Genomic DNA, 43,810 nt, shown 5'->3' on the forward strand with positions numbered 1-43,810 from the left:
CGTCTTGAATTCGCTCTATCTGAACTACGGTTCGGAGAAGGAGACGTTGGTCGCCACGAAATCGGTGAACTCGTTTGTGACCGATGTCGTCAAGATCGCGGTATTCACCGGACTCGGCGCGCTCGGTGGTCAGGCGGCCATGTACGGCGCAGCCGCGGGTTTGGGCGCTGCGCTTGCCAATCTGCTGGCCAAGCGCTGGCTCGAACGCCTGAGTGGACGACAATTCCGCGGCCTTGTGGTCGCGCTCATGGCTGTGAGTGGAGCGCTGATGATCTGGAACCAGCACAGCTTCGTTATGCAGGCCTGGCGCGCGGCCACGGGAATGTCTTAACAATGTCGCTGTTGGCTGGAGCGCTGCGCCGTAGCTTGGTTGGCCGGTCCCGCGACGCGCAGCAGCTGGCGAAAGGACTGCGCGCGGCCCCTTGACAAGGTCGCCGTCAAGAAAGGCTAGGCTTCCCGACCGCCTGTATCAGACGTGGCTCTTGGGCTGGCTCCTTCGAACCAGTCGGGCCTAACCCGCTCAGGTTGGAGAAGCTTCGCGAGGTCAGATGACGCTCAGCGTCACGGCGGCAAGAACAAGATAACGGCCAACCTTGGCGGCAGTGACCAGCAAAAAAAGCTCGCGCAGGACACCGGCAATGACGGTCAGCCTCGCGAAACGCGTTGGGGGCAGAAACGCCATCTTTTCAGATAACCGGGCGGCGGCCGCTATCGGCCAGATGACAGGCTGCAACGCCGCCATGCGGCACCGATCGCAGCATCGGTTCCTCGACCCGGCAGACATCGATCGCCACCGGACAGCGCGTGTTGAACCGGCACCCCGGAGGCGGCGCGCTGGGACTTGGCGGATCGCCGGCGAGAATGATCCGGCGGCGCCCGGCTTCGATGCGAGGATCGGGAGAAGGAACAGCCGACAGCAGCGCTTGGCTGTAGGGATGGGCCGGCTCGCGAAATAATGGCCGGGTCACGCCAGCTTCCGAGATGCGGCCGAGATACATCACCGTCACGTCCGAGCAGACCTCGCGCACGATCGCCAGATCATGCGCGACAATGACAATGGTCAGACCAAGCTGCTTCTGCAGCGACGTGAACAGGTTAACGATCTGCGCCCGGATCGAAACGTCGAGCGCGCTGAGCGGTTCGTCGCAGACCAGTATGGACGGCTTCAGCGCAAGCGCGCGCGCAATCGAAACGCGCTGCCGCTGGCCACCCGAGAGCGACCTTGGCAAACGGTCGAGCACCGTCTCAGGCAGCGCAACCAGATCCAGAAGCTCGGCGATGCGGCGCCGGCGCTCGACTGATGAACCGAAGCGATGGATCTGCAGCGGCTCCTCCAGTGTCTGGTAGACGGACTGGCGGCGGCTCATCGACCCCAACGGGTCCTGGAAGACGAACTGGACTTCGCGGCTGAACGACTTCCTGTCCGATTTCAGCCATTCGGCGCGATTCCTTCCTCCAATCAGCACGGTGCCTTCGCTCTCCTTCTGCAAACCGACGATGGTACGGGCCAGCGTGGTCTTGCCGCAGCCGGACTCGCCGACGATGCCGTGGAACGCGCCACGCGCGACCGTCAGGTCTATGCCATCGACCGCCCGCACCGCGCCGGCACCCGAACGGTTGGCGAAATGCACCTTCAATCCCCTGACCTCGATCGCCGCGGCATCAGACATGGACGGCGATCCCCTCTCGTTTCAGCACGACCGGGCAAGCCACACGGTGCGGGCTCGTCGACGCGGATATCGTCTGCAGCGGCGGCCGGTGCTGCCGGCAACCGGCTTCGACCAGTTCGCAGCGCTCGGCAAACCGGCAACCCGGTTCCAGCCTGATCTGGTTTGGCGGCAGGCCAGGTATCTCGCGGGTCGCCGCGCGTTCGTCGGCGCGAAAATCCGGCACCGATGCGAGCAGCCCGCGCGTATAGGGATGGACTGGCCGGGTCAGCACATCCATCGCCGTCCCCTCCTCCGCCACCTGGCCGGCGTAAAGCACGATGACGCGATCGGCGACGGAAGCGACCACGCCGATATCGTGCGTGATCAGCACGACCGCGATGCCATCCTCGCGCTGGATCTGACGGATGAGCTCCAGGATTTGCGCCTGGACCGTGGCGTCCAGCGCCGTGGTCGGCTCGTCTGCGATCAGCACGCGCGGCCGGGCCGCCAGCGCCAGCGCGATCATCGCGCGTTGCAGCATGCCGCCCGACATTTCGTGTGGATAGCGGTTATAGCGATCCTCGGGGTCCGGGATGCCGGAGCGCGCCAGAAGCGAGACCGCTTCCTTGCGCGCTGCCTCATGCGACAGGCCAGCGAAACGGCGCGCTTGGCGTGCCAGCTGCGGGCCGATCTTCAGCATCGGGTTCAACGCGCTCATCGGGTCCTGGAAAATCACGCCGAAATAGCGCCCGCGCAGGTCCGACAATTGCCGGGAACCGATGCTGAGCAGTTCGCTTCCGTCGGCTCGCGCTGACCCTTTCATGTCCACGGTCACGCCCTCGGGCAGCAGGCCGAGCGGACCGAGCGTCATGACGGTCTTTCCCGAACCGCTTTCGCCGACGACCGCGACCGTTTCTCCGGGACGGACATTGAACGACACCCCGTCCACCGCCCGCACCGAGACGGTCGTGGCGTAGAGATCGATGACCAAATTTTCGATCGCATAGAGCGGCTGATTGTCACTCATGCTGAAGTCGTCCCGGTTTCGACGGCGTTGCGTTCCGTCTCTTCACGGGCGCGCGCCAGCTTTCTTTTACGCAGAGTTCTGCCGCGAACCGGCCGTGGCACCTTTTGCAGCGCGAAGGCTTCGCCCAGAAGATTGAAGCTGACCACGACAAGCGTCAGTGCCAGGCCGGGCAGCACGACGAGGCGCGGCACCTCCTCGATGTAGCTCATGCCGTCGACGAGCATCTGGCCCCATTCCGGTGTCGGCGGTGCGACGCCAAGTCCGAGAAAGCTGAGCGTCGCGATGGCCAGCACAAGGGCGCCGGCGTCGGCGCTTGCGTAGACGACGACGAGAGCGAGCACATGCGGCAGGATATGGCGGACAAATATCCACAGATGACCGGCGCCCATGACTCTCGCCGCCTCGATATAGGGCTGTTGCAGCTCGGCGGTGACGACGGCGCGGCTCATGCGGGCATAGTTCGCCCACCACGCCAGGGTGAGCGCCGTGATCATCGACCAATAGCCCGTGCCCAGAATGCCGATCAGCGCCAGCGCGATCACCAGGCTCGGAAGTGCCAGCGCAATGTCGATGATGCTGATCAGGACAAGCTCGACGCGACCGCCGACATAGCCGGCGAAGGAGCCGATCGTGACCCCGATCGCCAGCGCGGCGACAAGCACGATCACCATCGCCACCAGGGAAATGCGGGCGCCACCGACGATGCGGCTGAAGACGTCTCGGCCGAGATAGTCGGTGCCGAGCCAGTGGTTCCAGCTCATGCCCTCCAGTGTCGCCGAATAGTCCTGCCCACTTGGATTGTAAGGCATGATAGCAGGAGCGAAGATGCCGATCAGCACAAAGCCGATTACGGGGAGCAGCACCGGCCACGGCCAGTCCTTGATGTCCCTGATAGCGGAAATGTTCATCGCCTCATGCTCCCCGCGCCCGGCGCATTCGCGGATCCGCGACGATGCAAATCATGTCGACGATGAAATTGACCATGACGAAGAAGACGACAAACAGCAGCAGCACCGACTGCATGCCGATGAAGTCGCGGAAGCGGATCGCCTCGATGAAAAAGGCACCGACGCCGCGCAATGCAAATACCGTCTCGACGACGATCGACCCGATGATCATCAGCGTGAATTGCGCGCCGAATGTCGTCAGGAACGGAATGGCGATGTTGGGCAGCGCCTCGCGCAGCAGCACCTGCGTTCTGGTATAGCCCTTGGCGAAGCCGGTTGTCGCAAACGGCCGCGACATCGCTTCCTGGAGGTTGACCCGAACGACGCGGCTGAGAACGGAGGCCGGGAACAGCGCGATCGTCACCCACGGCAGAAGCCATGAGGTGAAGCCGCTGGTCCCGAAGGTGGGTACCCAGCCGAGCATCACCGAAAACACGATGACCAGCAGCGCCGCCACGAAGAAGTTCGGGGTCGACGCGCCGATCAGCGAAAATGCATGGAGGAACCTGTCCATGAAGCCGCCATTGCTGACGGCGCCGGCAATGCCGAGCGTGATCGAGAGAATGAAGGCGAGAATGCCGCCGCCGGCAAGCAGAGCCGCCGTCATCGGGATGCGGGCGGCAAACTCCGACGAGATCGGCTTTCCCGTTCGCAGTGAGATGCCGAAATCGCCGGCCAACGCGCCGGAAAGCCAGCGTCCGTAGCGGATCGGCAACGGGTCGTAGAGACCGAGCTCGTTGCCGATCTTGGCGATCATTTGCGCGTCAGCGCCGGGACCTGCCGCACGCTCGGCAATGAGCGCCGCAACATTGCCCGGAGCCGCCGCAACCAGGGCGAATGTCAGCGCGGATGCCGCCAGGATCAAAAGGCAGGCAAGCAGCATCCGTCGCAGGATCGTGCTTTTCATCGTCAGGCCTCGCTTGGGCTCGAAGTCTTCAGGCCTTCAGCGTTATCGCCTTGAACGGCAGGTCATAGTCGGTCGCCGGAAGCGAGAAATTCTCCGCGCGCGGATTGTGGGCCCACAGCCGCTGGCTGACGACGAGCGGACAGATGGCGGTGTTGTCGTAGAGCCAGTCGTAGAGGGCCTGCATCTTCAGGTCGCGTTCGGCGCCGCTCGCCTCGAGCGCAGCCTTGACCACGCCGTCGAGCGCGTCCGAGACATAGATCTTGCCGTCAGGCCCGCTGTCCGCCGTCGAGACGAAAGCATTGCCAAGGGTCCCGTGAGGGTCATAGGGAGCGCCATAGGTGGTGAAGAAAGCGAGATCATAGTCGAAGGCGGGGCGTCGTTCATGCATGGTGGCGTTGTCGACAGAAGACACCTGGACCTGGAAACCGACCTCGGACAACTGGCCTTGAATCATTTCGGCGATGCGCCGCGATCCCGGTAGGGACTCTTCGGAAACCAGAAAGTCGATGGTCAGAGGAGAGCCAGCCTTGGTCCAGGCACCGCCGCTGTCGACCCAGCCGCCATCGGCGAGGATCTTCTTGGCCGCCGCCACATCACGCACCGGCACGTCATGCCGCTTGCCCGACGAGGGCACATTCGCTGGGAACAGATCGGCGGCCGGGTCGGCAAAGCCCTCGAACAGGACCTTGGCGATCGCCGCCCGGTCGACCGATGCGTAGACGGCATCGCGAACGGCCTTGTCGGCGATGATCTTCGACTTCGGCGAATAGCCGAGCAGCATCGTCGCGGTGCCCGGCTCGGCAACAACCTTCATGCCGTCGCTTTCCAGCGCGCGAGCGCGGCGCGGCGACAGCGTCGCCACCCAGTCGCCGCCGATGACATCGAGGTCGCCTGAACGAAGGCCATTGGCGCGGGCGAGTTCATCTGGAACCACCTTCAATTCCATGCGGCTGAAGAGCGGCTTTTCGCCCCAGTATTTGTCGTTGCGAACGAGGCTGGTGCCGCTCGAATCATATTTTTCGACGATCCACGGACCGGTTCCGATCGGCGCGGTCTGCTTGCCATCCTTGTCGACTGCCTTGGGCGACAGGAAACGAACTGGGCGGACGATGGTGAGTTCAAGCAATGCGGCCGGCACCGGCCGCTTCAGCTTGACCGTCAGTTTGTTCGGCCCATCGGTGACGATGCTGTCGTACGCATCGGAGACGCCAATCCAGGAGAAGTCGCTCACCCCCATCCATCGCTTGAGGTTCCATTCGGCTGCGGTGGAATCGAACGATGTGCCGTCGCTGAAGGTCACGCCTTCACGCAGATCGAAGGCGATCGAAAGCTGATCGTCGGCAATGGTCCATTTGGTAGCAAGTCCCGGCTCAAGCGCGCCGTTCTGGCCGTAGTGGATCAGCGCATCGAAGACGATGGTGTAGGTGCTCAGCGTTGAAACATTCTGCAGCAGCTCGAGATCACCGGTCTCCGCGGCGATGGCAATCTTCAGCGTGTCGTTGGTTTCGGAAAAGGCGCTGCGCGGAAAGGCGGCAACGAAGGCAAGGCCAGCGGTGGAGGCCAGAAAATTGCGGCGGTCGAGAGTGATCATTTCAGTTCCCCTTTTTTGATTGTTGGTAGCGATTGTACACATGCATTCCCATTTGTATAGACATATGCGACGCAAATCCAAGTTGGCGCGCAGCGTTGCGGCCGGCAAAGGAAAGCGCCGTCTCGCGTAATGTCGCCGTGCCGGCGCGGGTCTCGACAAGCGCTAAATCCAGCTCAGCGTCATCGCCGCCAGCGCGAGGTAGCGGCCGACCTTCGCGATCGTGACGATCGCAAGGAAGCTCCAGAATGGCTCCCGCAGCGCTCCCGCCACAACCGTCAGCGGATCGCCGACGAGAGGCAACCAGCTCAACAGCAGCGACCATCGTCCATAGCGCTGATACCATCGCATCGCGCGCGTCAACGCGGAGGGCTTTACCGGGAACCATTTGCGGTCGCGAAAGCGATCGATCCCCCGGCCGAGCCACCAGTTGACGATCGAACCGAGCACATTGCCTGCGCTTGCGGAGGCGATGAGCAGAGCCGGAGCATAGCTTTCCGTCAGAAGCAGTCCCGCAAGGGCTGCTTCCGATTGCATCGGCAGAATGGTCGCCGCGGCAAACGCGGTCAGGAAAAGACCGCCATAGATGGCGAGCTCGCCAGGCATTTCGAGCTCTCAGCTTGCCCTGGGCCATTTCGGGTGCCGATCATCGACGACATAGCCATGCGAATGCTCATAGCCCGCTTCCGACCATACTGCGTCGCCGATATGCCGGTCGTCCTCAGGCAGATCGACATGCGTATGTACAAGCACGTCGGGATCGTGTTTCGGCCAGAGCCAGATCGCGGCAAGCAGGGCTGCGGCGCCAATGATGCCGAGCAGAATGAAGGTGAAGGGCAATCCCATCGCCGCACCGACGCGGCCGGCAATGGGATAGGTGATCAACCAGCAGGCATGCGAAAGCGCGAATTGGGCAGCAAACAGAGCGGGCCGGTCGACGGCATCGGCGGAACGCCTGATCAATCGGCCCGAAGGCGTCTGCGCTAGCGAATAGCCGAGCCCCAGCACGAACCAGAGCGGCAGCAGCAGATAGTAGCTGCCGGCGAGCGGTCCCACCAGCACGCCCGCGACCAGGATCGCGGCGCCCGAGAGCATCGCAACCCGGTCCGGGACGTTCTCCAGCAGCCGCGGCAGGGCAAGGGCTGCAATCATCGATCCGCCGCCGAAGGCTGCGAGCGCCAGCGCCGTGTCGCTTTGCGAGAGGCCGAACTGCGCCTGCACCAGGACGACCGTGTTGACGATCACCATCGCGCTTGCCGCCGCGACGGCAACGTTAAGGGCCAGCAGCCCGCGCAATCGCGGCGTCGCCAGATAGATGCGGATTCCGCGCGTCGTGCGCTCATAAATGCCGCGCGGCTCCGAGGCTTGCGGGCTGGGCAGCACCACGGAGACGACCAGCGCCGCGGACGCCAGGAAGCCGACAACCGTACCGGCGAACAGGCCGTGGAAGCTGATGACGGAAAGCAGCGCCGCCGCCAGCATGGGACTGACGACGCTTTCCAGGTCGTAGGCCAGTCGCGACAGCGACAGGGCCCGCGTGTAGTCCTTCTCCTCGGGCAGCACGTCAGGAATAGAGGCCTGGAAGGCCGGAGTGAAGCCTGCCGACGCCGACTGCAGGACGAAGATGAGAACATATACCTGCCAGACTTCGGTAACGAAGGGCAGGAACACCGCGACCGCAGCCCGGATGAGGTCGAGCGAAACCAGCATGGTGCGGCGCGGCAGGCGCTCGGCGAACGCAGCGGCGACAGGCGCCACGCCGACATAGGCGATCATCTTGATAGCGAGCGCCGTGCCGAGCACCGCGCCGGCATCGGCGCCGGCAAGATCATAGGCCAGCAGCCCGAGTGCTACGGTGGCAAGGCCAGTGCCGATCAGGGCGATGACCTGGGCCAGGAAGAGATGACGGTAGGTGCGATTGGCCAGGACCTGAAGCATATTTTGCGTTCTTGCAGCGGATTGGGGTTCGTCGAGCCAGGAACGTAGCGCAAACAGCCCGCCTGTCTCAGTGGTGGTGACCTTCGGGTTCGACCATCTTGAACGGCAGCACCTGCTCGCGACCCTTCGCGGCCAGGATCAACCTCGCCTGGAACTCATGCGGCTCGGCAGGGGCGACGGTGCTCTCAAGCCGATGATGGTTGTCAGCGGCGGGCTCGAGGCGAAGCGTCTCTGGCCCTTCGGGTCGGTCGATAACCACCGTCGCTGTCAAATCATCGGCGTGGCGATCGATGGTCAGCCGCATCCGCTCGCCAGCCGGTGTATCGACGATTTCCAATGTCCCTGCAGCCAGATCGCAGACTACCTTGAACGGCTCCGGTGCATGATGATGAGCATGAGAGGTTTCCCCCCGCTTGGCGGTCGAACCGGCTGAGCTTTCGAGGCGGACATTGGCTTCCGCCAACGCCGGCAAGTGGGCGAACAGCTCCTCCTTGAGGGCTTCGGTTACGCCCAGCACGTCCTTTGCCGTCGCCATCTCCGGAACACTGATGGCCACATCGGCATGCAGACGATGTCCGATCCAGCGTGCCTGAACGCTTTCAACGCGCCCGATGCCCGACACGTGTTCGGCAGCATGATGGATTTCATCGACGATGGCGGGCTCGACTCCGTCGAGCATGCGGGTCAACACGGCTTTCGACGACTGCCAGACGATGGCGAAGATCGCCACGGTGATCAGCAGCCCGACGATCGGATCGGCAAGCGGAAAGCCCAGCCACACGCCGATAGCGCCCAGGACAACCGCCAGGCTGGTAAAGCCGTCGGTGCGGGCATGGTAGCCGTCCGCGATCAGCGCCGCGCTGTTGATCTCTCGCCCGACGCGGATACGAAATACGGCGACCGCTTCATTGCCGATGAAGCCTATGAGGCCGGCGATGGCGACCCAGCCAAGAAACGTGATGGGACGCGGATTGATCAACCGGTCGATCGCCTCATAGCCGGCAACGACGGCGCTGAAGAGGATGATGAGAACGATGACGATTCCAGCCAGATCCTCGACCCGGCCCAGCCCGTAGGTGAACGTCTTGCTCGGCTTGCGGCGGGCCAGCACGAACGCGATCCACAGCGGAATGGCAGTGGCCGCGTCGCCGACATTGTGGATCGTATCGGCCAGCAGCGCCACGCTGCCGGAGAGGAACACAACCACAAGCTGGAGCGCTGCCGTGATAGCCAGAACGACGAACGACCATTTGATCGCCCAGATGCCGCGTGTCGTCGTGGCGATAGTAGGATCTATGACACCGTGTGTGTGGCCATGGCCGCCATCACCGTGATCATGTCCGTGGCCGCCCATGCCATGCGTCATCGAGCCAAACCCGAACCAGTCGCGAACTTTGTCCATCATGGCGCTTCTCACAGGTACTTGGTGATATCTTTGAACTCGTCGATCGAGCGGCGCTGCTCGCGCGCCAGCGGTCCGACGACGTCTTCAAGGCAATGGTTGAGATGATCCTGGATCAGAGTCTTCTTGGCTTGCGAAATGGCCTTCTCGACAGCATGAAGCTGCTGGGCGAGGTCGAGGCAGGGCCGGCCCGCTTCGATCATTTCGATGACACCCTTGAGATGTCCGCCAGCCCGTTTCAGGCGCTTGACGATATCGGGATGGGTTTCGTGGATGTGAGGTTGCTCGCTCATATGTTAATACTATCCTCCTGGAGGGGATATGCAAGTCTCAAAGAGGCCTCGATTCTGGTGCATGCAACAACCATTCCTTAGGATTTTGGAGAATAATCGCCGTTCATGCCGAATCGGATCCACAGCTCAGCCTTTTGTCTCGTCATCGCCTTGGCGATGACGTTCGGCATGCTGCGTCCTTTCGGCTATTCGGCCTCGCACGATCCGGTCGCACTTGCCGCCGCCACGATCGAGCGCCAAGTCGAAGCCGCCGCGCAGATCGAAAATCATGACCATGCAAATGATGACGGCGTCGCCGACGAGCAGAGCGCTGGCCATTTTCACGGGCACAATGCGGCCGACCACTCGCACGAAACGGCGAGTACGCCCGCCGACTTCGCGCCGACCGTTCCACAGATCGAGCGGGGCTGGCTAAAGTATCAGCCGACTTTCGTCGATCCGGACACGACATTCCGGCTTGATCGACCGCCGAGACCATTCCTCGCAGCATGATCGCGGCCGCTCACGCGGCCACCCTCAACGACGAAGATTGGAAATCTCATGCAAGGACCCTTCGATCGGGGTCGGTCACGCTCGCGCCGCGCGCGTTGGCGACCCGCCCTGCCCCTGCTTATTGCTCTTATGACCCTGCCGCTGTTGGCCGGAGCAGCCTTTGCCCATGCCGTCGCCGCCGGCGACAAGGGCTATATCCAGGAAATCTCGGGCATTAACGTGCTGCCCTTCATCTATCTCGGCGCCAAGCACATGGTGACCGGATATGACCACATCCTGTTCCTGTTCGGGGTAATCTTTTTCCTCTACCGGATGAAGCATATCGGCATCTATGTCAGCCTGTTCGCGCTCGGCCACTCCACGACCATGCTGCTTGGCGTCTATTTCAACGTCGGCATCAACAGCTACATAATCGACGCCATCATCGGGCTGTCCGTGGTCTACAAGTCGCTCGACAATATGGGCGCTTTCCAGAGATGGCTCGGCTTCCAGCCGAACACCAAGATCACGACGCTGGTCTTCGGCTTCTTCCATGGTTTCGGCCTGTCGACGAAGATCATCGAATACAACATCTCGCCGGACGGCCTGGTGCCCAACCTGCTCGCCTTCAATGTCGGCGTCGAGATCGGCCAGTTGATGGCCCTGGGCGCCATCCTGATCGTCATGGGCTACTGGCGCCGGACACGCAGCTTCTGGCGCCATGCCTACACGGCAAACGTCATCATGATGACGGCCGGATTCCTGCTGATCGGATATCAGCTCACTGGCCTGTTCGTCGCTGCATAAGGAACCGAAACCATGTACAACACCGATCTTCCCGGACGCGCCGATCTGCCGACTTCGGCGCAGCTGAAGCGCTCCACCTTCATTGCCGCGCTGACGGCGCTTGCCCTGCTCGTCACGATCGTCATGCCATCCGAGTATGCGATCGACCCGACCGGAGCAGGCAGATTGCTCGGCCTCACCAATATGGGTGAAATCAAGACGCAACTGGCGGCAGAGGCGGCAGCGGACGAAAAGGCCAGCGCGAAGGCTACGGCCGAGCAGATGACGCAAATAGTCCCTCCGGCCGAGTTGATGGCGCGCATGGACCGAATTGAAAACCTCCTCGTCGCCCTGACCGCCGAACGGCCTGCTTTGCAGCCGTCGCCAACTGGGGAGGCCGTATCCCAAGACAATGTGACAGTTGGAGAGATCGCTCCTGCCGAGGCTCCGGCCATTGCTATAACGCCTGCCGCCGAAGCAACCTCGGAAGCCCCGATCCAGCCAGATGGAAGGCAAGACGAGCTATCCTTCACGTTGGCGCCAGGCCAGGGTGCCGAAGTCAAGCTCGTGATGCGGCAGGGGGCCAAGGCAAACTTTTCCTGGACAGCTGACGGCGGCGTGGTGAACTTCGAGACGCACGGCGATGGCGGCGGTCAGTCCGTCAGCTATGAAAAGGGTCGCAGCGTTCCAGCTGACGAAGGTGCCATTGAAGCCGCCTTCGATGGAAATCATGGTTGGTTCTGGCGCAACCGCGGTGGCAGCGACGTGACCCTGACGATCCAGGCTGAAGGCGACTACATCGACATCAAGCGTATGATCTAGCGCATACAGGGTCGCCCGGCGCCACTTCGAGCCTCGGGCGTCACCTATCCGTCTGTTCCACCGACGAGCGCAGATGCGCGTCGAAGCTTTGCGCCGCGACGAAGACACGGCTGACCTTCAGGTAAACGGGTCTTGATCCATCGCTCGATCTGGTTCACGGCATTTCAGCCCGACGAGATTTGCCAAACGGCTACGCCGGCAAGCGCCAAGCCGGCAGCGCCCTCAATGGCTCGGGAAATGGCATCGAACAGGCGTGGCCGGCTATCGAAAAAATGCACCAGACGTTCACGAAACAGGATCGACAGCACCGCAACGCAAGACAGCGTCAGCGCCACGCCGGCCATCATTGTGATTGCGAAAAGAATGCCGGCGACCGGAACGCCTCTGGATATCGCAAAGGTCATCACGAAAAGCGTCAGCGGGCATGGGATCAGGCCGGCCATGACGCCGACGGCCTCGCCCTCATGCTTGTGGTGATGGCCGTGGCTCAATGCGCGCCAGAGCATCCAAATGCCGATCAGGCCAAGCAGGCCCCGACTGACGTCTTCCAGCAGTGGGGCTCGGCCAACACTGCCCAGGGCAATCGATACCAACGGCAACGAGAGCGCCGCGATCAGCACGGCAATCGTTACATGCGTGAAGGAGAGTGTCAGCGACACCAGAAGCCCACGCCGGACGCTGGCGTCCGATCCTGCCAGATAGGTGGCCAGGACAGCCTTGCTATGGCCCGGCGTCAGCGCATGCGCCGCACCGAACAGAATGCCCATGGGCAGAAAGGCCGTGAACGCCAGCCAACCGCCGCCAGCCGCAAGCAGTTTGATCTGCTCGGCCAACGCCAGGTAGATCGTGCGTTGGAACTCGACCAGCGTCTGGAACATGGCCATCGAACCGGCTCCGGGTCAGCCGCACGTCAATTCGAGGCGCGTCGCGAAAATCTTGCCGAGATCGGTCCCCGTCGGGTCACTGAAGAACGCGTCTGTCAGGCTCTTCTGGTTCTGCGCGATGGCCGTGTCCGGATCTGGACGGACGACGGAACGTGAGCAGCCTTGCGGCAGACCGGCCACCGCAAGCTTTTCGTCCTCGGTAAAATCGATTGCCGTGTAGAAGGTCGGATCGTAGACACCGATACTGACTTTTCCAGCAAGGGCCAACGGGTCCTTCGGCTGCGTTTCGAACTGGACGACGAGTTGATCGTTTTCATAGCTGACGCTGAACTTCGGCGGTGGCGCCATCGTCACGTCCTTGCCGTTCAAGGTCACCATCTGAAAGTAGTTGTACTCGGCCAACGACGCATGGACGGTGAGAGCGACTTCATCGAGTTCCTTCGCATCAAGGACAAGGTCGGAATTCTTGTCGAATTCCATCAGCACAGTGCTGGAAAAGAGGTCGTCGAAACGCCAGAGATGCCGAAGCGACTTGACCGTCCTGTCTGGACCGACGGTCAGGTCCAGCTTCGCTTCGGCAAAGACATGCGGATGGGCGTTCGCTGCCGCGGTGGAAGCGAGCAACAGCGCCGCGCCGGATACCATGCCTGTCAGTTGCATTCTTCGCTCACATTTCGCTCGTCGATTCCGCATCAGGCAGGACACCTGCCATTGCAAGCAGGCCGAAATGGGACGGGCCAAAGCCCATACCAACCTTGATCGATCAGGGCTGTGTTGCTTCATCTAAGGAGGCAGCTACCCAAGGTCGCCCTTCAGCCAATGTTTGAGCATGATCACCGCGATACCAGCAAGGATTGCCAGCACTATCATCCAGATGATCTTTTGCCGATCGCTCAATTTCCTGCTCCTGATCGATTCAGAGCATTCCTATCGCGAGTTCCTTGCAAACGCAAAAAGCCCCGCGTCCCGTGCTGATAACACCAGCTGATCCGCCCTAGTCGTCGGCGATCGAGCTTGCAATGACCGTGTTCGATGTGATCCGGACCTCGGGAACGTCAAATGGACAAGTGCTTGCGATTGCCGACTGTCAATATGCAGAGTTTGGAAACTTGCATTCCGTTTCTGTCCTCGCCGATTGTTTCGGCATCCGTCCGGGCGAAGAAACGCTCCTCGAATGGCGCGCCGTCGACATCGAATAGCTTTATGGAGCAAGGTTGCACGGACTTGCCATTCAAGTGGCTTTTGTCACCGCGATCATGGTTTTGGCCGGGAGGTCGTCACCGGTCGCCTCCCAGTCCTGGAAGGCGCCTACGTCACCGACGGGGGCAAGTGCTGCGTCGCCGGACAACGGAGTCCATCCGCGTCTCCTGGCCGCAGGACGGTTCGTTCGAAGTCAGGTCCATGGGCAAGACAAATACCGTGAAAAGCTTCCAACGCCAGATCGACATTATCGGCACGCACCAGCGGCGATCTCAGGCATATAGCAGCGAGCGCCGGGATAAAGAGGGGCTTCGACATCAGCACACCGCAGGGTCAAAAAATGGACCCTCTGGCACGTTAGTCAAGAGTGCCATTTAGCGGGCCCAGCGGCTGCGACGAGATCGACCTGCATCCGACTGTCGGCGGCTGCGCCGTCGCCCCGTAGTATCATTCGCCAGTTATTCTCCAACGCGGTCCGCATTGAAGACCCGCGATAGCCGTCGAACTTGTGTGTCCATCCCTCGGCCCTCGGGAGGCTTCTCCACCAGGGTGGGGATCAAAGGAGCGATGAACGCTGGCCGGCTGGTGCTGGCAGTTACTCGTTTACGCATGGAATCGTGTCTAGGTCGCAGGCATATATCCGCGCTCCACACGTCCCGACGTTGGTTAAGATCGGCAGCCAGACCGGCCAGCCACTCTGTGCGCCAGGCGGATAGAGGTGAGTGTCGATCGCGAATTGCAGAAACGGTTGCCAGCCGATAATTGCAAAGTCAGCGCGTCACGCGTACGGATCCATAAGCCCCAGCGCGCTTACATCCATAAGCACCCCAAACCCAATGATCTGCTCCAGCGCAACGTTGCGAGACAATGTTCCCAAACTTTTGGCCGGTTCGGACTTCATGCGGCTGACCAGGGCGTATCGATTGTAGACCGCCAAACCGACCATCGCGACGAATAGGCTGATCTTGAACAGGAGAATTCGACCGTAGCTGTTGCGCGGATCGGGGAACGAGCCAAGCATTAGCCAAGTGGTCATAGCGCCCGTAAAAAAAATGAGCGCAACCGCCACCATACCAAAGCGGGAGAAGCGCCACAGGACGGTTTCCACGCCTGCGACTTCGGATGGATGCCGCTGCGCTGCCGCGATTAGCAGGCCGAGGGGCAGGAGGCCACCTATCCACGCCCCGGCACTTGCAACATGGAGAGCTTGAGTCAGTGAGGCTAGAAGGCCCAACGCCGCCGCGTGGCCCTGCCAACCCTCACAGGTCAGTAGCAAGAAAGCCGGCCCGACGACCAATTCGGGCCGCCCCGAGAAGCTGATCACCAGGAGCAGGAGAACGAGCGAAAGGCGAACAAACCAAACAGTTCCGAAGTCGCTTTCCATGAGAACGCCGTGCAAGGTGTCAACCATACCCTCGCGTCCGGAGAGCCCGGCCGTAAAGCACAGCAGCCAAATTGCCGCGAAGATTGCGGCCGCAAGTGCGAGGGCAGGATTGATGTTACGGGGTAGAGGCGCAAGCGCGGGAGCCGCGGTTCTGTCTAGCGCATAGAAAGGGAAGAGTGCCGACCCGAATAGAATCATCACTGAGAGGAAGTAGACCCACCGGGCGAAGGCCAGAGTGCCATCAACGTCCATTTCTACGGTCTGACTTCAAATTTGAAATTGCCCTTCACCTTGTGCCCGTCTGCTGACAGCACGTGCCAATCAACTTGATAAACACCCGGCGCAAGGGACCTTGATACAGGTGCCACCATGTCCTTATCCTGCACCGCGATCTCCGTGGTGATCTTCGCACCATCCGGCCCCGACAGATCGATGCCCGAGAATCGAGCCTCAATGGGTTCGCTAAAGCGCAGTCGAATCTCAGTGGGCGGAGCGGCAATGGTGCTATTGATCTCTGGAGTAGCCTCGACCAATCGAGCATGCGCAAGCGCCTGGCCGGATAATGGCACGCTCCACAGCGCAACTGTGGCGATCATTCGGATAGTTCGGTTCAAGGCGAACTCCTCCCGCGACGACGGTCATCAAAGACTATGCACTTTCTGACGAGTATACGAATTTGTTCGTGTTGCAGGGCCGCCACCGTTCGAGCTGTCACGAAATTTTCCGTTTGCCGGAAAAGTGATGGGAGATCAGGCCAACACGTTACCGACCGCCGAGACTCTCGATTGAAGGTCACGGACGCCGCAAGCGTTTGTAATTATCAGGACAAGCGCGGGCCAAACAAGCGTTTGCGCCCGCGTGACTCCGTTTCAGCTACTTAACCGGGATCATGAGATGTGCGTATGGAGTGCCCGGCCACATCACATAGGGCTTGGATGTGTCAGGCTTGGGGTCCGTCGGATAGCCCTGCATCATGTCCATTGCGTTGACGATCATCACATGCGGGCCGGTCTCTATCCAATTGTTGCCTTCCTCGGGCTTCGTCGCATAGGGATCGGTGTTGCTGCCATCGGTACCGCCGGACAGCATGTACATGAAGCCGACCTTGCCCTTGGGCGGTTCCTTCTTTTCCATCCATGCCATCGCCCATTCCATCGCGTTGGCATCGCCGCACATTGGGTCCGGGCCGGGCGTGGACGGGCTGTCTGGCATGCACCAGAAGCCGTTCTTGCCCTCGCGCAGGGTGCGCATGGCGCCCTTTTCATCCGCGGCGTAGACCGCAGCGCCGCTTGCCACGGCAGGGGGTGCAGCAGATTCAGCGCTCTTGATCATCGCAGCGTCGTCGGCGGCTGCGCCTTGCATCGTAACCAAACTGCCTGCCGCCAAAAGGGCAGCGACCGTCAGAAGCCGTTTCATGGCCGTTCTCCGGTTTGAGTTGATCTTGTGCATGACGTCCGACGCACGGCTTTCCAGAGCCGTTTGTCGGTGATCAAACAGTAGCAGATTACATGCCTCCGGACAATTTACGTTTTAGCGCTGTCTAATGTCTTTGCAGGGGGCGTGCTATTAAACCTTCAAATCGGTCACGAAACTCCTGAGGGTTCACTAACCAAGATGGTGCTGTTCAGCGGCCAAATTTGCGCGGTTTCCCAGCAACCTTGCTTGCGTCGTCAAATCGCCACCTGCCCTAACCCTAGATTAGCCCGCGCATCGTCAGTTCAGCCTTCAGATAGGCATAATAGATCGGCGCGGCGACAAGACCCGGCATACCGAACCAGGCTTCCATGAAAACCATCGCCAGAAGAAGCTCCCAGGCACGCGCATTGATCCGCGAACCGATGATCTTGGCGTTTACGAAGTATTCGAGCTTGTGAATGATGATGAGAAAAGCAAGCGAGCCGAGCGCTGCAAGGAAGGAGATGCTGAGGCTGACAACCACGATCACCGTGTTGGAGATCAGATTGCCGATGACCGGCAGAAGGCCGGCGACGAAAGTCAGCGCTATCATTGTCCTGATGAATGGCAGATCGATGCCGAAGGACGGCAGAACAGCGACGAGATAGACCGCCGTCAGAAACGTATTCAACGCCGAAATCCGGATTTGCGAGAACACGATGTTGCGAAAGGCCTTGCTCAGAATGTTGACACGATCCGCCAGCGCGACCGCCAGGGGGCCGGGCTCGCGCGATGGCGCCGCCGAGCTCACCGCGATCAAGCCGCCGATCACCATGCCGACGACAATGTGGACCACCAGGACGCCAACATCCCGCCCAACGAGTTGAAGCTGGCCGGCATGTTCGCGGAGCCACCGGGCCGCGAAGACTTCCAGTTCCTCGATGTTTGATGGAAAATAGGCCATCGCCCAGGTCGGGAGATGGACGCGCGCGGTATCGATGATCTCGGCCATCTTCTTGAGGAGCGTCACGACGTTCTCCGAACCGCCAGTCAATTGCGACATGCCGCTAAAGATAGCGGCGGCTATCAGGAGCGTGAAGATCAATGCCACCAAGGTCAGCGCAAGGCTTTTCGTCAGGCTGTTGGAGACGCCGATTCGATGGAGCATCGGTGCGGCGAAATGAACGATGTTGAACACGAGAAGGCCCGAAAGCAGTGCCGGAAGCAGTCCGAGTTCGAGAACGGCGACGAGCGCTATAAGCGCAAGCAGGCACGACGCGAGATAGAACCATGAGAAAGTCAGCACTTTTCACCTGCAGAAGCAGCCAAGTCCTCTCCGGGTTTCATTAGCTTTGATACCCGGTGATGCGCAAGCGAACACGCGTTCAACACGTGTGTAAGGCTAACCGCCTCGCAGATCCCATGCTTGCGCGCCAGGTCGCCCGTTTTTGCCCCGCCTCATGCTCACGCAGGACCGCGATGATCAGCTCTTCCGTAAACCGCATTCTCTTCATCAGTCCGCCCTTCAATCGAGGCCGGACTTTAATCTCAGATGGAGGAAATTGCCCGTGGCAGGTCAGCCGCTCGAGGATGTTTATGCCGTTGGCAAGAATGATCCTCTTCGTGGTGAAGCCGAAGTTCATTCCGCCGCGAAGACCATCAGATCCTCGAAGGGGAACTCGACATAGTATTGGCCGGACGGAAGGGCGTCCCGGGAATAGGTCCGGATGGTCAGGTCATTGCTTTCGAAAATGACTTCATGCCGATCGCCAAGGAAAAGGCTCTCGACGCAGGTCATGGCGATACGTCCAGGGCCGTCCTCCCCGGACCACGTCACCCGCTCAAGCCGGACGAGTGCGGTGACTTTGGCGCCGACGGTCAGCTCCTGCTGGGCGCTGCCCACAAGATGGATGCCGTTGGCGACAATTTCCGCACGGTTGCCGTTGATGGCGGTGACCACGCCGTCAAGGCGATTGCTGGCACCCATGAACTCTGCTGCAAACAGGCTCTCCGGCTTGTTGTAGATTTGCTTGGGTGTTCCGTCCTGTTCGATCTGGCCGCCGTTGAGCAGCAGGATGCGGTCGGCGAGCGCCATCGCTTCCACCTGATCATGGGTGACGCACAGCGCCGATAGCCCGAGATTGGTGATGAGGCGGCGCAGCCAGATCCGCGCTTCTTCGCGTAGCTTGGCGTCCAGATTTGAGAGCGGCTCATCGAGCAGAATCACGTTCGGCTCGTAGACCAGCGCACGGGCCAACGCCACGCGCTGCTGCTGTCCGCCGGAGAGCTGATGCGGATAGCGCTCGCCCAGTTTGCCGAGGCCGATGCTGTCCAAAGCCTTCTGGACGCGGCTCGCAACATCTGCCTGGGATACTTTGCGCAGCTTCAGGGGATAACCCACATTCTCGGACACCGTCCGATGCGGCCACAGCGCATAGGACTGGAATACCAGCCCGAGACCGCGCGTTTCCGGCGCCAGATTGATGTTCTGCCCGGCATCGAAAAGCGGCTTGTCACCGAGCAGTATCTTGCCGCTGTTGGGTGTCTCCAGACCGGCGACCGCTCGCAAGAGCGTCGTCTTGCCGGACCCGGACGCGCCGAGCAAGGCGACGATCTGACCCGGTTCGACCGAGAAGGACACACCTTTCAGGATTTCAAGGTTGCCGTAACTGAGGCGCAGGCCGTCTATGACGATGTCAGTCATTGAGGCGGACTCCAAAGCGCATCGCGAGGGCAAGACCGGTCACGATGATGACGGTGTTGATGACGGCGAGAGCCGAGACCAGATCGATCGCGCCGGTGCCCCAAAGGGAAACCATGAGCGAGCCGATCACTTCGGTTCCCGGTCCGAGCAGATAGACGCCCGTCGAATATTCACGGGCGAAGATCAGGAAGATCAACAGCCAGGCCGAGAACATGCCGCCGCGGATGAGCGGCAGGGTGATGTCCCTGGCAACCTGGCCCTCGCTGGCACCAACTGACCGGCCGGCTTCCTCGAGCTCCTTGCCGATCTGCAGGAGCGTTCCGGAAATCAGCCGCATGCCATAGGCGAACCAGACAATGGTATAGGCGAGCCATACCGAGATCATCGTGGCGCGCAGGGGTGCGATCGGCTTGAAGAACAGAAATATCCACAGCATGGCGAGGCCAGCCACAATGCCCGGCATCGCCCGCGGTATCATGGCCACGTAGTCGACGACTTTGGTCAGGGGTGCGCTCGAGCGATGACCGGCGAGTGCCACGGCAGTATAGGCCGCGATCGAAGCCGCGCCGCCGACCACCGCGACGCCGACCGTGTTGACAATGGCGCTGACGACATTCGGATAGTCAGCGAGATCGCGATAGTGATCCAACGTCAGCACCTGGAAGATATTCACCCCGACGCCCCAGCTTGTCACCAGTGAACGAATTGCGACGCCGCCCACCGGTATGATCACGGTGGCCGCGAACCAGGCCACCACAAGCGCGAAGGCCGGCCAGCGAAGAGCGCCCAGCCGGATGGGGTTGTGCCGACTGCCCTTGCCTTTGACGGACACATAGCGGCTGGCGTTGCGCAGCATGTAGCGCTGCAGCACCACCAGCGGCAGCGCGATCATGATGATCGCCACCACCACTACGGCCATCAACTGATAGGAAGGAACACCGAGCTTGTTGGTGAGCTTGTAGAGATAGGTGGCGAGAACCAGCACGCCTTCCGGATCGCCAAGCACCAGCGCCGCTGCCGAGATCCCCGCCGGGTATCCGGACGACTACAAGGATCTGGTGGCCGCCGCCACCGCGGAAGGACACCTAAGCATCTATTCAACGACCGATGCGGCGCTGGTCCAGCCCTTGCTCAAGGACTTCGAAGCAGCGTTCCCCGGCATCGCCGTCGAATATTCCGACCTCAATTCCACCGAACTCTACAATCGCGTCATTGCCGAAACCGCTTCGGGCCAAGGCACGGCAGATGTCGCATGGTCTTCGGCTCCGGATCTGCAGATCAAACTTGCCTCAGACGGCTATGCGCAGGAATACAAATCCGTGGAGGCGGCCCACCTTCCGGCCTGGGCGTCCTACAAGGACATGGTCTATGGTACCACCGCCGACCCGGTGACTTTCGTCTACAACAAGCGGCCTGAAGGCGATGTTCCCGCAACCCACGCCGATCTTCTCAAGCTGATGACCGGGAAAACCGCAGAATATGATGGCAAGATCGCGTCCTACGATCCGGAAAAATCCGGTGTCGGCTTCTATTTCTACAACCAGGACGCCAAGAACTGGACCGATTCCTGGGCGCTTAACAAGGCTTTTGGCAAGGCCCATATCAAGCTCTACAGCTCCGCCGGCTCGATGATCGAGAAGGTCACGTCTGGCGAACATTCCATCGCCTATGGCATCTTCGGCTCATATGGCCTCGCCAAGCAGGCCAAGGACGAGAACCTCGGTGTGATAATCCCGAAGGACTATGTCCTGGTGACCACCCGCGCCACCGTCATTCCGGCGGAAGCCCAGGATCCCAATGCTGCGAAGCTATTCGTAGACTATCTGCTGTCGGCGCGCGCGCAGAAGCTGATCGCCGACGACATCAAGCTCTATGCCGTTCGTGATGACGGCAAGCGTCGCGAAAGCGGCTGACAGCGAAAACGCGGCCATCATCGTCGCAAGACGATTTTTCATTAGGGTCTCCTCCAAGTTCGCCTAAATCGTACTCCTCCAGGCACAAAGGCGAGTATCATCCTGACCTGTCACCAACCTGTCACGGCGATGTCGAGGTTTGCTCAGCCGACTAGGCCCGATGGGTCGTGATCAGATTGTCGACGACAGCCGGATCGGCCACATCGACGTATTGCCGAATTTTTGAAATCTTGGGACGGCATCCTACGCGTCACGGTCGCTGGCCCTGCGCATCGATCATGGACTTGCTCCAATCCTCGATGAAGCGGCGGCGCAACGCCTCGTCCTGTACGGCAAGTAACGCAGGGCCGATGCGTATGGCGCGCGCGATACCAGACTCCCCAAGTTTTTCCGGGCCGTCCGCTCCCTCAGGCAATTGCCCGTTCTCGGCAAAGAAGAAGGCGCTATCCCTGGCAACCTTCTGTCCTCGGGCTGACAGAAGGTAGTCGAGAAATCGTTTGGCAACGCCCATATTCGGCGCCGTCTTCGGAATGAGCGCGCCACGACTGAGTATCAGCGCATAGTCCCGCGGGACAACGACCCTCAAATCGGAATTGCCCCTGGCCGCGGCGTAGGCATATGACCCGATCATATTGTAGCCTATATACAGGCTCCCGTTTGCAACGTCCTGAAGGGTCTCCGCGGTGCAACAACGCACCACAGTTTCCGCTCGGCTCATGCTTTCCAGAAGCCGACCGTAGACCGCCGTCGTCTGCCGCGCATCACTGAACGCCAATAGGTAGCCGATGCCCGAAAGTCGGATGTCGAACGTTCCGACCCGTCCGCGATAAAAATCGATCCGCCGCCTGAGAAGATCGGCGAGTTCGATGTGGGTGCGCGGTACGTCGCCGGACGGCACGAGGCGGGCATTATAGACGAAGACGGCCGGTTCGTAGGTAAAGCCGAATACCTCGTCGCGCCAGTTTGCCCAATTGGCGACATGCGCGGTTTCGGCCGACACGTGCGGCGCCGCGCAGCCGTCATTGGCGAGCTTCACGAGTTGGTCGACCGACGGAGACAACAAGATGTCGCCCAGCACCGCGTCCGTCCGACAGGCTTCACTGGCACTCCTTTGCAAGTCGTTGGTGACATATTCAACATACTCGACGGCCACGTTGGGGAAAACGGACTGAAAATCCCGGATCAGTGGTTCCATAGCCGCCAGATCGGTCGCGGCGTGGATCGACAGTCGGTCCTTCTCCGGCTGAGACGAAGGGAAAAATGCGCTGCTTCCTTCAGCAGCTCTTGCCGCGTGACCGATGCATAGGAGGACGGCAGCCATCAAACCGAATGTCGGCAATGTTCCCGTTATCATCCGGTCTTCTCCGTGGCGATGGGCAACGTCAAGGTGACGGTGAACCCTTGCGTGCCCTTCCCGCCATCCTTGCTTGTCTCGCGAAAGGTCAGCGCGCCACCGTGAGCCGCCGCAACCTCCGACGCGATGGCGAAACCAAGACCTGCGCTGCCGTCATGAGATTTGGACGTTTCGAAGCGCTGCGTGACCCGCTCCCACTCGCCCGGCGGAATGCCCGGTCCGTCATCTTCGACCTCGAGATGGGCACGCGTACCGTCCCTGCGTACTCTGACCTCAAGGCGCGACACCACTCCATGACGCAAGGCATTGTCGATGATATTGACGATCGCTTCGCGAAGGCTGACGGCGTCCGCAAGCACGACCGGCTCGTCGTCAGGCGCCTCGAAGGAGACGATAATGTCCGGATCGATAGTTATCGGAACCGCCGCACGGAAAGCGCGCCGTGCGACATCTGCCAGACCGTGCGGCTGAAGCTGCACGGAATCGGCACGATGGATGACCATGGCGTGGCTGAGCAACTGGTTGGTCAGGCGCGCAAGTTCGCTGGCGCGCTGCTGTACGCGATCGAGATGCTGGCGGCTCGACTTGTCCAGCTTGGCTTGACTCAACAGATCGAGCTGCGCCGTTAGCGCTGTCAGCGGCGTTCTGATCTGGTGCGCCGCGTCGGCGATGAAGCGCTGCAGGAGTTTCACGCGCTCGTCGAGCCGACTCATGAAATAATTGATGGAAGTAACGAAGGGCCGCAATTCTCTCGGTACGACGACCGTTACCGGCGTCAGGTCTTGTGGATCGCGACGGCGGAGCGTCGCTCCGAGATGCTTGACCGGTTGCAGAGAATAGCGAATAGCAATCATCGCTCCAGCCAATGCCAATATGCTCATGACCGCCAGGAGGACGGTCGCCCTGAGAGTCAATTCACCCGCGAGCGCGCGGCGGGCTTCCGTGGTCTGCCCAACGATGACATGCGCCCAACCGGATACGGCTGGATCGGACAGTGCGCGCGCCACCACCGCAATCCGAACCGGTTCGCCGCGATAATGCGCCGATTCCAATACCGGGACATCGTGTATTGCGGCCAGATCAACTTCTGTTTGCAGATCGGCATAACCTGTCAGCGTCGCGCCGGAAGGGCCGATCACGCGATAGAAGATGCGATCGCGGCTGGCGAGGCCCAGAAGTTCAAAAGCTGATACCGGCAGGTTGATGATGAGCGAACCGGATTCAACCGTAAGGCTGTCTGCCATCTGGATGGCCGCACCAAGCAGAAGCCGGTCATAGGCGTCATCGGCGGCGGTACGTGCGTAGTACGACGCCGCACTCACCAGAAGAGCCGCACCCAGGCCCAGCACCAGCGAGATGCGGACCGCCAGGCGCGTGAAAAGGGAAGGCTCAGCCGGTATCATCGGAAGCCAGCTGATATCCCACGCCCCGCACGGTAACGATCTGCGCCTTGGCGCCTTCCAGCTTCTTGCGCAGCCGCCCGACATAAAGTTCGATCGCGTTCTGATTGGCCGGCTCGTCAAACCCGAAAAGCTGATCGATAAGTTCATCTTTGCTGAAGACGCGGCCTGGCCGCGACGCCAGTATCTCAAGCAACGTCATCTCGCGTCGTTTCAATTGCACCTCGCGCCTGCCTACTCGCACTGAGCGGCTGCCGCGGTCGAGCACGACATCGCCACACTGTACGATGTTGGTCGCCTCGCCGCTTTTCCGCCGGAGCAGAACACGGGCGCGCGCTTCCAATTCCCGGAAATCGAACGGTTTGACCAGATAGTCGTCGGCGCCGAGATCAAGCGCGCCAACGCGGTCCTCTATCTCGGAACGGGCCGTCAACATCAGAACCGGGGTCGTATTCCTTGCCTGCCGGAGCCGTCGAACGATTTCGAACCCGTCGAGGCTGGGCAGCATGACGTCGAGGATGACGAGATCGTAGCAGGTGAAATCGAGGATCTCTGCGGCAGCACGGCCGTCCGTCTCCCAATCGACTGCGTGGCCGATCGTTTCGAAGCGGCGGCTGATAGCCTCGCCAACGTCGCGCGTGTCTTCGACGAGGAGAATTCGCATGCCGGAGCATTTGCACGGAAGCAGCCGCCTATCAAGCGTCACCTCTTTGCGGAGAGGCGCTTGACATCATCTGCAGATCACGCGTTGGCTTCAGCCCTGTTACCGTCAGCAGTTCAAGCTATCCAATCATTTGAGCTTTATCGACGGGCTGCGTGATGGCGTCTGCCTTCATGTGATCTGCGCATCCACGCCAAGAACGCGGCGCGTCGGTACATGACCCGCGCTGCAAGCCACGGCTGGACCACGCACTTTGCCGCATTCAACGTATTCGACCGCACCGTGATCAGTCGCTAGTAGATGCACCACCATCGCCATCAGGGGATTATGCTTCTGGCGATCGTGATGCTGACAGCGATTGCGCAATGCCATCATTTGCGCTTCAGAGACGTATCCAATTGCGTCATTAAGAGGATATCATGCCGACAGGCGATGGCAGTTTGAGCGACATTCTTGGTATCTTATCGGTTCTCCTACTCGTGGCCGCAAACGGCTTCTTTGTCGCCGCCGAGTTTTCCCTGGTCGCCGTGCGCCGAAGCCGAGTTGCCGAACTCGCTGCGGCTGGGCGGCTGAACGCGGCAGCGCTCCAGCGGGCCGTCGACAATCTCGATGCCAATCTGGCGGCGACCCAGCTCGGCATCACCATTTCATCGCTCGCGCTCGGCTGGATCGGCGAACCTGCTCTCGCGCATCTCGTCGAGCCTCTCTTGATCGGGCTGCTCGGGTCGTTGGCGACTGCGGGCTCACACACTGTCGCCGTCGCGATCGCTTTCATCATCATCACCGCGCTTCACATCGTGCTTGGCGAGCTCGCACCAAAGAGTCTGGCGCTCCAGCGCAGCGAAGACACTGCGCTCTGGGTCGTGCGTCCGCTCGGTCTGTTCCTCTTTCTGCTCAGGCCGGCGATTCTAATGCTGAATGGTCTCGGCAACCTCGTTCTGCGACTCTGCGGCCTGCGCCCGGGAACCGGTGAGGATTCATTGCACTCGCCAGACGAGCTGAAGCTTCTGATCTCGGCCAGTCAGGAAGGCGGGCTGTTGCAGCAGGCGCAGCGGGAGATGGTCGAGCGGGTCTTCAATATCGGCGAGCGCCGCATCAGTGACATCATGACGCCTCGGCCGGATATCGACTGGATCGACGTGAATGATGACCGAACCGAGATTCTTCGTACGATCCGCGATTGCCGCCATGAGCAGCTCCTTGTCGGCAAGGGCGGTATCGATGAACTGCTCGGCATGGTTCTGAAGAAGGACATGCTCGACCAGGTTCTTGACGGGCAGGTTCTCGATCCGATGGCGATCATCCGTGAGCCGCTCGTCGTTCATGAATCAACGCCGATTTTCAAAGTGCTGGAGCAGTTCAGGAAGGCGCCCGTCCGCATAGCAATGGTCCTCGACGAGTACGGAAGTCTGGAAGGAATTGTTACCCAGACCGATTTGCTCGAAGCCATCGCCGGCGACCTGCCCAACATCGAAGGCGAAGAGCCGGATATCGTCGAGCGTGAAGACGGCTCCCTTCTCGTGGATGGTATGATGTCGGCCCAGGACGCGTTCGATCGCCTTGGTTTTCGAGCACGGCCAACTGAAGGCGACTTCCATACGATCGCAGGATTTGCCCTGTTTCGACTAGGGCATCTGCCTGAGATCGGGGAACATTTTGATTATGGCGGCTGGCACTTCGAGATCGTGGACATGGATGGCCGGCGGATCGACAAACTGCTCGCACGAAGGAACTCTCCCACGGGGCGGCAAGAAACATCGGAGTAAGAATGCCCGGATTCCTGCAAGACAGGCGTCGTCATTTTCATTTTTGCGTGGTTGCTCGGCGGGGCCCTTCCTTTATCCCGCAAACCCGGCAGTCGTGGTGGTGATTCTGCCGTTAGTCATGATGACGCGACAGTTGGTTGCCTGCGTGGCTCCCTTCCCTGATGGCCTTTGGAACGGCTTGGGCTACCGGACGGATGGGTTTCGCCTGTATTAAAAAAACTCGCCAACTTGTCCAAAGTGTCAACGGAGCATTGCCCTTGCCTTATCGCCGCTTGGAGTGTGATCGGCAATCGTGGTATCGCAATGCCGGGAGGCGACGATGCGTGTCATTTTCCGATGTGATCCAATGTTGGTCGAGCATTTGCCACGCCCGATCCTCGCGCGCGGCGCGTTGCCGGATTGGCTGCGCACAATGCCCGCTACTTCCTTTTCGGCGATCCACGGCCGCGACATTCGCACGCTCAAGCAGTGCCCGCCCGTTATCGATGCGATGACCTATGGCTTCATGATCCTCCTGCCGTGCGACGTCATCGCCGACAAAGGGACCTTTTCCTAGGACTGGCAGATTCCGGACCCGGTCACCGGGAACCACCCCCGAGCGCCTTTGAGCTTCCACACGCCGGGGCAACTCGCAGGCAGCCCGTTTGCCACTCCCGGTCAGGCCGCCCTCAAATTCAACAGCTTCTGGACCATACAGGTCGAGGACGGCTGGTCGCTGTTCGCGACGCATCCGGTCAATCGCGACGATCTGCCCTTCAGGCTGGTGACGGGCCTGGTGGATTCCGACCGGTTCAACGATGGAGGCATTAATTTCCCGGCGGTCTGGACTGAGCCCGAGTTTTCTGGCTTGCTCAGGAAAGGAACCCCGGTCGCGCAGTGCTTTGCGGTTCCACGGGTTGAGCCGCAGCTGGAATACGAGGTGTTCGATGAAAAGCGGCAGGCATCGTATGCGCAGACGGTCGCCGATGTCCTGTCAACGCCCGGTGTGTACCGCAAGCGGTTTCGCGCCAGGCGGGGACGCTCCACCAGCGAGTGAGCGACGCAGCGCTTCCTCATCAAGCCATAGCCGGCCGCTGGACGCCGATGTGAGTGCCATGGCGATGACGCCGAACGTGGATGGGCGCAGACTGTAGGCAATCGAATACGCAGCCATGGCCCCGTCGAGGTCGCCGACTTCCTGCAGGACGACACCCAGATTGACGGCAGCTTCCGGGGCGTCCGGGCTCATCTTCAGCACCCGCCGATAGGCTTGAGCGGCGCTGCCGAACTTGCGCATGTCCTGACGCACCAGCCCGAGGTCAAACCACGCAGCCGGATGCCCACCGCCGGCGACAGCGCGTTCGAGGAAGCCCTCCGCTTCGGCAGGCGCACCGCGTTGCCAGGCAAGGCGCCCGAGGCGCGCCGCTGCCTCCTAGGATTTCGGATCCCGCTGCAAGACAAGTGTCCAGCATTCGCGCGCGGCCGGGGCGTCGCCTGCCTGATCAAGGGTACGTGCTCGCTCGATGAGGATTTCCGCCTGCAATGATAGCTTGGCTGCGCGATCCAGCTGTTGCAACGCCGCTTCAAACCTGCCTTCGGCCCGGGCAATCCTGCATGCCAGAATCAAGGCAGGCACATTGTCCGGGCGAACGGCAAGGCTCGCTTCGATGCGCGCGCACGAGCCCCCGGCATGTCTGCCCTTGCGAACAGGAACGCCGCCAGAAGATGGCAAAGCGCTGGATCGCCCGGGTGCTGCCCCAGGCCCAATGCGCACAGATGCATCGCTTGGTCGTGATTACCGGAATTGAAAGCAGCCACCGCCCGGCGGATCAGATCGCCACTATCGCTTTGATTGTGCGCGTTGTTGCTCGGACGCTCACTGGCAGTCATGTCCTCAAGCGCCCGATGTCGATTCCAATCATGTTTGGCGGGGCCGCTTGCCATGAATCGAGCAGAGTAGCCGATTTGGAGCCTCGCTTGTCATCACGCTTAACCGCTTCCAAAGGCAAGAAGGCCACAATCCGCCCCAACTGCTGCTCCCGTGCCCTTGGGCACACACGCTCTAGTGACGACCATTCTATGAGCGCGCTTGTAAATATTGGCTACTCGCAAGGGATGTCCATAGGCGTTCGTCAAATTCCAGCAAAAGCGGTCTCATGTTGACCAGCTTTTCCGGTGTAAATCTGGTCAGCGGTCCAGAAACAGCCAGCGCTCCGGCCAAGCCCTCGCTGCCTGAAAAAACCGGTACGGCCATCGTCGCTGTTTCAGAATCTCCCTCCCCGAGCGATACAAACGGAATCTTCGCCATAAGAGCTATTCGCATTCTAGGCTTAGCGAGACTAAACCGAGCAAGCACTTGGCCAGCTGCATGATGGTCAAGCGAAAGCACATCGCCCTCTCGGATTTGATCCCGGATCAAATGGCGACAGTCTGCACGAAACAGGCAAATGCTGCGATTTCCCTCCTTTCGAAAAAACGATGCGCTTTCATTCGCCCGTTCAACAAGGCTCAAAAGGAGAGGCCGAACGAAGGCCTCCATCTTAAAACGACGACGGTAGAATGAGCCCAATATCATCGGCGTAGGGCCGGCAGCAAAGCGCTTGTCCGCCATGCGAACAATGTAGCCACTCCGGACAAGGGATTCCGTTAACCGAAGGATCGTGCTTTTGTAGAGGCCTGGTCTAGAAGAAATCTCGGCCAAGCTTAAACCTTCGTCGCGCTCTGTGAAGCACCCGAGGATCGAAAGCGCGCGATCGACAGCTTCAACCCCTCCCGCTCTTGTGTCTGCTTGGAGCCTGCCGGACATAATGTAGGGAGCACAACACTGGCGCGTCGGTTGCGGCAGGCTGCGTTACAGCTTCGCTAGGCATCCAGGTTTGGCCGGTATCCGGATTCAGGAAGGATGATCGCAGAACGCGGATCTCCAGATGTCAAACCCCGATGGTCCCCGGCGCGGATCGTGAACAGCGGAGTTTCCGCCACATCCTCGGCTGCCGCTACTGTCAAAACAATGCTTGCGGGCGCCACTGCGCTCATGGCAACAAACGGGCTAATCTTTGTTGACATTTCTCGTCATCGATGCCTGCCATTATAGCCACGACCGTTCAGGACGGAATCGATGCGGCGCAAGATCGCCTTGGAATATCGAGGTAGGCGATAGCGAACCTCGGTCGTCTGAGTATTTTGGCGGGCTGAACTAGGAGGCTTGAGGTGTGTAACACGCGTTGGGCCATTGGTCGCTCGACAGCGGCCGAAATCATGGAGCTGAGGTTTGATGAATAAGATTGCCTTACTTCCTCTGGTGACGTATCCGGAAGCGAATTCCACCAAAATCGCCTTAAACGCAATCGCGGTGGTCAAGCACATTGGCGCGGCGCTTCACGCATTAACGATCAATGTCGATATCCCGGGTATTTCCAACCCGGTGTCGAGATACTTGATCAACCTTCCCGAAATGATCCGGGAGACAGAAGCGACCAGCCGCAAGCACGGGCTCGATTTGCTGGAGGCATTGAAAGCTGAAGCGGCACGTGTCGGATCGTCCCTGACAACCGAGGAGATTGCTGTTCAGCCGGCATCTGTCAGCGATGTTGCGGCAGTGAAGTCACGCTATTTCGATTTTGCTTTGATTGGGTTGGAGCCAAATAACCAGACTGCGCGCATGACCGTTGACGCGGTTCTGTTTGGTTCGGGCCGACCGACCATAATTCTGCCGGAAAGCGCAAATGTTGGTGCAATCGATCATGTTATCATCGCTTGGGATGGGAGTCGCGTTGCGGCCCGGGCCGTTGCCGACGCGTATGAGTTTCTGCAATGTGCGGCAAAGATAACCGTACTGACGGTGACAATCGAAAAGCCGCTGCGCGATATTGGCGAAAGCCTTGCTTTAAGCCTGAGAATGCGTGGCCTTCCCGCTGAGGGAGTCTCAATCGATACGGAAGATCGCCCCATTGGCGTTACGCTTCAGGAGCGCGCTGTCGGCATGGGCGCCGATCTGCTTGTCATGGGTGCGTACGGCCATTCCCGGATGAGAGATTTTGTCGTGGGTGGCGCAACCAAGGGCGTTCTGGGCGATCTGCGCCTGCCTGTCCTTTTGTCGCACTAGAAATCTGCAAATCTGGCCTCGAGTAGCGGCGGCAAGTTGGCTCCTACGGTTGCGCCAGCGGCATCAAAGGAACCAGCTACGAGTTCAAGACGAAACCGTGCCTAATTCTCTTGAGTTGCGGATTGTTTCGCCTTCGAAATTCGAATTCGAACTGAACTGGGGAGCATACCCGTTCGCGCCGCCTACGATTGATTCCTGCCCTTGCCAGAGGCAGACAATGACGGTCCGCCTTTGGTGCCCATCAAATCCACGCCTGCAGCCATTTGAGGCCGAAGGCGCCGGGAGCCAGAATACCTGTGGCCCAGACGAAGGCTGAGGTGATGTTGGCAATCTGAAACGTCAAGGCGGGCATCTTACAGATGCCCGCCGCCAATGGCACGGATGCGCGCAAAGGACCGAAGAAGCGCCCAAAGAACACCCCGGCCACCCCCCATCGCTCGAAGAACAGGTGACCGCGCGGAATGAGGTTTGGATAACGTGACAGGGGCCAATAGTGCGAAACCCCGTTTCCCAACCGCGTGCCGATCCAGAAGGACAGCCAGTCCCCCAATGCCGCCCCAATGGCGGCGGCAAGCCACAGGGGCCAGAATGCGATACCGCTTTCGCCGATGAGAAAACCGACACCGATCAGGATCACGGTTGCAGGCAACAACAGAGAGATGAACGCCAGCGATTCCCCAAAGGCCAGCACGAGCACCAGCGGAACACCCCATGCTTCATGCGTCCGGATAAACGCGATCGTCGCTTGCGTGACCTCATCGAGGCTCATTCATCACTTTCCAATTCGCACCAAGCGTGACCGACGGTTGACATCTCACCATATCGGTCCCTCTGGCAAAGACCTGCCGCGCAGGAAACCGAAATCGTGCAGACGTGTAGCGGCCGAGCAACGCACACGGCGCAAGTAACCATTCAGAAGGATCTTCCTCCCGCTCTGATTGACAGAACCCACGGGATCGACCTTAACTCATTCTTAACAAAGGTGGTTGGGCGGGTCGGATGAGTTCCTCACGAGTGCGGTTGTGCGCACGGTTGGGCGGCGGTGCGGTCGTTGCAATCATTGCGATAATGTCCACGTGGTCGGCGGCGACGGCTTCACAGTCGATGCCGATCGGTGGCTTTACCTCGCAGCCGATCGGTCACTACGATTTCTGCAAATCCCATCGGGCCGAATGTGAGATCCGCTCACGCGACAATGGTCCGGAGCACATGACCGGAAAACTCTGGCGGCAGATTACGAGCGTTAACCTGACGGTCAACAACAACGTCAAGCCGATGAGCGATCTCGACCAGTACGGACAGGACGAATTCTGGGCTTATCCGGACAGTGGTTTCGGCGATTGCGAAGACTATGCGCTGGAAAAGCGTCGCCGTCTGATAAACCGCGGCATTCCTGTGTCGGATCTGCTGATGACGGTTGTTCGCAAGCCCGACGGCGAGGGTCATGCAGTGCTGACTGTTCGTACCGACACGGGCGACTTCATCCTCGACAACCTCACCGACACGGTGCGCCGCTGGGACCAGACCGGCTACCGCTTCCTGAAGAGGCAAACCGGCACCGACACGGGGCGCTGGGTCTCCCTCGATGGCGACAACCCGCTGGTCAGCGCAATCAAGTGACGGTAGTGTAACAGTTCACCCCAAAGTTGACGCCTTGCCGAAAGAGATCTCTGTGGCTGATGCGCAGCCTGCTCTTCGTCTTAGGTCGGAGTGTTCGTCGTTGTTAAGGCTTTGTGTCCGGCTTCGCCTGATTGCTGCTCGCCCCCTTCGACGAGCACACTCAATGGTGCTGTCGCCTCCGGGCAGCCGCTCTGAATTTTTTTCCATGACGAAATGTTGAGAACCATGTCGCATTGCGCGAGTTCCGGTCCAGACGGCAATTGCAGACAGGCGAATTCACCGTGATGGAACGTCCGGCCGTTGGCGAGGCACTGACATTCTGCCCGCGCGGGCGTTGCAACAAGCGCCACGAAAACCAGGATGCAAGAGGCATGGAACGTCCTCATGCGAAATCATAGCACGATCCGGAGCGGGCGCCAGATCGCCCAGCATGAGCTACAGCGCCGTGATGATGACCAACGCAATCGCGACCGCGGTGGCATGGGAACCGGCGTTGGCGAGCGAGCCCGGGAGGCCACTCAGCAGAGGCTCGATCAGATGCACAGATCAGCACCCGTCGCCGGCCGCTCCGGCGCCCGTGAGCAGTAGCGCCATTAGTGCGGCGAGAACTCGGACGCTCCGCCTCGCCCAATTTCGACCCTCTCACGCCCTCGGCAACGCAACCCTGGATGAGGACCGGGTCATTCCACACGCAAATAACCGGTCAGGCCGCTCTTCTGATGTTCAATGACGTGGCAATGGAATGCCCAATTACCCGGATTGTCAGCGACCAACGCCACTTCCATCACTTCTTGCGATTTAAGAAGGGCCGTATCTGTTACAAGCGACGCAATTTTGCGCTTGTCGGAGCGTAGCAGACGGAAAGACATACCGTGCAAATGGATCGGATGATCGTTCGGCGTTTCGTTGCGAAGGCGCAGAACATAGCTTTTGCCTCGTTTTAGAGCCGCGAGCGGATCAACTGGCCCCGGCGCGTCCCCTCGCCAGGCGACGCGGTTGATCGACCAGAAGGTGTAGCCGAGCGTGCCGCAAACACCCGGCGCCGGCGCATCACCATTGGGCGACCAGCCAAAGACAAAGTCCATTGTCTCGGGATCGGCAAGATCCGGCTCCGGTACGCGATTCGGCCGCAGCGGCTTGAGTTCGCCAAGCGTCCGCCCCGCGCTGGCGCCGATAGGCCGGAATCGGACGAGAACGCGAGGTCCCTTGGCTGTTCTGAGATTCAGGCTGACGATCTCGTCTTCGCCATCAGGCACGCGGAGGGCGACATCGGCGCGCTGGCCGGGCGCGATGACAATGCCCCGAGGCGCAACAGGCTGCGGCAGCGGGTTGGCATCAAGAGCGATCACTTTGGCCGTTCCGCCATCGAGGTCATAAGTGCCGATACGGGTGACATCCGTGACTGCCAAACGCAGGCGCACAAGGCTGCCCGCTGGCAGATCGTAAATCGGGGTGACTTCCCAATTTACCGTCGAGACCGTACCCAGCGTGCCGCCGCGCGCAGCGTTGCGTGCCTTGAACAATTCGATGAACTGGCCGTCTTCGCCGAGACGGAAGTCGCGTATATTGAGCGGCAAATCCTGGTCGAAACCGGCATCTTCGTCATCTTCGACAACAAGCATGCCTGTCAGACCGCGGGCCATCTGATCGAGCGTGTTGCAATGCGGATGATACCAATAGGTGCCGGCATCCGGCGGTGTCAGAGTGTAACGGAAGCTTTCGCCCGCCGCGATGGGACGCTGGGTGAGATAAGGCACGCCGTCCATGGCATTGGCGATGCGCAATCCATGCCAGTGCACACTCGTCGCTTCATCGAGATCATTGACCACGTCTATGGAAAACGGCCTACCTCGCAATAAACGCAGAGTGGGCGGCGGCCCGCCCGCACCGAAACTCATCATCCCTTTGGTGACGGTGCCGGGCAAAATCGACCGACTGATCGCTGAAACCCGCAAGGTCAGATCGGCTGCTACGGCCCTGCCGGCAATCAGCCCGCCTGCAGCGCCGACAGCTACTGCTGCCGTGCCGCCCAGCAAGAATCCCCTGCGCGACATTCCCGACATGAAGCAGCCCTTTCAGTGGAGTATAGCGGACGTGGTGTTGTTGTCTCTTCGTTCACGAATTTCGAACCCTGGCAATGATTCAAGGTCAAGGTGGCGTAGTCTCCGAAGGACTTCAACTGAAGTTGGAGTTTCACTTGCTTTTTGATGATTGCCACACAACGTCGCACTGAGCCGCGAGGCGTCTACGTGGCAGCTCTCGCCGAACGGCGTGTTGTGGGTGTAGCGTGCCCGATTGGCAGGAGTTACGACGCAAGCTATCCCCTTGCCGGAAATGGGCTCGCCTGAAATAGCACATTTGAAGCGGCCACCGTCTCTTAAACGCCCATAAACGCAAACGCCCATAGACGCTCATCACTCGTCAGCGCTCTATCTCGGCCCATTTCTGCTCGCCGCAGGATCGGTGCAAATACGGTCATCCAATTTCAATAACGGAACCCTGTAATGCTGCCGTCACATACGGTGGCTAGGCGGATGCAGGGCGCCCTGCCCGTCCAACCTCTGGAGACAACCATGCGCGCTTTGCCGACTGTCATGGCGCTTGCGGCCCTGCTGGGCACGCAGCCCGCTTTCGCCGAATTCGTCACAGCTTTCGATTTTCCGCAGCCGAAAGACACCAGCGAATTTTACACGGTTATCGAGATTCCGGCGGGAAGCATCACCAAATATGAGATCGATGCCGAGACAGGCCATGTCGTCGTCGATCGATATCAGTCCATGCCGGTCGTCTATCCGGCCAACTATGGTTCCGTTACCAGTTCGTTGGGCGGCGACGGCGACCCGTTGGATGCGCTTGTCTTCACCCGGGAACCCGTTGTGCCCGGTGCTCTGATCAAAGTCCGCGCCATCGGCGTGCTCAACATGGTCGACGGCGGCGAAGCGGATGACAAGATCATCGCTGTGCCGGCTACGGATATCGATCCGCAATATGACGGGGTCAAGACCATCGATGATCTTCCGGCCATCGAACGACAGCGCATCGAGGCATTCTTTCGAGTTTACAAGCAGCTACCTGAAGGCCGCAAGGCCGTTGAGCTGAACGGCTTTGGTGGCGCCAACGTCGCCATCGACATGGTTGGCAAAGCCATTGAAAGCTACCGGAACAAGAAGGACTGACAGGAAAGCAGAATCTCAACAGGAAGCTCATCCATAGGGCTGGTTCCTAGCGGTGTTGGAACACCGCTAGGGTATGCGTTGGGCTTGCGTCGCACTGTTGGATGCGCGCAAACTGCGCTTCGCTTTAGCTCCGGGCGTTTGCTGTTGATAAAGCCAAATCGTTGGCTTTATCTCCGCCTTCGCCTGGTTTCTGCTCGTCCCCTTTGACAGGCAAGCCAAACGGCGCCGTCGCCTCGGGGCATCCATCCTGAATTTTTTTCCATGACGAAATGTTGAGAACCATGTCGCACTGCGCGAGTTCAGGACCTGACGGCAATTGCAGACAAGCGATTTCGCCGTGATGGAAAATGTGGCCGTTGGCGAGGCACTGGCATTCGGCCCGCGCGGGCGTTGCAGCGAGCGCCGCGAAAACCAGAATGTAAGAGGCCGGGATCGTCCTCATGCGCAAGATCATAGCACGATCCGGAACTGTCGCTAGTGTGAACGCTTCACAAGTAACTCGGCGGAGAACTCGTACCGCGGGCGCTCACGATCCTCAATCGTCGTTCGCGTCGGGTTTTGCCCTGTTGTCCGTATTTTGTGGCCCGAATCAAAGGCACGGCCAAGCGACCAAAATGACCAGCAAATCCATCGGCATGCCGCGCCCAACGACACCTGCCAAACTGCCGGCATGCATGACGAGCAGCGTTGTTCGAACCGACGGCCGCGATGATGCGCGACACGTTCAGGTTGAGGGAATGCGCGGGTCCTGAACGAGATAGAGCCGCGCAGTCGGCGTGAAATCAGTCACCAGGAATGAGAACGAAACCGTGCTCAGCGGATCGACCTCGCCTTTCCGGAACAGAAGATGGTCATAAGGTTCGAATTCACGACTGAATTCGGCGAAACTATCGGACCGAATTGCATCCGTTTCGCGGCGCGCCTGGTCGAACGAAAGCCCGTCGCTGGAATCGCTTGGCTGGTTGAGAATCTCCTGCAACTCGAACTCGAATTCGACCCAGGCGTGACCGCTGTTGTTGAGGGCAACGATCCTTAGGGAAATGAACCCGGTGGCATAGTTGCCGGAGGCACCGAATGGCTGAACCGGCCGGATGGCGCGTATGGTGAGGGTTACCGGGCTTGCCGACTCGAGTTCCTCGGTGATCACGACGGGATCGGCCCTTGTTCCGGCTCCCGAAGCGGCAATGATCCGGAATCCGCCGAGTTCGTCGGAAAAGGAGTAGGCGCCTGCTTCAAATATTCTGGGCCTTGTGCCATCGGCTCCAGCGAGGAGTCCGCTTGCTGCGAGCACGGTTGCGAATATCCCTACCAGACGTGCGCCTGATATTCGGGTTGACGAGTGGTGCCACATGGCTCGAAGTATGAACGACATTCCCGCGGCCGCATACTGGAATGGCTCAGGCGAGAGGCTATGATGGTTGGATTTGGCGCCGTAGGTCGAGGCATTCAACCGGATCGGTCGCCACAAACCAGCGGAGAGGTTGTCGCTGCCGGCGATTGCGCGAGAGGACGTACCGATGTTCGGACTTGGCATGACCCACCTGTTGGTTATCTTCGTGGTGGCGCTGGTTGTTTTCGGCCCGGAGGAGCTTCCAAAAGTCATGCGATCGGCGGGGGCAATGATGAAGACATTCAATCGGATTGCGGGCGATTTTCGAAAGCAGTTTGACGACGCCGTACGTCAAGCCGAGAAGGAACTCGACCTGCAGGAAACCCGCTCGATGCTTCAGAATGCGATGGAGGACGTGCCGCGAAGCGCTGACAAGGCCATAGTAGGGAAGGACAGCAATCTCGATCCGGCCGCTGAGCGGGGCGCAGAATCTGAACTGACATCGGTCACGGCCAAGGATGCGAGGTTTAATGCCGAAACGTCATCAAACCAGTGATCGGGCAGAAGAGCAGTCGCCCATCGGAACCATCGCGAGGCTCCCAGCCGCTCCACCTTCACCGTTTCGGTTTCGCCGACTGCGCGCCGGGACTCAAAACCTCATCTCGGGCATTCCCCTCGCTGTAAAATCCCTTCACAGGTTACCATTGTTCCACCACTGCCGTGCTGCAGCCGTGCTCTGTTTGACAATCGCGTTGCTGACTGCGGCGGTCACCGACGTCGGCTCCGCTTCAGCGCATCGCAACGCGCTCTGGCAGGTTGTGCAGACCTGCGCTCTTGCCGCAGCGCATCTTGGCAGCGCTTTCCCCTGCGAGGAAGTGATCCTGCCCAGGCAGGGCGTGCCTGGATCAGCTCTCATTAAATCACCCCGATACCGGACCGAGTTTCTGTTGACGCCACTTACGGCTGTTGCCGGCCTTGAAAGCCCGTCTGTCCGTTGGCAGGGCAGTTCCCAACTCTGGAATCGGGCATGGAAAGCACGAAGCAAGGTCTCGGCGAGCCTCGGACGTCACCTTCCACGAACGGCCATCGCCATGGCTGTGAATTCCAGGACTGAGCGATCCCAGGATCAGTTCCACATCCATATCGATTGCGTTGCGGTGTCGGTGGAAAAGAAACTTGTCCTGAAGGGGCCGAAGGTGGAAGGTCCGTGGCAGCTTCTCCCTTTGGCTCTGATGGGGAAACGCTATTGGATCAAGGCAGTCGACAAGCCGGATTTGGAAACGACCAACGTAGTCGGCATCATCGCTTCCGGCCTGCCGCAGGCCCGGGGCGCCATGCATCACGTAAATGTCGTCGTCGTTGGCGCCGAACTCGCCGGCGCAAGACCGGGATTTTACATCCTGACCAATTGGGAAAGCTCAGCGGCCGAGCGCCTTTTGGATCACGACTGCACCTCGCGTTGAGCGCCCACGAGGCAACGGGCGAAGCAATGGCCGCACCCGGACACTCGACGGAAGTCTCAAAGCAGTCTTCGCGGAATGGTATCCGGGCATGGCAAACGACAATCCAAGACCCGATCAGCGCAGCAAAGCTGCGTGACCGCCCCACAGTTCCTCATGCTCTCCTATCTGCAGGCCCGCACCGGCTAACGTCGGCTCTTCGACGATCCGATGAAGCGACAGCCCGAGACGAGCTGCGCACCACGCAAAGGAAGTGCAATTGGCTGAAATCGGGTGGAGCGAGGCGGCGATCCTAGGAGTGGTTCAAGGACTGACGGAATTTCTTCCGATCTCCTCAAGCGCGCATTTGCGGATCGTTGGTGAATTCCTGCCACCGGCCGGCGATCCCGGCGCCGCATTTACCGCCATTACGCAGATCGGGACCGAGATCGCGGCCCTGATCTATTTCCGCCATGACATCATCTGCATCATCGCCACATGGCTGCGTTCCCTGGCCGGCCGCCGTGAACGGCTGGACCCGGATGCCCGCATGGGATGGCTGGTGATCATAGGGACCCTGCCGATCGGCATCCTAGGACTATTGCTGAAGAACCTGATCGAAGGTCCGGCCCGCAACCTCTATCTCACGGCAACCATGTTGATCGTCTTCGCGCTGGTTCTCGCGGCCGCCGACCGGCTGGGCGCCAAGCGCAAGGCTTTGCGCGATCTGGGCTGGCGGGACGGCCTTCTGTTCGGCGCCGCCCAGGCGATGGCCCTCATCCCGGGCGTTTCGCGATCGGGAGACACTATAAGCGCCGGACTGCTGATGGCTTACACGCGAGAGGCCGCCGCCAGGTATTCGTTCCTGCTGGCGATACTTGCCGTGCTCGCCTCAGGCTTCTTCCAGCTCTATGCGAGTTGGGGGGCAGACAGTCCGGTCGGCGCCGGTCCGACCGCGCTGGCCACCCTGCTGTCCTTCGCGGTCGGCTATGTCGCGATCGTGGGTTTTCTGAAGCTAGTCTCGACGCGCAGCTACATACCCTTCGTCTATTATCGGATCGGGCTCGGCGCCTCGATATTTCTGCTTCTTGGCGCCGGTCTCCTGTCAGCGTCCTGAGATTATTTCGTGCCGCTGACGAGAATGTTCTGTTGGGATTCGATCGCTTCCCAATGGCCGGAGTTGGATCGCGACTGGCGCTTCAGGTAGGTATATCCGGTGTCCGACCACAGCAGGACCTTCGGCTCCAGATTGTCGAGAATGAAGTCACCGGCGGTCGTGTTGACGCTCAGCATCGCGTGCCCCTCGCCGCTCGACTGCCTGACCACCGTTATCCAAAAGGTTTTGCGGGGGCACGCCCTGTCTCATCAGTTCGCGACGTTTTTCCAGCACGATGTCGTCGCAGTCGCCAAATCCCTTATAGGGATACTCCCATTTCTCATCGACACCGGGTATCTATGTCCGTCATGGCCATGATCGTCGTGTTGGCCCTGTTGTTGATTTCGATCAGCGTCTCACACAAGGAGCGGGTCAGTTCGACGGGCTTCGGGTCGCGCGTGACGATCGAGCAATCATCGCGATAGTTCCGACAGTATTCGTAATGACCGATCGCTGCGTTGTCCGTCCGTTTGTTCGCATGAATGTGAGCTGCCCTGCATTCGCCGAGCATGACCGATGACTTTTGCGATCGCTCGTAGGCGTCAACGTATCCGTAAACCACCGCGTCAAGCCAGTGAGCGACATGGAACACAATGGAGTTCCAGAATATTGGTCCTATCCTGACGATAATCTGGGTGATTGCGAGGATTATGCACTGGAAAATCGGCGAACGCTGATGCGAAAGGCCTTCGCGTCTCCAGTCTGCTCTTGACGGCAGTGCGCAAGTCCGATGGCGAAGGGCACGCTGTATTGGCGGTTCGAACCGACAAGGGCGATTTCATTCTCGATAATCTGACCAATAGGGTTCGTCCCTGGTACGAGACGAACTATCACTACCTGAAGCGCCAAGCGGAATACAACACGAGACGGTGGGTTTCCATCTTAAGCGAAGACAATCTTCTCGTCGGCGCGCTTAGGTAACGCGATGCCGAACATTTTTTCCAGCGTCCTTGCATCCGAACACCTTGCCGGCTCGCAAAACCTCCGCCTCTCTGTTATAGGCTCGAAAGCACACTGCCATGACCATATGACGGCACACCCTGCATCCCTTCACGGAGCCGGAGGCTGCCAACGGAGCCTCATGCCAACAGCCAAGCTGCAGCCCTTTTTGATGACGGTGACGATCGTTGCACCTTGTGTCGGAACGGCCCCAGCCGTGGCGCAGACTGTCACAGTCGTCCCGACGGGCAATCGTCTTGCCGAGCAACCGGTGATCCCAAGAGCGTCCGCGCTTCGTTCCAAGGCATTCAACACGACGTACGAGGAGAAGTATCGGGCCATAACCGCCTTGATACGGGACGACCGCAAGCTCGTCGGCAAGATCAGGAAGGCGGCGCTCGCCTATGGCATCGATCCGATCCACATCGTCGCGGCTCTCGTCGGAGAGCACACCTACAATATCAGCGTGGTCGACTCGGTTCAGACCTATTACGTCAAGGCGCTCGCCTATGCCGATCTGAAGTTCTCCTTCAGCTACAGGGGCACTCCGGTCCAGTCATTCGTCCAGCGGCCCGAATTCGCATCCTGCGCTTCTCTCGAAAGCAGCGCGCTGATTTGGAGCTGCCGTGACCAGGTCTGGGAAGAGACATTCCGGGGTCGCAAGGTCGATGGCGTCGACTACGAACCCATCACGTTCCAGCGGGCCTTCTTCCAACCCTTCTATGCGGGGCAGACCTTCGGCCTGGGACAGATAAGCCCGCTTGCAGCCCTGCAGGTCACAGACATGGTCAGCCGGGTCAGCAAGCTTCCCCGATTGTCGCCCGATCGCCCGCAGGCGATCTATCGCGACGTCATGGATCCTGATCGCAGTCTTGTTTACATCGCCGCGATCATCCGGGATTCGATCGATGCCTATCGGGAACAGGGGTTCGATATATCCGGTAATCCCGGAATCACCGCCACGCTCTACAATGTTGGCCAGCCGCGCAGACGTGCACGTGAGTTGAGGCAAGCCGTGACCGACAAGACCGGCCGCACCCTGCCCGTCGAGAACTATTACGGCTGGCTCATCAACGACAGGCTCGAAGAACTCAAGGCGCTTCTCACCGATGGCACGAAATGATCGTGGTTGGTGGCCGGACACTCGCGAACCTGCGTCGGATGGCAGGACAGATTTATGCCGGAAAAGCTGGCTGTCATGAGACCAATTCCGCTTGCATTTGGCGAACATCTATCGACATCAGATGGAAGCAAACAGTGCACTCAAGCGAACTCATAAAGCGCGCCGGAATTGCCGGTCGCGTGCAAGATGGCCAAGCGAGGTATCGTGTGTCGATTACCATGCGGCTCCAAACTGAGAATGGCTTACCCAGCGCGACGTTCTGAAAATCACATATTTGAAAGACAAGGTGGCGTTTGGCATGCGCCTCTACGGCTTGACTGACTGAGGGGGTGACATCGCCATGCTTGATCCGATCGTGAATTTCTTCACCCGGATTTTCCAGTGGATCGGCCGCGGCATCGGCTTAGCCATCGGCGTCATCCTGTGGCCGTTCGTGTGGGCCGGGCGTTGGTATACGCAGCGCGGCTGGATCCTGAAGGCAGTGGTCGGCCTGGCGCTGCTGATGCTGATCGGCCTCTACGCCAATTTCTTCTACGCCACCCAGTGGTGGAACAATTTCAACCCGAACTATCCCGACACCTATATATTCGAGAAGCGCAACCTGTCGGCCGGCGAGCAGGTCGCCGCCGGTGCCAGCACCGACGCCGCCAGGACCTGTGGCAATTCGGCGATCGCCCAGTTGGCGGCCGACCTGACCGACTTCAACGTCAACCAGAATGCCTGGGTGTCGTCGATGATCCTCTACAAGCTCGGCCTGTTCGGCATCGACTGGGACCACACGCCGTTCATGGACAACAAGGCGTCGTTCCAGCGCGGCATCAACCAGGCGGTGCGGCGCACGGCGACCGAGCTTGCCGACAATCTCGGCCGCGTGCGCACCACCTCGCAGATCGACGCCGACCTGCAGGACGCGCGCGGCAATCTGCAGTTCGATGAGGAAACCTGGTATTTCGGCCTGAACCCGTTCGGGCCGAAGACGCCGACGCCGAGCTACTATCGCGACGCGGTGCGCAAGCTGCGCGCCTTCAACGCCCGGCTGGAAACCTGCCAGACGGTGTTCGATGCCCGCGCTGACAATCTCAAGCAGTATATCGACCGCATCTCGTCCGACATCGGTTCGACCTCGGCGATCCTCAAGGAGCGCGCTGAGCACTACAACAATGGCTGGTTCGATTTCCGCGCCGACGATCGCTTCTGGTTCGCCTATGGCCAGCTCTATGCCTATTACGGGCTGATGAAAGGCGCCGAGGCCGATTTCGAGGACGTGATCAACGAAAAGCACCTGCAGAGCCTGTGGGACACGATGGACTCGCAGTTCGTCTCGGCGCTGCGCATCCAGCCCTTCATCATCGCCAATGGCCGCGAGGATGGCTGGCTGTTGCCGAATCACCTAACGACAATTGGCTTCTACATGTTGCGCGTGCGCTCGAACCTGGTCGAGATCAGCAACGTTCTTGCGCAGTAACTCGGTGGATGAAGCGCTCGAGGGCATCGAGGCATTGGGACCGGTAACTTCTCTGGGGTGAGCGCGGCCACGATTTGTTAGCGCCGACTGGGCCATCACCGTTACTTTGTTTAAGGCGGCGGCGATGGCGGTGGAATGGACGATCACGATCGAGAGCAGGAACGAATTCGGCGATGTCGAAACGAGGTCCGGATCGACAAAAGCGATGAGCGTCCGCGTGGCGGAGACCTTGACCTGTCGATCAAAGATGGCAAGAAGATCATGGCCGCCCTGCAAACAGTGGTCGCGACCTAGGAGGCGAAAACCTACACCCTGTTTCGACGGGTCTGTCCGGATTGCCACAATTTTCGGCCGGTCAAGGACTATACGACGCGTCGAATTCAAACGGTGTTCGGCACAGTGGAGGTTCGCAATCCCCGCTGGGTGTTGTGCCGGGATTGCCATCCAGGGATGGACGCCGCATCCAATGGTATCGAGGTTCCCGACCTGTTGAGGGAAGTGCATGAATGGACCGGCTTTGCGGATACCTTCACGCATGTTCGCACCGGCGACGTCCCAAGAGATGTCTCGGCCATGCTGGCCGGCGTACTGGCGGATGCGACCAACCTTGGTCCGAAACGGATGGCCAGCGCGTCCAAAGGCATCAGCGCTCACCAGATCAGTTGGATGAGAACCTTCCATGCACGGTCGGAGACCTACCGCGCGGCGCAGGCCTGCGTGACGGACGCCCACACCCGCCATCCGCATTCTCGCCTTTGGGGCAATGGCACGACGTCATCATCTGACGGCCAATTCTTCCGCGCGAGCGACCGAGCCGCAAAGCGCGGCGACATCAATCTGCATTACGGCAGCGAACCCGGCTCAAAGTTCTACAGCCACCTTTCCGATCAGTACGGCTACTTTGTAAGCGTCACGAGCACCGCACGACTGTCCTTGCTTGACAGAGGCAGGATTCAGATGCGGGCCGCTTTGACCCGCTTGGGCATG

General features: G+C 60.0%; 48 protein-coding genes and 5 pseudogenes. 21 read left to right on the forward strand and 32 right to left on the reverse strand.

The window, feature by feature from the left end; translation table 11 throughout:
- Window positions 1–331: pseudogene (locus NKH41_RS29655) on the forward strand (sulfite exporter TauE/SafE family protein); the annotation flags it as partial.
- A gap of 213 nt (window positions 332–544) precedes the next feature.
- Here the strand turns inward: NKH41_RS29655 and NKH41_RS29660 are convergent.
- The 10 genes and pseudogenes from NKH41_RS29660 to NKH41_RS29705 form a co-directional block, all read right to left on the reverse strand.
- A pseudogene (locus NKH41_RS29660) lies at window positions 545–649 on the reverse strand (YqaA family protein); the annotation flags it as partial.
- Between the two features lie 37 nt (window positions 650–686).
- Window positions 687–1,670, reverse strand: coding sequence for an oligopeptide/dipeptide ABC transporter ATP-binding protein (locus tag NKH41_RS29665; protein ID WP_023722129.1), 984 nt, complete (start codon window positions 1,668–1,670; stop codon window positions 687–689).
- Window positions 1,663–2,676, reverse strand: coding sequence for an ABC transporter ATP-binding protein (locus NKH41_RS29670; protein ID WP_352491418.1), 1,014 nt, complete (start codon window positions 2,674–2,676; stop codon window positions 1,663–1,665). The genes NKH41_RS29665 and NKH41_RS29670 overlap by 8 nt, the downstream gene beginning before the upstream one ends.
- Window positions 2,673–3,584 (reverse strand): ABC transporter permease, encoded by a 912-nt coding sequence (locus NKH41_RS29675; RefSeq protein WP_352515807.1) that lies wholly within the window; start codon window positions 3,582–3,584, stop codon window positions 2,673–2,675. The genes NKH41_RS29670 and NKH41_RS29675 overlap by 4 nt, the downstream gene beginning before the upstream one ends.
- A gap of 4 nt (window positions 3,585–3,588) precedes the next feature.
- Window positions 3,589–4,530: an ABC transporter permease gene (locus tag NKH41_RS29680; RefSeq protein ID WP_352452032.1), complete on the reverse strand. Its 942-nt coding sequence runs from the start codon at window positions 4,528–4,530 to the stop codon at window positions 3,589–3,591.
- 28 nt (window positions 4,531–4,558) lie between these two features.
- Complete coding sequence (locus tag NKH41_RS29685; RefSeq protein WP_352515808.1) at window positions 4,559–6,121, reverse strand: ABC transporter substrate-binding protein; 1,563 nt, start codon at window positions 6,119–6,121, stop codon at window positions 4,559–4,561.
- A 162-nt stretch (window positions 6,122–6,283) separates the two neighbouring features.
- On the reverse strand, window positions 6,284–6,724 hold the full coding sequence (locus NKH41_RS29690; RefSeq protein ID WP_352452030.1) for a YqaA family protein: 441 nt from the start codon (window positions 6,722–6,724) through the stop codon (window positions 6,284–6,286).
- Between the two features lie 9 nt (window positions 6,725–6,733).
- A complete protein-coding gene (locus NKH41_RS29695) occupies window positions 6,734–8,056 on the reverse strand; it encodes an MFS transporter (RefSeq protein ID WP_352515809.1) in 1,323 nt (440 codons plus the stop codon).
- A gap of 67 nt (window positions 8,057–8,123) precedes the next feature.
- Window positions 8,124–9,461, reverse strand: a complete 1,338-nt coding sequence (locus tag NKH41_RS29700; protein ID WP_352515810.1) for a cation diffusion facilitator family transporter — start codon at window positions 9,459–9,461, stop codon at window positions 8,124–8,126.
- Window positions 9,462–9,469: 8 nt separating this feature from the next.
- Entirely contained in the window at window positions 9,470–9,751 is a 282-nt protein-coding gene (locus NKH41_RS29705; protein ID WP_352466313.1) for a metal-sensing transcriptional repressor, read from the reverse strand.
- Window positions 9,752–9,856: 105 nt separating this feature from the next.
- On the opposite strand from NKH41_RS29705, the gene NKH41_RS29710 reads away from it, so the two are divergent.
- The 3 genes from NKH41_RS29710 to NKH41_RS29720 are packed head-to-tail and all read left to right on the forward strand — an operon-like array spanning window position 9,857 to window position 11,830.
- Window positions 9,857–10,243, forward strand: a complete 387-nt coding sequence (locus tag NKH41_RS29710) for a hypothetical protein (RefSeq protein WP_352491415.1) — start codon at window positions 9,857–9,859, stop codon at window positions 10,241–10,243.
- A gap of 48 nt (window positions 10,244–10,291) precedes the next feature.
- Window positions 10,292–11,029: a HupE/UreJ family protein gene (locus NKH41_RS29715; protein WP_502896187.1), complete on the forward strand. Its 738-nt coding sequence runs from the start codon at window positions 10,292–10,294 to the stop codon at window positions 11,027–11,029.
- 12 nt (window positions 11,030–11,041) lie between these two features.
- Window positions 11,042–11,830, forward strand: a complete 789-nt coding sequence (locus tag NKH41_RS29720; protein ID WP_352491413.1) for a hypothetical protein — start codon at window positions 11,042–11,044, stop codon at window positions 11,828–11,830.
- A gap of 164 nt (window positions 11,831–11,994) precedes the next feature.
- Here NKH41_RS29720 and NKH41_RS29725 read toward each other — a convergent pair whose 3' ends face one another.
- Window positions 11,995–12,708 (reverse strand): HoxN/HupN/NixA family nickel/cobalt transporter, encoded by a 714-nt coding sequence (locus tag NKH41_RS29725; protein WP_352466347.1) that lies wholly within the window; start codon window positions 12,706–12,708, stop codon window positions 11,995–11,997.
- A gap of 21 nt (window positions 12,709–12,729) precedes the next feature.
- The gene (locus tag NKH41_RS29730; RefSeq protein ID WP_023722115.1) at window positions 12,730–13,374 is read right to left on the reverse strand and encodes a DUF1007 family protein; all 645 of its coding nucleotides are present in this window, start codon (window positions 13,372–13,374) and stop codon (window positions 12,730–12,732) included.
- A 359-nt stretch (window positions 13,375–13,733) separates the two neighbouring features.
- On the opposite strand from NKH41_RS29730, the gene NKH41_RS29735 reads away from it, so the two are divergent.
- Complete coding sequence (locus NKH41_RS29735) at window positions 13,734–13,913, forward strand: hypothetical protein (RefSeq protein ID WP_352466309.1); 180 nt, start codon at window positions 13,734–13,736, stop codon at window positions 13,911–13,913.
- Window positions 13,914–14,692: 779 nt separating this feature from the next.
- On the opposite strand, the gene copD is transcribed toward NKH41_RS29735, so the two are convergent.
- From copD to NKH41_RS29765, 6 genes are all read right to left on the reverse strand, one after another.
- Window positions 14,693–15,550, reverse strand: a complete 858-nt coding sequence (gene copD / locus NKH41_RS29740) for a copper homeostasis membrane protein CopD (RefSeq protein ID WP_352452022.1) — start codon at window positions 15,548–15,550, stop codon at window positions 14,693–14,695.
- Between the two features lie 2 nt (window positions 15,551–15,552).
- Complete coding sequence (gene copC, locus NKH41_RS29745; RefSeq protein WP_352452021.1) at window positions 15,553–15,912, reverse strand: copper homeostasis periplasmic binding protein CopC; 360 nt, start codon at window positions 15,910–15,912, stop codon at window positions 15,553–15,555.
- Between the two features lie 259 nt (window positions 15,913–16,171).
- Complete coding sequence (locus NKH41_RS29750) at window positions 16,172–16,747, reverse strand: hypothetical protein (RefSeq protein WP_352508359.1); 576 nt, start codon at window positions 16,745–16,747, stop codon at window positions 16,172–16,174.
- Window positions 16,748–16,991: 244 nt separating this feature from the next.
- Window positions 16,992–17,999 carry an AI-2E family transporter gene (locus NKH41_RS29755; RefSeq protein WP_352515811.1) on the reverse strand — a complete coding sequence of 336 codons (1,008 nt, stop codon included), beginning with the start codon at window positions 17,997–17,999 and terminating at the stop codon, window positions 16,992–16,994.
- Between the two features lie 333 nt (window positions 18,000–18,332).
- Entirely contained in the window at window positions 18,333–19,397 is a 1,065-nt protein-coding gene (locus NKH41_RS29760) for an ABC transporter ATP-binding protein (protein WP_352466307.1), read from the reverse strand.
- Window positions 19,390–20,403, reverse strand: coding sequence for an ABC transporter permease (locus NKH41_RS29765; protein ID WP_352935267.1), 1,014 nt, complete (start codon window positions 20,401–20,403; stop codon window positions 19,390–19,392). Before NKH41_RS29765 ends, NKH41_RS29760 begins: the two co-directional genes overlap by 8 nt.
- Between NKH41_RS29765 and NKH41_RS29770 the strand changes: the two genes are divergently transcribed.
- Window positions 20,366–21,310 carry an ABC transporter substrate-binding protein gene (locus tag NKH41_RS29770; protein WP_352935270.1) on the forward strand — a complete coding sequence of 315 codons (945 nt, stop codon included), beginning with the start codon at window positions 20,366–20,368 and terminating at the stop codon, window positions 21,308–21,310. The genes NKH41_RS29765 and NKH41_RS29770 overlap by 38 nt on opposite strands.
- A gap of 250 nt (window positions 21,311–21,560) precedes the next feature.
- Here the strand turns inward: NKH41_RS29770 and NKH41_RS29775 are convergent, their stop codons facing one another.
- From NKH41_RS29775 to NKH41_RS29785, 3 genes are read right to left on the reverse strand one after another with little or no spacing between them, the layout of a single operon-like run.
- Complete coding sequence (locus tag NKH41_RS29775) at window positions 21,561–22,664, reverse strand: ABC transporter substrate-binding protein (protein ID WP_352452015.1); 1,104 nt, start codon at window positions 22,662–22,664, stop codon at window positions 21,561–21,563.
- Window positions 22,661–24,013 (reverse strand): sensor histidine kinase, encoded by a 1,353-nt coding sequence (locus NKH41_RS29780; RefSeq protein ID WP_352515813.1) that lies wholly within the window; start codon window positions 24,011–24,013, stop codon window positions 22,661–22,663. Before NKH41_RS29780 ends, NKH41_RS29775 begins: the two co-directional genes overlap by 4 nt.
- A gap of 40 nt (window positions 24,014–24,053) precedes the next feature.
- The gene (locus NKH41_RS29785) at window positions 24,054–24,728 is read right to left on the reverse strand and encodes a response regulator transcription factor (protein WP_023722098.1); all 675 of its coding nucleotides are present in this window, start codon (window positions 24,726–24,728) and stop codon (window positions 24,054–24,056) included.
- 416 nt (window positions 24,729–25,144) lie between these two features.
- On the opposite strand from NKH41_RS29785, the gene NKH41_RS29790 reads away from it, so the two are divergent.
- The 3 genes from NKH41_RS29790 (at window position 25,145) to NKH41_RS29800 (ending at window position 27,527) form a co-directional block, all read left to right on the forward strand.
- A complete protein-coding gene (locus tag NKH41_RS29790) occupies window positions 25,145–26,491 on the forward strand; it encodes a hemolysin family protein (RefSeq protein ID WP_352452012.1) in 1,347 nt (448 codons plus the stop codon).
- A gap of 349 nt (window positions 26,492–26,840) precedes the next feature.
- Entirely contained in the window at window positions 26,841–27,047 is a 207-nt protein-coding gene (locus tag NKH41_RS29795) for a hypothetical protein (RefSeq protein WP_352491411.1), read from the forward strand.
- 48 nt (window positions 27,048–27,095) lie between these two features.
- Complete coding sequence (locus tag NKH41_RS29800; RefSeq protein WP_352452010.1) at window positions 27,096–27,527, forward strand: hypothetical protein; 432 nt, start codon at window positions 27,096–27,098, stop codon at window positions 27,525–27,527.
- On the opposite strand, the gene NKH41_RS29805 is transcribed toward NKH41_RS29800, so the two are convergent.
- Window positions 27,465–27,767: a tetratricopeptide repeat protein gene (locus NKH41_RS29805; protein WP_352452009.1), complete on the reverse strand. Its 303-nt coding sequence runs from the start codon at window positions 27,765–27,767 to the stop codon at window positions 27,465–27,467. The genes NKH41_RS29800 and NKH41_RS29805 overlap by 63 nt on opposite strands.
- On the opposite strand from NKH41_RS29805, the gene NKH41_RS29810 reads away from it, so the two are divergent.
- The gene (locus NKH41_RS29810) at window positions 27,741–28,016 is read left to right on the forward strand and encodes a hypothetical protein (protein WP_352452076.1); all 276 of its coding nucleotides are present in this window, start codon (window positions 27,741–27,743) and stop codon (window positions 28,014–28,016) included. The two genes, NKH41_RS29805 and NKH41_RS29810, sit on opposite strands and share 27 nt — an antisense overlap.
- Window positions 28,017–28,547: 531 nt before the next feature.
- Here the strand turns inward: NKH41_RS29810 and NKH41_RS29815 are convergent.
- Window positions 28,548–29,081 (reverse strand): IclR family transcriptional regulator, encoded by a 534-nt coding sequence (locus NKH41_RS29815; RefSeq protein ID WP_352452075.1) that lies wholly within the window; start codon window positions 29,079–29,081, stop codon window positions 28,548–28,550.
- Between the two features lie 12 nt (window positions 29,082–29,093).
- Window positions 29,094–29,276: pseudogene (locus NKH41_RS29820) on the reverse strand (helix-turn-helix domain-containing protein); the annotation flags it as partial.
- A gap of 468 nt (window positions 29,277–29,744) precedes the next feature.
- Between NKH41_RS29820 and NKH41_RS29825 the strand changes: the two are divergent.
- A complete protein-coding gene (locus NKH41_RS29825; RefSeq protein ID WP_352452007.1) occupies window positions 29,745–30,575 on the forward strand; it encodes a universal stress protein in 831 nt (276 codons plus the stop codon).
- 241 nt (window positions 30,576–30,816) lie between these two features.
- Here the strand turns inward: NKH41_RS29825 and NKH41_RS29830 are convergent, their stop codons facing one another.
- Window positions 30,817–31,344, reverse strand: a complete 528-nt coding sequence (locus tag NKH41_RS29830) for a DedA family protein (RefSeq protein WP_352452006.1) — start codon at window positions 31,342–31,344, stop codon at window positions 30,817–30,819.
- Between the two features lie 230 nt (window positions 31,345–31,574).
- Between NKH41_RS29830 and NKH41_RS29835 the strand changes: the two genes are divergently transcribed.
- Window positions 31,575–32,195: a transglutaminase-like cysteine peptidase gene (locus NKH41_RS29835; RefSeq protein WP_352452005.1), complete on the forward strand. Its 621-nt coding sequence runs from the start codon at window positions 31,575–31,577 to the stop codon at window positions 32,193–32,195.
- An 80-nt stretch (window positions 32,196–32,275) separates the two neighbouring features.
- On the opposite strand, the gene NKH41_RS29840 is transcribed toward NKH41_RS29835, so the two are convergent.
- On the reverse strand, window positions 32,276–32,581 hold the full coding sequence (locus NKH41_RS29840; protein ID WP_352452004.1) for a hypothetical protein: 306 nt from the start codon (window positions 32,579–32,581) through the stop codon (window positions 32,276–32,278).
- Window positions 32,582–32,875: 294 nt separating this feature from the next.
- Window positions 32,876–34,231, reverse strand: a complete 1,356-nt coding sequence (locus NKH41_RS29845) for a multicopper oxidase family protein (protein ID WP_352536450.1) — start codon at window positions 34,229–34,231, stop codon at window positions 32,876–32,878.
- A gap of 498 nt (window positions 34,232–34,729) precedes the next feature.
- Between NKH41_RS29845 and NKH41_RS29850 the strand changes: the two genes are divergently transcribed.
- Window positions 34,730–35,371, forward strand: a complete 642-nt coding sequence (locus NKH41_RS29850) for an inorganic diphosphatase (RefSeq protein WP_352452002.1) — start codon at window positions 34,730–34,732, stop codon at window positions 35,369–35,371.
- Window positions 35,372–35,495: 124 nt separating this feature from the next.
- Here NKH41_RS29850 and NKH41_RS29855 read toward each other — a convergent pair whose 3' ends face one another.
- Window positions 35,496–35,825 carry a hypothetical protein gene (locus NKH41_RS29855; RefSeq protein WP_352452001.1) on the reverse strand — a complete coding sequence of 110 codons (330 nt, stop codon included), beginning with the start codon at window positions 35,823–35,825 and terminating at the stop codon, window positions 35,496–35,498.
- 270 nt (window positions 35,826–36,095) lie between these two features.
- Window positions 36,096–36,722 (reverse strand): hypothetical protein, encoded by a 627-nt coding sequence (locus tag NKH41_RS29860; protein ID WP_352466345.1) that lies wholly within the window; start codon window positions 36,720–36,722, stop codon window positions 36,096–36,098.
- Window positions 36,723–36,903: 181 nt separating this feature from the next.
- Here NKH41_RS29860 and NKH41_RS29865 point away from each other — a divergent pair, with 181 nt between their 5' ends.
- The 3 genes from NKH41_RS29865 to NKH41_RS29875 all read left to right on the forward strand — a co-directional run bounded on the left by NKH41_RS29865 (window position 36,904) and on the right by NKH41_RS29875 (window position 39,257).
- The gene (locus NKH41_RS29865; protein ID WP_352752648.1) at window positions 36,904–37,257 is read left to right on the forward strand and encodes a Sec-independent protein translocase subunit TatA/TatB; all 354 of its coding nucleotides are present in this window, start codon (window positions 36,904–36,906) and stop codon (window positions 37,255–37,257) included.
- Window positions 37,232–38,164: a CDP-diacylglycerol diphosphatase gene (locus NKH41_RS29870; protein WP_352451999.1), complete on the forward strand. Its 933-nt coding sequence runs from the start codon at window positions 37,232–37,234 to the stop codon at window positions 38,162–38,164. The genes NKH41_RS29865 and NKH41_RS29870 overlap by 26 nt, the downstream gene beginning before the upstream one ends.
- A 265-nt stretch (window positions 38,165–38,429) precedes the next feature.
- On the forward strand, window positions 38,430–39,257 hold the full coding sequence (locus NKH41_RS29875; RefSeq protein WP_352452071.1) for an undecaprenyl-diphosphate phosphatase: 828 nt from the start codon (window positions 38,430–38,432) through the stop codon (window positions 39,255–39,257).
- A 2-nt stretch (window positions 39,258–39,259) separates the two neighbouring features.
- Here the strand turns inward: NKH41_RS29875 and NKH41_RS29880 are convergent, their stop codons facing one another.
- From NKH41_RS29880 to NKH41_RS29890, 3 genes are read right to left on the reverse strand one after another with little or no spacing between them, the layout of a single operon-like run.
- Window positions 39,260–39,433 carry a transglutaminase-like cysteine peptidase gene (locus tag NKH41_RS29880; RefSeq protein WP_352451998.1) on the reverse strand — a complete coding sequence of 58 codons (174 nt, stop codon included), beginning with the start codon at window positions 39,431–39,433 and terminating at the stop codon, window positions 39,260–39,262.
- Window positions 39,405–39,593: a transglutaminase-like cysteine peptidase gene (locus NKH41_RS29885; RefSeq protein WP_352452070.1), complete on the reverse strand. Its 189-nt coding sequence runs from the start codon at window positions 39,591–39,593 to the stop codon at window positions 39,405–39,407. The genes NKH41_RS29880 and NKH41_RS29885 overlap by 29 nt, the downstream gene beginning before the upstream one ends.
- Window positions 39,577–39,888 carry a transglutaminase-like cysteine peptidase gene (locus NKH41_RS29890; protein ID WP_352451997.1) on the reverse strand — a complete coding sequence of 104 codons (312 nt, stop codon included), beginning with the start codon at window positions 39,886–39,888 and terminating at the stop codon, window positions 39,577–39,579. Before NKH41_RS29890 ends, NKH41_RS29885 begins: the two co-directional genes overlap by 17 nt.
- Here NKH41_RS29890 and NKH41_RS29895 point away from each other — a divergent pair.
- The 5 genes and pseudogenes from NKH41_RS29895 to NKH41_RS29915 all read left to right on the forward strand — a co-directional run.
- Window positions 39,880–40,217 (forward strand): annotated as a pseudogene (locus NKH41_RS29895) (transglutaminase-like cysteine peptidase). The gene NKH41_RS29890 and the pseudogene NKH41_RS29895 overlap by 9 nt on opposite strands.
- Window positions 40,218–40,407: 190 nt before the next feature.
- Window positions 40,408–41,358, forward strand: a complete 951-nt coding sequence (locus NKH41_RS29900) for a DUF1402 family protein (RefSeq protein ID WP_502896191.1) — start codon at window positions 40,408–40,410, stop codon at window positions 41,356–41,358.
- Window positions 41,359–41,698: 340 nt separating this feature from the next.
- Window positions 41,699–42,823, forward strand: a complete 1,125-nt coding sequence (locus NKH41_RS29905; protein ID WP_352451995.1) for a DUF2333 family protein — start codon at window positions 41,699–41,701, stop codon at window positions 42,821–42,823.
- Between the two features lie 135 nt (window positions 42,824–42,958).
- Entirely contained in the window at window positions 42,959–43,117 is a 159-nt protein-coding gene (locus NKH41_RS29910) for a hypothetical protein (protein WP_352451994.1), read from the forward strand.
- A 177-nt stretch (window positions 43,118–43,294) separates the two neighbouring features.
- A pseudogene (locus NKH41_RS29915) lies at window positions 43,295–43,810 on the forward strand (Tn3 family transposase); the annotation flags it as partial.

Source organism: Mesorhizobium sp. M1169 (assembly GCF_040318345.1).
In the GTDB taxonomy this organism is placed as follows: Bacteria; Pseudomonadota; Alphaproteobacteria; order Rhizobiales; family Rhizobiaceae; genus Mesorhizobium.

What these genes read in the sequence shown, in the direction of transcription:
- NKH41_RS29665 (WP_023722129.1), bottom strand. Translation starts at nt 1,670, where the DNA reads ATGTCTGATGCCGCGGCGATCGAGGTCAGGGGATTGAAGGTGCATTTC.
- NKH41_RS29670 (WP_352491418.1), bottom strand. Translation starts at nt 2,676, where the DNA reads ATGAGTGACAATCAGCCGCTCTATGCGATCGAAAATTTGGTCATCGAT.
- NKH41_RS29675 (WP_352515807.1), bottom strand. Translation starts at nt 3,584, where the DNA reads ATGAACATTTCCGCTATCAGGGACATCAAGGACTGGCCGTGGCCGGTG.
- NKH41_RS29680 (WP_352452032.1), bottom strand. Translation starts at nt 4,530, where the DNA reads ATGAAAAGCACGATCCTGCGACGGATGCTGCTTGCCTGCCTTTTGATC.
- NKH41_RS29685 (WP_352515808.1), bottom strand. Translation starts at nt 6,121, where the DNA reads ATGATCACTCTCGACCGCCGCAATTTTCTGGCCTCCACCGCTGGCCTT.
- NKH41_RS29690 (WP_352452030.1), bottom strand. Translation starts at nt 6,724, where the DNA reads ATGCCTGGCGAGCTCGCCATCTATGGCGGTCTTTTCCTGACCGCGTTT.
- NKH41_RS29695 (WP_352515809.1), bottom strand. Translation starts at nt 8,056, where the DNA reads ATGCTTCAGGTCCTGGCCAATCGCACCTACCGTCATCTCTTCCTGGCC.
- NKH41_RS29700 (WP_352515810.1), bottom strand. Translation starts at nt 9,461, where the DNA reads ATGATGGACAAAGTTCGCGACTGGTTCGGGTTTGGCTCGATGACGCAT.
- NKH41_RS29705 (WP_352466313.1), bottom strand. Translation starts at nt 9,751, where the DNA reads ATGAGCGAGCAACCTCACATCCACGAAACCCATCCCGATATCGTCAAG.
- NKH41_RS29710 (WP_352491415.1), top strand. Translation starts at nt 9,857, where the DNA reads ATGCCGAATCGGATCCACAGCTCAGCCTTTTGTCTCGTCATCGCCTTG.
- NKH41_RS29715 (WP_502896187.1), top strand. Translation starts at nt 10,292, where the DNA reads ATGCAAGGACCCTTCGATCGGGGTCGGTCACGCTCGCGCCGCGCGCGT.
- NKH41_RS29720 (WP_352491413.1), top strand. Translation starts at nt 11,042, where the DNA reads ATGTACAACACCGATCTTCCCGGACGCGCCGATCTGCCGACTTCGGCG.
- NKH41_RS29725 (WP_352466347.1), bottom strand. Translation starts at nt 12,708, where the DNA reads ATGTTCCAGACGCTGGTCGAGTTCCAACGCACGATCTACCTGGCGTTG.
- NKH41_RS29730 (WP_023722115.1), bottom strand. Translation starts at nt 13,374, where the DNA reads ATGCAACTGACAGGCATGGTATCCGGCGCGGCGCTGTTGCTCGCTTCC.
- NKH41_RS29735 (WP_352466309.1), top strand. Translation starts at nt 13,734, where the DNA reads ATGACCGTGTTCGATGTGATCCGGACCTCGGGAACGTCAAATGGACAA.
- copD (WP_352452022.1), bottom strand. Translation starts at nt 15,550, where the DNA reads ATGGACGTTGATGGCACTCTGGCCTTCGCCCGGTGGGTCTACTTCCTC.
- NKH41_RS29750 (WP_352508359.1), bottom strand. Translation starts at nt 16,747, where the DNA reads ATGCACAAGATCAACTCAAACCGGAGAACGGCCATGAAACGGCTTCTG.
- NKH41_RS29760 (WP_352466307.1), bottom strand. Translation starts at nt 19,397, where the DNA reads ATGACTGACATCGTCATAGACGGCCTGCGCCTCAGTTACGGCAACCTT.
- NKH41_RS29775 (WP_352452015.1), bottom strand. Translation starts at nt 22,664, where the DNA reads ATGATAACGGGAACATTGCCGACATTCGGTTTGATGGCTGCCGTCCTC.
- NKH41_RS29785 (WP_023722098.1), bottom strand. Translation starts at nt 24,728, where the DNA reads ATGCGAATTCTCCTCGTCGAAGACACGCGCGACGTTGGCGAGGCTATC.
- NKH41_RS29790 (WP_352452012.1), top strand. Translation starts at nt 25,145, where the DNA reads ATGCCGACAGGCGATGGCAGTTTGAGCGACATTCTTGGTATCTTATCG.
- NKH41_RS29805 (WP_352452009.1), bottom strand. Translation starts at nt 27,767, where the DNA reads ATGCGCAAGTTCGGCAGCGCCGCTCAAGCCTATCGGCGGGTGCTGAAG.
- NKH41_RS29815 (WP_352452075.1), bottom strand. Translation starts at nt 29,081, where the DNA reads ATGGCGGACAAGCGCTTTGCTGCCGGCCCTACGCCGATGATATTGGGC.
- NKH41_RS29825 (WP_352452007.1), top strand. Translation starts at nt 29,745, where the DNA reads ATGAATAAGATTGCCTTACTTCCTCTGGTGACGTATCCGGAAGCGAAT.
- NKH41_RS29830 (WP_352452006.1), bottom strand. Translation starts at nt 31,344, where the DNA reads ATGAGCCTCGATGAGGTCACGCAAGCGACGATCGCGTTTATCCGGACG.
- NKH41_RS29835 (WP_352452005.1), top strand. Translation starts at nt 31,575, where the DNA reads ATGAGTTCCTCACGAGTGCGGTTGTGCGCACGGTTGGGCGGCGGTGCG.
- NKH41_RS29840 (WP_352452004.1), bottom strand. Translation starts at nt 32,581, where the DNA reads ATGAGGACGTTCCATGCCTCTTGCATCCTGGTTTTCGTGGCGCTTGTT.
- NKH41_RS29850 (WP_352452002.1), top strand. Translation starts at nt 34,730, where the DNA reads ATGCAGGGCGCCCTGCCCGTCCAACCTCTGGAGACAACCATGCGCGCT.
- NKH41_RS29855 (WP_352452001.1), bottom strand. Translation starts at nt 35,825, where the DNA reads ATGATCTTGCGCATGAGGACGATCCCGGCCTCTTACATTCTGGTTTTC.
- NKH41_RS29860 (WP_352466345.1), bottom strand. Translation starts at nt 36,722, where the DNA reads ATGTGGCACCACTCGTCAACCCGAATATCAGGCGCACGTCTGGTAGGG.
- NKH41_RS29865 (WP_352752648.1), top strand. Translation starts at nt 36,904, where the DNA reads ATGACCCACCTGTTGGTTATCTTCGTGGTGGCGCTGGTTGTTTTCGGC.
- NKH41_RS29870 (WP_352451999.1), top strand. Translation starts at nt 37,232, where the DNA reads ATGCCGAAACGTCATCAAACCAGTGATCGGGCAGAAGAGCAGTCGCCC.
- NKH41_RS29880 (WP_352451998.1), bottom strand. Translation starts at nt 39,433, where the DNA reads ATGCTGAGCGTCAACACGACCGCCGGTGACTTCATTCTCGACAATCTG.
- NKH41_RS29900 (WP_502896191.1), top strand. Translation starts at nt 40,408, where the DNA reads ATGACGGTGACGATCGTTGCACCTTGTGTCGGAACGGCCCCAGCCGTG.
- NKH41_RS29905 (WP_352451995.1), top strand. Translation starts at nt 41,699, where the DNA reads ATGCTTGATCCGATCGTGAATTTCTTCACCCGGATTTTCCAGTGGATC.
- NKH41_RS29910 (WP_352451994.1), top strand. Translation starts at nt 42,959, where the DNA reads ATGGACGATCACGATCGAGAGCAGGAACGAATTCGGCGATGTCGAAAC.